Genomic DNA, 57,671 nt, shown 5'->3' on the forward strand with positions numbered 1-57,671 from the left:
TTTAGGAACTGTGATTACCGCTTCAAATTTCTTTTGCTTGTTTGGCTCTTCACTAAAGCTTGCTTGGCAACCAATGATGTCTACTTGCCACTTTTCTAGCTTTTTAAATTTGCTCTCAATGTGATCACGGATTGCAGAGGTGATGTCGATATTTTTACCAGTGATGTTTACTTTCATAGATGTTTTCCTCTGTGTCATCCCTCATGGGTTAACTCCAGATTACTCATCCATGGCTAAAAGAATGTGATCTAGATCATTATTTTCGGCGGGGTTTTAGGCTTTAAAACTAAATGTGATCTTACGCAAAGAGTGTCATTTTTTTCGCTAGAAAAAGCTTGTTATTCCTAATGAAGTGATTAGATTGGGAAGGGTAACGTGCTAAAAATCTTCCGCTTTTTAGGGACCAAGTACAGCCCTAAAAAAGTGCCTGTATGTTTCCTACCCAACCTAAACTGTGAGCTTGCTCTCTCGCTAAGCGGCAATGAACCGCTATTCGAATCTAACTAACTTCAATCAATTACTCGGCAAAATAAACTTTGGGCTATTCACACTGGCATTACGCTTAGTTCTAATCTGTTCTAGTGAAGAAAGCTGTTTGTACACCACATAGTAACGATTGATGTTAGCTACGTAAGTCACAGGTTCCCTGCCAATGTTACGCCTAGTGATGACCTCAACATTTTTAAACCAAACATTGGGGTCGTAACCGTGTTTTTTTGCTAGGCGGCGCATTTTCCTAATGTTCGCTGGGCCCGCATTGTACGCAGCCAGAGTAAAGTAGACTTGGTCATCGCTGCCTATGTCATCATCAGAGAAATACCTGTCCTGAATAAAGCGCATGTACTTAACGCCGGCGTGGATATTGTTATCAACCTTATGGATGTTTGGAATATTGACGTTGGGATCTTTGGCTGTGCTGGGAAGTACTTGCATAACACCCACGGCGCCTTTATGAGAAACTTTACTCTGGTCTAACCCAGACTCTTGAAAACCTTGGGCTGACATCATCAAAGGATCAAAGGCATATTCACCAGAGTAGTGTTCAAATATGGAATACAGAGACTCTAATCGTGCAATTTTATTTGGGTTTAAAAGACGTTTGAGCCAGCGAGTGTCATCTATGTACTTACCGTAAATGACATTACCCAATAATGTCCCAGAGCGTGCTGAGCGTAAGTATTGATCGACGACTTTTTTTAGTTCAGGGCTTTGCTTTCTCATTGCCCAAGCGATTTGCCCATCACTACGTAGGGGCAAGTTGCTATGAACAACCAAGTTATCCATTACATTCATCCATAGTTCTGTTTTATGGCTATCAAGTACAGTTGCTTTGATGTGTCCGAGATTAACCATCTCAATCAGCTCGTAGTCTTGCAGCGTCTCCTCAATAAAGTTGATAACGATAGGTGGGAGATCGAGCTCATCAAGTTTAGCGTTGACGGCTTGTAAGCTTTCAAAGTAACTGGAACTGGCTCTGACCCAAACCTCTTTACCACTTAGATCTTCAATGCGCTCGATCGCTGGATAGGATTTTGATGTCACTAGAAATTCTTGGACATTCCTAATTACGGGCGCACTAAAGTCAACGAACTGCTGGCGACTTTCAGTAATGGTTAAGTTTGCAACTGCGAGATCACCATGTCCGCTTGCGATGGATGGGATTAAGTCGTCACGGTGAATAGGAATAACTTGTAGATTTAGGTAAGGGGAGCTTTTTTTAAGCTGCTTTTCGAAGTGATATAACAGTTCAGCGATGATGCCTTTAGGCCTTCCACCTTCTATATAGTAGAACCCTAAATCTGCAGAAACGAGAACCCTAATAACGCCTTTTTTCTTCAGTTCACTGAAATCACCATCATACGGGTCGTTACTTAATGGAGATAACTCTAAAGCGTGACTGGTTGGGCTTGCTGCTAGCATGAAAATCACGAGCAGCATTTGGTGAAATATCCTTTTCACAGCCGACTTCCTTAACCAAGTTTGTTAAATAAAGGTTAAGTCTAAACGGCGAGAACAGCAATATAAGAAAAATAAAAGCCGCCTATATCGTGGCGGCTTTTAGTGAACTAACTCTATGAGTTATTGAGGATTAAGCTCAATCATCTCTTCGGTTCGTGCAACGGCATCTTCTAATCCCAATTGCTTATACGCTTCAAGTTGGATCGTTAAAGATTTGCGAGCGGCTTCAGTATTTGGATACGTTTTTTGTAGCTCTTGAGAGCGATTAATCGCTGCAATCCAAGCTTCTCTGCGTAAGTAAAAATCTGCAGTTGCGAGGTCGTATTCTGCTAGACGGTTTTTAAGGGCGAACATACGCTTTTGTGAGTCTTCAGCATATGGGCTATTTGGGTAGCGCTGCAGCAGCTTTTTAAAATCAGCAAAAGCTTTTTTTACCGGTTCAGGATCTCGGTCACTACGATCTATATTGAATAGGTCGTGCATGAAGTTACGATCCTGTGCCATATGGGTAAGACCGCGCATGTACAAAACCCAGTCCATTTTTTCGTGGGTAGGGTTTAAACGGCTAAAGCGTTCAATGGTCGCTAAGCCAAGCGGTAAATCATCGTTTTTGTAGTAGGCGTAGATAAGGTCGAGTTGCACCTGCTCGGAGTACGCACCAAATGGGTAACGAGAATCCAGTGCTTCTAGCTGTTCGATTGCCGTCAGCCAGTTACCGCCTTGTAGAGATAATTGTGCCTCGGAATAAAGCTCAGAAGGCGGTACATCAGGGACAATTTCTTCACTGCTCGAGCAGCCAACTAACAGTGATAAAGCGAGTAAGCCTGATAAAGTTTGGTGTTTCATGTCAGGAGCTGATTCCTTGAATTTAAATATTTCTTAAGCTTCCGTTACATTCTGGTCAGTAACAGATACAATGCAGCTTATTTTTCCACAGTAGTGAGCATTAGTCTCACAGTTTTTAAAAAAGTTCGATATGGCTCAGCAGATTGAATTAACAAACACAGTAAAAGACAGCCAACTTGGTCAACGTTTAGACCAAGCAATAGCTGAATTGTTCGCTGACTTTTCACGTTCTCGCCTAAAAGAATGGCTTTTAGAGGGGAAAGTGCAGGTTGATGGTGTCGTGGTTACTAAACCAAGAACTAAAGTCATGGGCGGTGAAGTAATTACAGTTCAGGCTGAACTGGAAGATGAAGAACGCTGGGAAGCTCAAGATATTCCATTGGATATCGTTTATGAAGACGAAGACCTATTGGTGATCAACAAACCACGCGATTTCGTTGTACACCCTGGTGCAGGAACCCCCGACGGTACAGTACTTAATGCGCTATTGCATCACTACCCTGATATTGCGGAAGTGCCGCGAGCGGGTATCGTTCATCGTCTAGATAAAGACACAACAGGTTTGATGGTTGTTGCGAAAACAGTACCTGCTCAAACTCGTTTGGTGCGTGCGCTGCAAAAACGTAACATCACACGTGAATACGAAGCGATAGCGATCGGTACGATGACGGCGGGTGGGAAAGTTGAACAACCAATTGGTCGCCATTCCACTAAGCGCACCTTGATGGCGGTTGCGCCTCTGGGTAAGCCTGCGGTAACACATTACCGAGTAGCGGAGCATTTCCGTGAGCATACGCGTATTCGACTGCGTTTGGAAACCGGACGTACTCACCAAATTCGCGTTCATATGTCATATTTGCAACACCCTCTATTGGGTGATACCGCGTATGGTGGCAGAGCTCGAATCCCTAAAGGAGCCTCTGAAGAATTAACGCAGATGATTCGTAACTTTGATCGTCAAGCGTTGCATGCTGTCATGTTGAAGTTCGAACATCCGGTGACCGGGGAACCTTTGGAGTTCCATGCTCCGATTCCAGATGACATGGTTGCAATGACAGAAGCGCTTCGTGAAGACGCGAAACTAAACCATTCGGAAGAGTACTAATGAGCTTTATCGTCCCTAATTGGCCAGTACCTAATAAAGTAAAAGCGATTTCCTCGACTCGAGCAGGTGGCTTTTCGACTGGCGCTTATCAAGGATTAAACCTAGGTAAACATGTTGGGGACGAAGATTCTATTGTCGAGAGTAACCGGGCGGCACTCTCGGAGCTCGCCAACTTTCCAAGTGCTCCTGTTTGGCTAAACCAAACTCACTCTACTCGTGTGGTAAAAGTGAATCAGCCAACTCAGCAAGTACTCGATGCCGACGGCGTATTTAGCGACAACGCTAATATTGTCTGCTCGGCAATGACTGCAGATTGCCTGCCGGTACTGTTAACCAACACCCAAGGAACTCAAGTGGCTGCAGTTCATGCAGGATGGCGTGGGCTGGCTGGTGGTATTGTCGAAAATGCCGTAAAGATGTTTGATGGTGAGGTAATGGCTTGGCTTGGCCCAGCTATTGGTTCGACGGCATTTGAAGTCGGAGACGACGTGCTGCAAGCGTTCATCGACTTTGATGCAAACGCCATCAAAGGTTTTCATTCTCTTAAGAAAGAAGGCAAAGAAGGTAAGTGGGTGGCGAATATGGAGTTGATTGCGACTCAACGATTAAATCGTCTTGGTGTAACTGGTGTTTATGCCAGTGGTTTATGCACCTACCGACAGCCGCAAGACTTTTATTCTTACCGTCGCGATGGTGTGACAGGTAGACAAGCCTCTTTTATCTGGTTGGCTGACTAAATTCTATTTCTTAGCTTCAAGCTGTCCACTCTTCTTACTCTATCCCCTTGAAAATCATCGTCTGCGTATCCATCTTTCTAAGTAATAATAAATTATCTCAGTTGAGGTTAGGAAGGTTGATATGCGTCTTGATAGGTTCACTAGTAAATTTCAAATCGCTATCTCTGACGCCCAATCTTTGGCGTTAGGGCGTGATCATCAGTACATAGAGCCTGTACACCTGATGGTGGCACTGCTAGATCAGACAGGCAGTCCGATTCGGCCGCTACTCACCATGTTAGATATTGATGTAATGCATCTACGATCAAAGCTAAGTGAGTTGCTAGAACGATTACCTAAGGTCAGTGGTATTGGTGGTGACGTCCAGTTATCCGGTGCAATGGGTACGTTGTTTAACTTGTGCGACAAGGTGGCTCAAAAGCGTCAGGATTCATATATCTCTTCAGAAGTTTTTCTTCTAGCAGCTTTGGAAGATAAAGGCCCTTTGGGCGCTTTATTAAAAGAGATAGGTTTAACCGAAAGCAAAGTGTCTGACGCGATTGAAAAAATTCGCGGCGGACAAAAGGTCAACGACCCTAATGCGGAAGAACTTAGGCAGGCGCTAGAAAAGTTCACCATCGATCTCACTGAGCGAGCAGAGCAGGGCAAACTTGACCCTGTTATAGGCCGCGACGATGAAATTCGCCGCACTATCCAAGTCCTGCAACGTCGAACCAAGAATAATCCGGTCATCATCGGGGAGCCTGGCGTAGGTAAAACGGCAATTGTCGAAGGATTAGCTCAACGCATTATTAATAACGAAGTACCCGAAGGGCTACGTAATCGCCGTGTGTTATCTCTTGATATGGGAGCTCTTGTGGCGGGTGCAAAATACCGCGGTGAATTCGAAGAGCGATTGAAATCAGTATTGAATGAACTTTCTAAAGAGGAAGGCAATGTCATCCTCTTTATTGACGAGTTGCATACGATGGTTGGTGCCGGTAAAGGTGAAGGTTCTATGGACGCCGGTAACATGCTTAAACCTGCACTTGCCCGTGGCGAACTTCATTGTGTTGGTGCTACGACGTTAGATGAATACCGCCAATATATTGAAAAAGATCCAGCTTTAGAGCGACGCTTCCAAAAAGTGCTGGTGGATGAGCCGACAGTAGAAGACACCGTTGCGATATTGCGTGGCCTAAAAGAACGTTATGAACTGCATCATCATGTGGAAATTACTGATCCAGCGATTGTGGCAGCTGCGAGTTTGTCGCACCGCTACGTATCTGACCGTCAACTGCCTGATAAGGCGATTGATTTAATAGATGAAGCAGCATCGAGTATTCGAATGCAGATTGACTCAAAGCCAGAATCTCTCGACAAGTTAGAGCGCAAAATCATCCAGTTGAAAATTGAACAACAAGCGCTGACGAACGAACAAGATGACGCCAGTAGCAAACGTTTGAAGTCAATAGAGCTCGAGTTACAAGATAAAGAGCGTGAGTTTGCTGAGTTGGAAGAAGTTTGGAACGCGGAAAAGGCAGCGCTGTCTGGCACGCAACATATAAAGGCTGAACTTGAGCAAGCGCGGATGGATATGGATTTCGCTCGCCGTGCAGGTGACTTGAATCGTATGTCTGAACTTCAGTATGGCCGTATCCCGGAGCTAGAGAAGCAACTCGATTTAGCTACTCAAGCTGAAATGCAAGAAATGACCTTGCTGCGTAATAAAGTGACAGACAATGAAATCGCGGAAGTACTGTCGAAGCAGACGGGGATTCCGGTGTCTAAAATGCTGGAAGCGGAGAAGGAAAAGCTGCTTCGGATGGAAGAAGTGCTGCACAAGCGTGTGATAGGCCAGCTGGAAGCGGTGGAAGTGGTGTCCAATGCTATTCGCCGTAGTCGAGCAGGGCTATCCGATCCAAATAAGCCTATCGGTTCGTTTTTATTCTTAGGCCCAACCGGTGTAGGTAAAACGGAGCTATGCAAAACATTGGCGAACTTTATGTTTGATAGTGAAGACGCCATGGTACGAATCGACATGTCCGAATTCATGGAGAAGCATTCGGTCGCTCGCTTAGTCGGTGCTCCTCCTGGGTATGTGGGGTATGAAGAAGGTGGTTACCTAACAGAGGCGGTTCGTCGTAAGCCATACTCAGTAATCCTATTGGATGAAGTGGAAAAAGCGCACCCAGATGTGTTCAATATCCTTCTACAAGTTCTGGATGATGGTCGGTTAACTGATGGTCAAGGGAGAACGGTCGATTTTCGTAATACCGTGGTGATCATGACATCAAACTTAGGCTCTTCTCGAATTCAGGAGAACTTCCAGAATCTAGATTACCAAGGCATCAAAAACGAAGTGATGGATGTTGTTGGTAAGCACTTTAGGCCTGAGTTTTTAAACCGGGTAGATGAAAGTGTCGTATTCCACCCACTTGGACAAGAGCACATTAAGTCTATTGCCAGCATCCAGTTGGACCGACTAGCGAAGCGAATGGACGCGAGTGGTTATGAATTAGAAGTGTCAGATAAAGCGCTAGATCTGATATCCAGAGTTGGTTTCGACCCAGTATATGGAGCTCGGCCTTTGAAGCGGGCTATACAGCAGAGTGTTGAAAACCCACTGGCGAAGGCCATACTGGCTGGCAAGGTCGATCCTGATAAAAAGGTACAATTGCTGGTTAACAATGATCGCATCATCGCGCATCAGTAATATTGACGGGAAAGTGTGATTTGAAGAGCAAAACAGTGATGTTTTGCTCTTTTTTTCTACGTATTGATTGAATGTTGGTCGAACGATGCAAAAAGGGAGTTTTTTGTTGAATTAGGGCTTGCACCCAAATCTAATCTCCCTATAATGCGCATCCACTGACACGGCAGACGCCATAAGGCTTCAGCAACGTCAGAGAGGTGAAAAGCTTCTGAGAAAATAAATTTGAAAAAGTGTTTGACTCTTCAAATTATCTCGCTAGAATGCACCTCCGCTTTGAGAGAAAAGTTTCTTGAAAAGCCAAGCTCTTTAACAATTTAAACCTATCAATCTGTGTGGGCACTCGTTGATGATAATCCAATTAGAAATTTCGGTTTCAAATTAGGTTTCAATGAAACGAAGTGACCATTGAATCTTCGGATTCAGCACAGTCAATTCAAACATTACTTTATGTAATGTTCAGTATTCATTGAGCCGACAAAATCTTAAATTGAAGAGTTTGATCATGGCTCAGATTGAACGCTGGCGGCAGGCCTAACACATGCAAGTCGAGCGGAAACGAGTTAACTGAACCTTCGGGGAACGTTAACGGCGTCGAGCGGCGGACGGGTGAGTAATGCCTAGGAAGTTGCCCAGTAGAGGGGGATAACCATTGGAAACGATGGCTAATACCGCATAACCTCTTCGGAGCAAAGCAGGGGACCTTCGGGCCTTGCGCTATTGGATACGCCTAGGTGGGATTAGCTAGTTGGTGAGGTAATGGCTCACCAAGGCGACGATCCCTAGCTGGTCTGAGAGGATGATCAGCCACACTGGAACTGAGACACGGTCCAGACTCCTACGGGAGGCAGCAGTGGGGAATATTGCACAATGGGCGAAAGCCTGATGCAGCCATGCCGCGTGTGTGAAGAAGGCCTTCGGGTTGTAAAGCACTTTCAGCAGTGAGGAAGGCATTAAGATTAATACTCTTGGTGTTTGACGTTAGCTGCAGAAGAAGCACCGGCTAACTCCGTGCCAGCAGCCGCGGTAATACGGAGGGTGCGAGCGTTAATCGGAATTACTGGGCGTAAAGCGCATGCAGGTGGTGGATTAAGTCAGATGTGAAAGCCCGGGGCTCAACCTCGGAACTGCATTTGAAACTGGTTCACTAGAGTACTGTAGAGGGGGGTAGAATTTCAGGTGTAGCGGTGAAATGCGTAGAGATCTGAAGGAATACCGGTGGCGAAGGCGGCCCCCTGGACAGATACTGACACTCAGATGCGAAAGCGTGGGGAGCAAACAGGATTAGATACCCTGGTAGTCCACGCCGTAAACGATGTCTACTTGGAGGTTGTGGCCTTGAGCCGTGGCTTTCGGAGCTAACGCGTTAAGTAGACCGCCTGGGGAGTACGGTCGCAAGATTAAAACTCAAATGAATTGACGGGGGCCCGCACAAGCGGTGGAGCATGTGGTTTAATTCGATGCAACGCGAAGAACCTTACCTACTCTTGACATCCAGAGAACTTTCCAGAGATGGATTGGTGCCTTCGGGAACTCTGAGACAGGTGCTGCATGGCTGTCGTCAGCTCGTGTTGTGAAATGTTGGGTTAAGTCCCGCAACGAGCGCAACCCTTATCCTTGTTTGCCAGCGAGTAATGTCGGGAACTCCAGGGAGACTGCCGGTGATAAACCGGAGGAAGGTGGGGACGACGTCAAGTCATCATGGCCCTTACGAGTAGGGCTACACACGTGCTACAATGGCGCATACAGAGGGCGGCGAGCCAGCGATGGTCAGCGAATCCCAAAAAGTGCGTCGTAGTCCGGATTGGAGTCTGCAACTCGACTCCATGAAGTCGGAATCGCTAGTAATCGTAGATCAGAATGCTACGGTGAATACGTTCCCGGGCCTTGTACACACCGCCCGTCACACCATGGGAGTGGGCTGCAAAAGAAGTGGGTAGTTTAACCTTCGGGAGGACGCTCACCACTTTGTGGTTCATGACTGGGGTGAAGTCGTAACAAGGTAGCCCTAGGGGAACCTGGGGCTGGATCACCTCCTTATACGATGATTATTGCGATGAGTGTTCACACAGATTGATATGGTTTAAAAAAGTTTAAGAGACGATACTGGGTCTGTAGCTCAGGTGGTTAGAGCGTTCGCCTGATAAGCGAGAGGTCGGTGGTTCAAGTCCACTCAGACCCACCAATCTTCCTCCCAGGGGATTGGCTGATAGTATCGACACCTTGATGGGGCTATAGCTCAGCTGGGAGAGCGCCTGCCTTGCACGCAGGAGGTCAGCAGTTCGATCCTGCTTAGCTCCACCATCTTTAAGCGCATTAGCGATAGTGTTTTTAAAAATGGTTCTTAAATGAATCTAGCTCTTTAACAATTTGGAAAGCTGACGAATAACATTTGATTGATGTTATTCAAATAAAAGTTCTCAAATCCTATGTCTCTTAGAGATGTAGGTACCAACACACATTCAAGTGTTCTTGGGAATAACTTTCGAGTTATTCATATTTGAGTCCGGCAAAATCGAATGTCTCTCGCTCATTCAAATAATGAGAGACACACCTTGGTTGTTTGCCATACGTAAAGACCCCTTCGGGTTGTATGGTTAAGTGACTAAGCGTACACGGTGGATGCCTTGGCAGTCAGAGGCGATGAAGGACGTATTAACTTGCGATAAGCCCAGATTAGGTAGTAAAAACCATTTGAGTCTGGGATTTCCGAATGGGGAAACCCAACTGCATAAGCAGTTACTGTTAACTGAATACATAGGTTAACAGGGCGAACCCGGGGAACTGAAACATCTAAGTACCCGGAGGAGTAGAAATCAACCGAGATTCCGAAAGTAGCGGCGAGCGAAATTGGATTAGCCCTTAAGCTTTTAATGATGCAGGTGAAGAGTCTGGAAAGTCTCGCGATACAGGGTGATAGCCCCGTAACCGACACATCATAATCAGTGAAATCGAGTAGGGCGGGACACGTGATATCCTGTCTGAATATGGGGGGACCATCCTCCAAGGCTAAATACTACTGACTGACCGATAGTGAACCAGTACCGTGAGGGAAAGGCGAAAAGAACCCCTGTGAGGGGAGTGAAATAGAACCTGAAACCGTGTACGTACAAGCAGTAGGAGCACCTTCGTGGTGTGACTGCGTACCTTTTGTATAATGGGTCAGCGACTTATATTCAGTAGCAAGGTTAACCGATTAGGGGAGCCGTAGAGAAATCGAGTCTTAACTGGGCGTCGAGTTTCTGGATATAGACCCGAAACCAGGTGATCTAGCCATGGGCAGGTTGAAGGTTGAGTAACATCAACTGGAGGACCGAACCGACTAATGTTGAAAAATTAGCGGATGACTTGTGGCTAGGGGTGAAAGGCCAATCAAACCTGGAGATAGCTGGTTCTCCCCGAAATCTATTTAGGTAGAGCCTCGGACGAATACTACTGGGGGTAGAGCACTGTTAAGGCTAGGGGGTCATCCCGACTTACCAACCCTTTGCAAACTCCGAATACCAGTAAGTACTATCCGGGAGACACACGGCGGGTGCTAACGTCCGTCGTGGAGAGGGAAACAACCCAGACCGCCAGCTAAGGTCCCAAAGTATAGCTAAGTGGGAAACGATGTGGGAAGGCTTAGACAGCTAGGATGTTGGCTTAGAAGCAGCCATCATTTAAAGAAAGCGTAATAGCTCACTAGTCGAGTCGGCCTGCGCGGAAGATGTAACGGGGCTAAGCTATACACCGAAGCTGCGGCAATGCATTTATTGCATTGGGTAGGGGAGCGTTCTGTAAGCCGTTGAAGGTGGGTTGTAAAGCCTGCTGGAGGTATCAGAAGTGCGAATGCTGACATGAGTAACGATAAAGGGGGTGAAAAACCTCCTCGCCGGAAGACCAAGGGTTCCTGTCCAACGTTAATCGGGGCAGGGTAAGTCGACCCCTAAGGCGAGGCCGAAAGGCGTAGTCGATGGGAAACGGGTTAATATTCCCGTACTTCTTACAATTGCGATGGGGGGACGGAGAAGGCTAGGTGGGCCTGGCGACGGTTGTCCAGGTTCAAGTGCGTAGGCTTAAGAGTTAGGTAAATCCGGCTCTTTTTAAGGCTGAGACACGATGTCGAGCTACTACGGTAGTGAAGTCATTGATGCCATGCTTCCAGGAAAAGCCTCTAAGCTTCAGATTGTAAGGAATCGTACCCCAAACCGACACAGGTGGTCGGGTAGAGAATACCAAGGCGCTTGAGAGAACTCGGGTGAAGGAACTAGGCAAAATGGTACCGTAACTTCGGGAGAAGGTACGCTCTTGACGGTGAAGTCCCTTGCGGATGGAGCTATTGAGAGTCGCAGATACCAGGTGGCTGCAACTGTTTATTAAAAACACAGCACTGTGCAAAATCGTAAGATGACGTATACGGTGTGACGCCTGCCCGGTGCCGGAAGGTTAATTGATGGGGTTAGACTTCGGTCGAAGCTCTTGATCGAAGCCCCGGTAAACGGCGGCCGTAACTATAACGGTCCTAAGGTAGCGAAATTCCTTGTCGGGTAAGTTCCGACCTGCACGAATGGCGTAATGATGGCCACGCTGTCTCCACCCGAGACTCAGTGAAATTGAAATCGCTGTGAAGATGCAGTGTACCCGCGGCTAGACGGAAAGACCCCGTGAACCTTTACTACAGCTTGGCACTGAACATTGAGCCTACATGTGTAGGATAGGTGGGAGGCTTTGAAGACGGTACGCCAGTATCGTTGGAGCCATCCTTGAAATACCACCCTTGTATGTTTGATGTTCTAACTTAGACCCATTATCTGGGTTGAGGACAGTGCCTGGTGGGTAGTTTGACTGGGGCGGTCTCCTCCCAAAGAGTAACGGAGGAGCACGAAGGTGGGCTAATCACGGTTGGACATCGTGAGGTTAGTGCAATGGCATAAGCCCGCTTGACTGCGAGAATGACAATTCGAGCAGGTGCGAAAGCAGGTCATAGTGATCCGGTGGTTCTGTATGGAAGGGCCATCGCTCAACGGATAAAAGGTACTCCGGGGATAACAGGCTGATACCGCCCAAGAGTTCATATCGACGGCGGTGTTTGGCACCTCGATGTCGGCTCATCACATCCTGGGGCTGAAGTCGGTCCCAAGGGTATGGCTGTTCGCCATTTAAAGTGGTACGCGAGCTGGGTTTAGAACGTCGTGAGACAGTTCGGTCCCTATCTGCCGTGGGCGTTGGAAGATTGAAGGGGGCTGCTCCTAGTACGAGAGGACCGGAGTGGACGAACCTCTGGTGTTCGGGTTGTGTCGCCAGACGCATTGCCCGGTAGCTAAGTTCGGAATCGATAACCGCTGAAAGCATCTAAGCGGGAAGCGAGCCCTGAGATGAGTCTTCCCTGGCACTTTAAGTGTCCTAAAGGGTTGTTCGAGACTAGAACGTTGATAGGCAGGGTGTGTAAGCGTTGTGAGGCGTTGAGCTAACCTGTACTAATTGCCCGTGAGGCTTAACCATACAACACCCAAGGGGTTTTGATGGACTCAGATAAGAACATTGAATGTAGTGTAGAACGAAACAGCTTTCCGAATTAAGAATTTGCTTGGCGACCATAGCGTTGTGGACCCACCTGATTCCATGCCGAACTCAGAAGTGAAACGCAATAGCGCCGATGGTAGTGTGGGGCTTCCCCATGTGAGAGTAGGACATCGCCAGGCTTTAAATTTTGGACACTTGCTCAGGCGAGTGATACCACTGCGGAGTGGTAGTTCAGTTGGTTAGAATACCGGCCTGTCACGCCGGGGGTCGCGGGTTCGAGTCCCGTCCACTCCGCCATTTATTTCAGAGTTTCAGCTCTTAAAAACTGAAGATAGGGGTGTAGCTCCAATTGGCAGAGCAGCGGATTCCAAATCCGCGTGTTGGGAGTTCGAATCTCTCCACCCCTGCCATATACCAAGCCTCAGCGGAAACGCTGGGGCTTTTTAACATCTGTTGCTTCTACGAAGCGATATTGGGAGTTGGATCGCCAGACCAGCCTAATATTATTTACCCCTGCATAGTTAAGGCTCTAGTCGAAAGGCTAGAGCCTTTTTGCTATCTAGCTGTAACTGTAATCGTCGCTAATGTATCAGAACACAATGCCAATGGATGCTTTTGTGGGAGTTTGACTCTCAAGAGTGTTGGTCCATTCCCCCTTTCTACATTAAAGGCCTTAGACTAACCTTCGAAAACAAAGCCACTTGGCTTTTTGGTGTTCATATGATTATTGAGATTACATATCTCTGATATACAAGACTGCTGCGTCAGCAGTTTGAATCGTTCAACTTTGTCCTATTGAAGGTTTCAGTGGAGATATTTGGTCTTTGTATTTATTGCTTTTAAGAGTGATAGTGGGCTTAGCACGCTAAATCGTAAGGGCTTACCTAGCATTAGTTCGCACATAGAGGATAGCTTCTTTTATCCCACTTTAAGTTCAGAGTGCGTACGGCTCTAGTAAAACTATTTTCGCCATGTAGTGTCGACCTAAGCAGGGACTGCACATGCCTTTAGTAGTGCTCATTTAAGCGGCCAAAGTTTCAAGAACAAAAAAGCCCTGCTCGAATGAGCAGGGCTTTCAATATTCACATATGTAAAGAGGCGAATTACTTTAGGATCGCTTCATTACCATTTTCACGGATGTGCTTAAGCATTGACTTAACGCCACGAGCACTTGAGCCGACAATGTTGCCAGACTTCATGTACTCAGTACCGCCAGAGAAGTCAGTTAGGATAGCGCCAGCTTCACGAGCGATAAGTTCACCTGCAGCCATGTCCCAAGGCTTAAGGCCAAGCTCAAAGTAACCATCTACTCGGCCTGAAGCTAAGTAACATAGGTCTAGTGCAGCAGAACCTGTACGACGGAAATCAGCACACTCTGTAAATAGAGATGTCATGATCTTCATGAAAGATTCAGAGTGTTGCTTCTGTTTGAATGGGAAGCCAGTCGCAAGTACAGTACCTTGAAGATCTTTCAGTTGATTTACACGAATACGTGCATTGTTTAATTGAGCGCCAGCGCCACGTTGAGCAGTGAATAGCTCGTTCAGCATTGGATCGTAAACACAAGCTACTTCTGTTTTTCCTTTGATGCGTACCGCAATAGAAACAGAGAAATGTGGGAAGCCTTTAAGGAAGTTTGTTGTTCCATCCAGTGGGTCGATGATCCATTGTACGTCGTTATCTTTACCTTCGATAAGACCGTTTTCTTCCGCAACAATAGAATGCTCTGGATAAGAGTTTTTGATTGTATCGATGATGATACTTTCAGCTTCTTTGTCGACATTAGTAACAAAGTCGTGTGTACCTTTCTGAGCCGATTCAATTTTATCAGAGTTTTCTAGCGATTTAGCAATGTGATTGCCTGCCTTGCGCGCAGCGCGAATGGCAATGTTAAGCATTGGATGCATACATATTTCCCAACGGATGTTAAAGAACGAAAAAAGCGGGCGCAGTATATCAGAGATTAACGAAAAGGGAAGTGGTTATTTTTTAGCCTTGCAATGCGGCATTTACAAACACAGGCACAAATTTACTGAGGTTTGTGTTAGTATCTTGCAGTTTTTTGATTCTCACTGGTTATGGTCATGCTCGATAAAGTTAAAGTTGTTTTAGTTGGAACTTCCCACTCAGGAAATATAGGTTCTGCAGCTCGAGCTATGAAAGTTATGGGATTAAGTAACCTTGTCCTAGTTGACCCTCAGTGTGAAGTCGATGGTCAAGCGCTAGCATTAGCTGCTGGTGCTAGTGACATCGCTGAAAATGCCGTTGTTGTTTCTACTCTAGATGAAGCAGTGAGTGATTGTGGCTTGGTAGTGGGTTCTAGTGCTCGCTCTCGCACTCTTGAGTGGCCAATGTTGGAGCCTAGAGAGTGTGGTGAAATGTTTGCTTCTGAGGGATTGAAACATCCAGTGGCAATCGTATTTGGTCGAGAAAGAACAGGTCTAACGAACGAAGAGCTACAGAAGTGTCACTATCATGTGTGCATTCCTGCAAACCCTGAATATAGCTCACTTAACCTAGCTATGGCTGTGCAGACACTAAGTTACGAAATTAGAGTTGCGCATCTTAATCGTGAACAAGCTCAGTACTCTGCCGAGCAAGTTGCAGAATACCCTCGTCATAAAGAGCTTGAAATGTTCTACGACCACCTTGAAAAAGTGATGGTTGATACCCAATTTATTTCCAAGGAACAACCTGGTCAGGTTCTGAATAAGCTGCGCCGTTTATTTAGCCGAGCTCGTCCTGAAGCACAAGAGATCAATATCTTACGTGGTGTTTTGACAGCAATAGAGAAACAAAACAAAGGCGTAAAATAACCATTTTAAGTTAATGGTTAAATACCTGACTAAATTAGTCAAATAAATACTTGACCAAATTAGTCAGGTATGAAAAACTTCTTACCACATAAACAATGTGGATATGGTGTGATATGAGACTTACATCTAAAGGAAGATATGCGGTGACAGCCATGTTAGATGTGGCTCTACATTCGCAACAAAACCCAGTACCTCTTGCTGATATTTCAGAGCGACAGGGTATTTCTCTCTCTTATTTAGAGCAGCTGTTTTCTAAGTTACGCAAAGCGGGCTTAGTCGCGAGTGTTCGCGGGCCAGGCGGTGGTTACCGTTTAGGAACAGATGCTCACGAAATTGCTATCGGTACAGTGATCGCGGCTGTTGACGAGTCCGTCGATGCGACAAAATGTAGCGGTAAAGGAAATTGCCAAGGCGGCACTCGTTGTTTAACTCACACCCTATGGCGCGATTTAAGCTCACGTATTAGTGGCTTTCTAAACGGCATTACGCTTGGTGAGCTCATGAACGACAACGAAGTGTTAGAGATTTCTGATCGTCAGGATCTTGATTTGGCTGCAAGCCATGGTTTTGCACAAGATAATAAAGGTGCCGCAGTAATCGGTACTAACGCACGCTAATAGCGGCGATGTTTACATTGGAGTAGAAAATGAAACTGCCTATTTATTTCGACTATTCAGCTACCTGCCCGGTTGATCCTCGTGTGGCTGAAAAAATGGTTCAGTACATGACGATGGATGGTACTTTTGGTAATCCAGCATCTCGTTCACATCGTTATGGCTGGCAGGCAGAAGAAGCAGTAGATACAGCTCGTGAACAAATCGCTGACTTATTGAATGCTGACCCACGTGAGATTGTGTTCACCTCTGGTGCAACTGAATCAGATAACCTAGCTATTAAAGGTGCTGCGCACTTCTACGGTAAAAAAGGTAAGCACGTCATTACCTGTAAGACTGAACACAAAGCAGTACTTGATCCATGCCGTCAGTTAGAACGTGAAGGTTATGAGGTTACCTATCTAGAGCCAGAAGCAAACGGTATTATCGATCTCAAGAAGCTTGAAGCAGCAATGCGTGAAGACACTGTTCTAGTTTCTATTATGCACGTGAACAACGAGATTGGTGTAATTCAAGATATCACATCAATTGGTGAGCTATGCCGCTCACGTAAAATCATCTTCCACGTTGATGCTGCGCAATCAGCGGGTAAGTTGCCTATCGATGTACAAGAGATGAAAGTTGACCTTATCTCGCTGTCTGCACACAAAATTTACGGTCCTAAGGGCATTGGCGCATTGTATGTTCGCCGCAAACCTCGCATCCGCTTAGAAGCGCAAATGCACGGTGGTGGTCATGAGCGTGGTTTCCGCTCAGGTACACTTCCTACTCACCAAATTGTTGGTATGGGCGAAGCATTCCGTGTCGCTAAAGAAGATATGCAGAAAGATTTCGACCACGCGCTTGCTTTACGTAACCGTCTATTCGCTGGTGTAAAAGATCTTGAAGCGGTAACGGTAAATGGCGACTTAGAGCAGCGTGTACCTCACAACCTAAACATCAGTTTTGCTTTTGTAGAAGGTGAGTCTTTACTGATGTCTTTGAAAGACTTAGCGGTTTCATCAGGCAGTGCATGTACATCTGCAAGCCTAGAGCCTTCATACGTACTACGTGCTCTTGGTTTAGATGACGAGTTAGCACACAGCTCAGTTCGTTTCTCATTCGGTCGTTTCACGACAGAAGAAGAAGTGGATTACGCAATTGAACAAATCCGTGTAGCGGTAACCAAGCTGCGCGACATGTCTCCTCTATGGGATATGTATAAAGAAGGGGTTGATTTGAGCACTGTTGAGTGGGCACACCACTAATTCAGTTCAAAGTACAAACCCTAAGGATAGAACTAGAGGATTCGAGGAAAATATCATGGCATATAGCGAAAAAGTAATTGATCACTACGAGAACCCACGTAACGTTGGCTCATTCGATAAAGAAGATCCTTCTGTAGGTAGCGGCATGGTTGGTGCTCCTGCGTGTGGTGACGTAATGAAACTGCAAATCAAGGTAACGCCAGAAGGCATTATCGAAGATGCAAAATTTAAAACTTACGGTTGTGGTAGTGCGATTGCATCTAGCTCACTTGTTACTGAGTGGGTAAAGGGTAAGAGCATCGACGACGCAGCAGCAATCAAAAACTCCGAGATTGCAGAAGAGCTTGAACTTCCGCCAGTGAAGGTACACTGCTCAATCCTTGCAGAAGATGCAATTAAAGCTGCAGTTGCGGATTACAAAAAGAAACACGACCAATAAAATAAAGACAATGGGAGTGCGTTGCGCTCCCTGTTTTACTTCATTACCTAAGAAACGTTAAGGTGCAGTATGGCCATTACTATGACAGAAACAGCGGCAAGCCGTGTGAAAACATTCCTAGACAATCGAGGCAAAGGTATCGGTTTGCGTTTAGGTGTTAAGACTACGGGCTGTTCGGGTATGGCTTATGTACTAGAGTTTGTCGACGATCTGAATGAAGAAGATCAAGTCTTTGAGCATATGGGCGTAAAGGTTATCATTGACCCTAAAAGCTTAGTGTACCTTGATGGTACTGAACTTGATTACGTTAAAGAAGGCTTAAATGAAGGCTTTGAATTCAACAACCCTAACGCGAAGGGCGAATGTGGTTGTGGTGAGAGCTTTAACGTATAACGATTTGATAGTGTCTCTCTAGGTCTATCAGGCCTAGAGCCTGTAACCTAGGACAAAATTCTTCATGAACCACTTTGAGTTATTTGGGCTACCTATCCAGTTTGAATTGGACGGTAGCCTTCTTTCTTCTCAGTTTAGAGAGCTTCAAAAACGATTCCATCCAGACAACTTTGCTACGGCTTCTGAACGAGATCGTCTTATGGCCGTTCAAAAGGCGGCTCAAATTAATGATGCCTATCAGGTGTTAAAGCACCCAATATCTCGCGCAGAGTACCTTTTAGCAGAGAACGGTGTAGAAATCCGTGGTGAGCAACAGACGATGCAAGATCCTATGTTCTTGATGGAACAGATGGAATTGCGTGAAGAGCTAGAAGATATATCCTCAAGTAACTCTCCTGAGGATGCTCTGTTCAACTTTGAGAGCAAGGTAACGAAGAATTACAAGCAACACCTTACTTCAGTGACAGAGCAATTGGGAACAGCACAGTGGGCAGAAGCTGCAGATACTGTTCGCAAACTCAAATTTATAGCCAAGTTAAAAAGTGAAATTGAACAAGTCGAAGATCGTCTTCTCGGCTAGTTGAAATAATAAGGATTACGCAATGGCGCTACTACAAATTGCTGAACCAGGACAAAGCAGTGCACCGCATGAACATAAATTGGCTGCGGGTATCGATTTAGGAACGACTAATTCATTAGTGGCTTCTGTTCGTTCAGGAGAAGCAAAAACTCTGCTTGATAGCCAAGGTCGCAGTATTCTCCCTTCGGTAGTCAACTATGCGAGCGAGGAATCTAAAATTGGCTACGATGCTCGAGAAAAAGCGCAATCTGAGCCTGAAAATACCATTATTTCTGTTAAACGTTTGATTGGCCGTTCACTTAACGATATTCAAAGCCGTTATCCTTCACTGCCATATCAGTTCAAGGAGAGTGATAACGGTTTACCTGTACTGGTTACGAATCAAGGTGATAAGAATCCGATTCAAGTTTCGGCTGAGATATTAAAGTCTCTTGGTCAACGGGCTGAAGAAACACTCGGCGGTGAGCTTGCTGGTGTTGTTATTACCGTACCTGCTTATTTTGACGACGCCCAGCGTGCTGGAACTAAAGATGCAGCGAACCTAGCTGGTTTACATGTCCTTCGCTTATTGAATGAACCGACCGCTGCAGCTATTGCCTATGGCCTAGACTCCGGACAAGAAGGCATTATTGCTGTTTATGATCTTGGTGGCGGAACGTTTGATATATCGATTTTGCGTCTCTCAAAAGGTGTATTTGAAGTACTAGCAACTGGCGGTGACTCAGCGTTAGGTGGTGATGATTTTGATCATCTAGTGGCAGAGCATTTCCAGCAGCAAATTGGTATAGCAAGTCCTCTTTCTGCTGAGCAAAACCGTACTCTGTTGGATGCGGCTACAGCAGCGAAAATTGCGTTATCAACTGAAGGTAAAGCTAAGGTTGACGTGCTTGGGTGGCAAGGCGAGTTAACGCGTGAGAAGTTTGAAGAGATCATTCAACAGTTGGTGAAAAAAACATTGCTCTCATGCCGTCGTGCATTGAAAGATGCTGAAGTCGATGCTGATGAAGTAATGGAAGTCGTAATGGTTGGAGGCTCAACTCGAACCCCACTTGTTCGCGAACTTGTTGGTGACTTCTTTGGTCGTACACCATTGACAAGCATTAACCCAGACGAAGTGGTAGCGATTGGTGCTGCGATTCAAGCTGATATCTTGGCAGGTAACAAACCTGATTCAGAGATGTTACTACTGGATGTTATCCCTCTTTCGCTTGGTATTGAAACTATGGGGGGCTTGGTTGAGAAAATCATTCCAAGAAATACGACAATCCCAGTTGCGCGAGCTCAAGAATTCACCACGTTTAAAGATGGCCAAACTGCGATGACGGTGCACACAGTGCAAGGGGAGCGCGAAATGGTTGATGACTGCCGTTCGCTTGCTCGGTTTGCTCTAAAAGGCATCCCTCCAATGGCGGCCGGTGCGGCGCATATTCGTGTGACCTACCAGGTGGATGCAGATGGTCTATTGTCTGTGACTGCAATGGAAAAGAGTACAGGTGTACAAGCTGAGATTCAGGTTAAACCATCGTATGGTTTAAGTGATGATGAAGTGGCTAATATGCTTAAAGATTCAATGACCTATGCGAAGGAAGATATGGATGCTCGTGCTTTGGCTGAACAACGTGTCGAAGCCGATCGCGTCATTGAAGGACTGATTGCTGCAATGCAGGCTGATGGTGATGAGTTACTGTCGGATCAGGAGAAGCAGCAACTATTAAAAGCAATTGAAAGCCTCATTGCGCTACGCAATGGTGATGACTCTCCTGCGATTGAACAGGGGATCAAAGATACAGACAAAGCGAGCCAAGAGTTTGCTTCACGCCGCATGGACAAATCTATTCGCGCGGCGCTTTCCGGTCAATCGGTTAACGATATTTAAGAGACAATAAAATGCCTAAGATTATAGTATTACCTCATGAAGATCTTTGCCCAGAAGGGGCTGTTTTAGAGGCGAATTCGGGCGACACTGTATTAGATGTTGCACTGAAAAACGGTATTGGTATTGAACATGCGTGTGAGAAGTCATGCGCTTGTACAACTTGTCATGTTGTTATTCGTGAAGGCTTCGATTCGTTAGAAGAGAGCGATGAGCTAGAAGACGATATGCTTGATAAAGCTTGGGGCTTAGAGCCAGAATCTCGTCTTGGCTGCCAAGCTAAAGTAGCGGACGAAGACTTAGTTGTTGAAATTCCGAAATACACGTTAAACCATGCGTCGGAAGACCACTAAACTTTATAACAGTGAAGTAAAGCAAGGAGTACGGCAATGAAATGGACGGATTCAAGAGATATCGCAATTGAACTGTGCGACCTATACCCAGATACAGATCCAAAGACTGTGCGTTTTACTGACTTGCATCAGTGGGTGATGGATCTAGAAGAGTTTGACGATGAACCAAATCGCTCTAACGAGAAAATCCTAGAGGCAATTATTCTGTGTTGGATGGACGAAGTAGATTAATTGATTTGTTGAAGAAACATCGTGCAGTTAACAATTTCTACTAAAAAAAGCGGGCCTAATGGCCCGTTTTTTTATCAATTTGACACTTTCGACCTACATAATGCTAACATCGAACCGTTATCTAAAACGATGGTAAACACTAATACCACCAGACAAGGAGACACCATGTCTACACAGATGTCAGTATTCATCAGCCAAGATTCTGCCCAGCCTCAGTGGGGAGAAAAAGCTATTTTATCTTTTTCAGAAAATGGAGCGACCATTCATCTTGGTGAAGGCCATGATCTTGGTGCGGTTCAACGTGCTGCGCGTAAACTGGATGCACAGGGTATTCAATCCGTATTTTTGAAAGGTGAAGGCTGGAATATTGAAAATATTTGGGCGTTTCAACAAGGTTACCGTGGTCCAAAGAAATTAAATACGCTTGAGTGGGAATCACTTGCCGACGCAGATCAAGCAGAAATCGAAGCTCGCATTAAAGCAACGGATTGGACTCGTGACATTATCAACAAGAGTGCTGAAGAAGTAGCACCCCGCCAGCTAGCAACCATGGCAGCCGAGTTCATTAAATCTGTTGCTCCTGAAGGCACTGTCACAGCTAAGATCGTAAAAGACAAGGATCTACTGACCGAAGGCTGGGAAGGGATTTACGCGGTAGGTCGCGGTTCTGAGCGCACATCGGCAATGTTACAACTCGACTTTAATCCAACAGGCGATGAAAATGCTCCTGTTTATGCGTGTCTTGTGGGTAAAGGCATTACGTTCGACTCTGGCGGCTACAGCATTAAGCAGTCTGGCTTTATGACTGCAATGAAAGCTGATATGGGTGGCTCAGGTACTATTACTGGTGGTTTAGGCCTTGCTATCATGCGTGGTCTAAACAAGCGCGTTAAGCTAATTCTTTGCTGTGCAGAGAACATGATTTCAGGTCGTGCATTGAAACTGGGTGATGTCATCACTTACAAAAACGGTAAGACGGTAGAAATCATGAACACCGACGCAGAAGGACGTTTGGTATTGGCGGATGGTCTAATTTATGCGAGCGAGCAAAAACCTGAGCTAATTATTGATTGCGCTACCTTAACGGGGGCTGCTAAAAATGCTCTAGGTAATGATTACCACGCGCTAATGAGTTTTGATGATGAGCTTTCGCATCAGGCGCTTAATGCTGCTCGTGAAGAGAAAGAAGGCTTATGGCCGCTTCCTCTCGCCGATTTCCACCGCGGAATGTTGCCTTCTAATTTTGCTGATCTGTCAAATATCAGTAGCGGTGACTATACACCGGGTGCAAGTACGGCTGCTGCATTCCTTTCTTACTTTGTTGAAGATTACAAGAAAGGTTGGCTGCACTTTGATTGCGCTGGTACTTACCGTAAGTCTGCAAGTGATAAATGGTCTGCAGGTGCAACGGGTATGGGCGTAAGAACACTTGCACGCATCCTCACTGAGCAAGCGAATTAATCAGATTTGGCAGCGAGTTCGCTGCCGTCATAACTACAATAATCGAAGTAAAAGGATACCTTATGGCTCTAGAAAGAACATTTTCGATCGTTAAGCCTGATGCAGTAGAAAGAAACTTGATTGGTGAAATTTATCACCGTATTGAGAAAGCGGGACTACAAATCATTGCCGCTAAAATGGTTCACCTAACGGAAGAGCATGCGAGTGGTTTTTATGCTGAGCATGAAGGCAAGCCGTTTTTCCCAGCTCTTAAAGAGTTTATGACTTCTGGCCCAATTATGGTTCAGGTACTAGAAGGTGAAAATGCTATTGCTCGTTACCGTGAACTAATGGGTAAAACTAACCCAGAAGAAGCGGCGTGTGGCACTATCCGTGCTGATTATGCTGTGAGTATGCGTTACAACTCGGTACATGGTTCTGATAGCCCAGAGTCAGCGGCACGCGAAATTGAGTTCTTCTTCCCTGAATCTGAGATTTGCCCACGTTAATCCTCAGAATGATAGTGATAGCTGAAAGCCTTGGCGATATGCCAAGGCTTTTTCTTTTTAGTACAGAGATAAAAAGACGTACTTGTATTTCTCTGTATAAAAAATAACCTTTCTTATATTAATACCTTACTAAATTACTGTGTTTACAAGCCTTGTTGAAGGTGAACAAACGCTGTACAATTCGCGCCCTTAATTACTGTTCCGTCATTGAGAGGCTACATGACCACTGAAAAAATCAATCTACTCGATTTTGATCGCAAGGGATTACGCAAACTGTTCGCTGAAGAGTTAGGCGAGAAAGCATTCCGCGCCGATCAAGTTATGAAGTGGATCTACCATTTTGGTGTTGATGACTTCGAAAAAATGACCAACATTAATAAGAAGCTCCGAGAAAAGCTTCAACATCGTTGTGAAGTTCGTGCTCCTTACGTATCAGATGCACAGCACTCTTCGGACGGTACCATCAAATGGGCAATGCGAGTTGGCGACCAAGATGTTGAAACGGTTTATATCCCTGAGGATGACCGTGCAACGTTGTGTGTATCTTCGCAAGTTGGATGCGCGCTCGAGTGTAAGTTCTGCTCAACAGCGCAACAAGGCTTCAACCGCAACCTAAAAGTATCGGAAATTATAGGGCAAGTATGGCGTGCTGCACGTGAGATTGGCCTCGAGAAAGAAACTGGCCGACGCCCAATCACTAACGTCGTGATGATGGGGATGGGTGAGCCACTGCTTAACATGAAAAACCTGATCCCATCGCTTGAGTTGATGCTTGATGATCTTGGTTTTGGTTTGTCTAAACGCCGTGTCACAGTTTCTACGTCTGGTGTTGTATCTGGATTAGATCAAATGACTGGCAATATTGATGTGGCACTTGCTATTTCATTGCATGCGCCAAACGATAAGTTACGTAGTGAAATCATGCCAATCAACGATCGTTGGGATATCCAAGATTTTCTTGCGTCAGTTCGTCGCTATATTGCATCATCGAATGCTAACCGTGGCAAAGTGACCGTTGAATACGTATTACTTGATCATGTGAATGACGACATGGACCATGCTCGTGAGTTGGCGGAGCTAATGAAAGATACTCCGTGTAAAATCAACTTAATTCCATTTAACCCGTATCCGGGTTCACCATATAAGAAGCCAAGTAACTCTCGAATCGACCGTTTCCAGAAAACATTGATGCAATACGAGCATACAGTGACGGTTCGCAAAACTCGTGGTGACGACATTGATGCTGCGTGTGGCCAGTTAGTTGGGGACGTGATTGACAGAACCAAGCGAACTCAGCAAAAACAGCTGTCGGGTGAAGCGATTCCCGTGAAAGCGGTTTAACTCGTATTTTTTATACAACAAAGCCAGAGCATGCTCTGGCTTTGTTGTATTTGTAAATTCTGAAACATTCTCAGCCTTTCTTTGTAAAAATTAGGAAAAACCTTGAACTGCTTGTGATTTCTACATAAAGGTAATGTTGTTTAACGACAAATATCTATTAGAATTGCAAATTAACCTGAATATCAATTTTGCATCAGGTTTTTGACATGGAATGAAGTGGAGAGCATTGAAATCTGCTTTGTTTAAATAGGGGAAACCCTGAATGAATTTTGTTTTTCCGCACAGTAACTACTAACAATAAAGAATGAAAGTTACAAAGTAGTGAAAAACTACGACAGAGAAGTACAACACTAATGAGTACTGAACAAGACGCAGTAACCGAACAAAAGACGGACACGGAACAACCAAAAATTGAAGCGGGTACGATACTTAAATCTCGTAGAGAAGAGTTAGGCCTTTCACAAAAACAAATTGCAGATCGCTTACGCTTACGTTTATCGATTATTCAGGGAATTGAAGAAAACAACTTTGAATCTGGACAGGTCGCTACATTTACTCGTGGTTATCTGCGTTCATACGCGAAAGCGGTAGGGCTGGAAGAGTCTGTCGTTTTATGCGCGCTTGATGATTGTGGAAGTGCACAGCATAAAGAACATGAGATGTTGAGCTTCTCCAAGAAAACCAAACGAGAGCGCCATGATAGCCGCATCATGGGGATCACTTGGGGTATCCTTGCTGTAATGATTGGTATTTCCTCTGTGTGGTGGTGGCAAAACCAACAAACTGACACTTTAGCCATCATTGATGATTTACCTGAAGAAGTCAGTGTCGTACAAGATGAATCTTCTGAGCCAGGCAGTTTTGCAACGATAACCTCTGCTGCGGAGCCATCGGACGACGTAGAAGTTGTTGAGGTAGTGCCTGAAGTCGCCGCTGAGCCTATAGTTACTGAGGTAGCCGAAGTAGCAGACACTTCCGAACTTGAGGTGGCAAATGAGGTAACGTCTGAAGCCATCGTAGAAGAATCACCTGTACCTGCTCAGCTACCTGAAGTTGAGCAAGTGGAAGAACCTGAATCTGTTGTCATTTCTACTGACAAATTATTAGCCATGTCTTTTAGTGCGGATTGTTGGATCCAAGTAAAAGATGCTAATGGAAAAACCTTATCTACAGGCATAAAGAAAGCAGGCCAAAACCTCGAGTTATCCGGTGAAGCGCCATTTAATGTCATTCTTGGTGCTCCAGAAAGTGTTTCGATGACATTTGCGAGTGAACCTGTCGACCTTTCTGGGTATACTTCAGGTAAAGTAGCAAGATTCACCTTACCTTAGAAAGTTAATATGCAACACGAGTCTCCTATCAAACGTCGCCCATCGACACGTATTTATGTGGGCGATGTGCCTATTGGTGACGGCGCCCCGATCGCGGTGCAGTCAATGACAAATACCCGCACGACAGATGTAGAAGCAACTGTTGCTCAAATTCGTGCGTTAGAAAATGTGGGTGCAGACATCGTTAGAGTCTCTGTACCTACCATGGATGCGGCTGAAGCGTTCAAGCAAATTAAACAGCAGGTATCCATTCCTCTAGTAGCGGATATCCATTTTGACTACCGTATCGCACTTAAAGTTGCTGAATATGGTGTTGATTGTCTGCGTATTAACCCTGGTAACATTGGTAAAGAAGATCGTATTCGCGCGGTTGTTGACTGTGCACGCGACAAAAACATTCCAATTCGTATTGGTGTAAATGGCGGTTCTTTAGAAAAAGACATCCAAATGAAGTATGGCGAACCGACGCCTGAAGCATTGGTAGAGTCAGCAATGCGCCATGTAGATATTCTAGATCGACTTAACTTCGATAAATTCAAAGTAAGCGTGAAAGCTTCTGATGTCTTCCTAGCGGTAGACTCATACCGCATTTTGGCAAACAAGATCGATCAGCCGCTACACTTGGGTATCACTGAAGCCGGTGGTGCACGAGCGGGCGCAGTTAAGTCTTCGGTTGGTTTAGGTATGTTACTTGCTGAAGGCATTGGTGATACGCTACGTATCTCCCTGGCTGCGGATCCTGTAGAAGAAATCAAAGTTGGTTTTGATATTCTAAAATCTCTTCGCATCCGTTCTCGTGGCATAAACTTTATTGCTTGCCCTAGTTGTTCACGTCAGGAGTTCGATGTTATCGGCACAGTCAATGAACTAGAGCAGCGTCTAGAGGACATTATCACACCAATGGATGTTTCTATTATTGGTTGTGTTGTTAATGGCCCAGGTGAAGCAGAAGTATCCCATCTAGGTTTAGCGGGTAGTAACAAGAAAAGTGCTTTTTATGAGGACGGTAAACGTCAGAAAGAGCGTTTTGACAATGATGATCTTGTTGCTCAGCTTGAAGCTAAAATTCGCGCAAAAGCATCAGTGCTTGATGAAAGCAATCGCATTGATGTAAACCAAATCGAATCAAATTAATCTCAACGACATTACGGTAAGTACTGTGGCAAAAACAATCCAAGCAATCCGAGGCATGAACGACTGCCTCCCAACTCAATCTCCACTGTGGCAAAAAGTGGAAGGTGCGGTTAAAAACGTCATCAGTGCATACGGCTACAATGAAGTACGTATGCCAATCGTTGAGATGACTCATCTATTTAGCCGTGCAATCGGTGAAGTGACCGATGTGGTTGAAAAAGAAATGTACACATTTGAAGACCGCAATGGTGACAGCTTAACGCTGCGCCCTGAAGGTACAGCAGGCTGTGTACGTGCTGGCATCGAAAATGGTCTGCTTTATAACCAAGAGCAACGTTTGTGGTACATGGGGCCAATGTTCCGCCATGAGCGCCCACAAAAAGGTCGTTACCGTCAATTCCACCAATGTGGTGTAGAAGTGTTTGGATTAAATGGTCCAGACGTAGATGCTGAATTGATCATGATGACGGCTCGACTATGGCGTGATTTGGGTATCGACAAGCATGTACGTTTAGAGCTGAATTCTATTGGTTCACTTGAAGCGCGTGCAAACTACCGTACTGCACTGATTGCTCATCTTGAACAGCATATCGATGTACTCGATGAAGACAGCAAGCGTCGTATGCACACTAATCCGCTACGTGTATTGGACTCTAAAAACCCTGAAGTACAGGCAATCCTTGGTGATGCACCACGCTTATCTGATTACTTAGATGAAGAATCAAAACAACATTTTGCAGGTTTGTGTGAACTTCTAGACGCTGCTGGTATCGAATACACGGTAAATGAACGTTTAGTGCGTGGCCTTGATTATTACAATCGCACGGTATTTGAATGGATTACTGAAAGCTTAGGTGCTCAAGGTACGGTATGTGGCGGTGGTCGCTACGATGGTCTAGTTGAGCAACTTGGTGGTAAACCAACGCCAGCTGTTGGTTTCGCGATGGGTCTAGAACGTTTAGTTCTCATGATGGAAACTCTAGAACTAACAGAAGTTCGTCGTAGCGTTGATGTCTACATGGTGACTGCGGGTGAAGGTACAATGATGGCTGGAATGAAACTGGCCGAGCAACTTCGTGAGCAGGTTCCTGGGCTACGTGTTATGAACCATTTCGGCGGTGGTAATTTCAAGAAGCAATTTAAGCGTGCTGATAAAGTCGGTGCCGCAGTTGCTCTAGTGCTTGGTGAAAATGAAGTCGCTGAATCTAATGTCGTTTTGAAAGATCTCATTGGCGGCGATCAAACTACGTACTCTCAAGCTGAAGTAGCTGAGCAGTTAGCAAAATTACTGTAAGTTTTGGTCATAGATACTGAAACTTAAGAAATATTAAGAGGACAGGAAGTGGAACTCTACGATTCTGAAGAACAACAAGTTGAAGCGATTAAAGACTGGTGGAAAGAGAACGGTAAAGCCGTGATCTTTGGTGCCGTTATTGGTCTAGGTGGCCTATTTGGCTGGCGCTATTACCAGGATTCAGTTCTGCAAGGTCAAGAAGCAGCATCAGAAGCATACACAAGTGTAATTACATCGCTACAAACTCAAGGCGCAGACGCTGAAGCGAGCATTCAAACATTCATTGATTCGAACAAAGGCTCTGAATACTCTGTACTTGCTGCTCTTCAGTTAGCAAAAGTACAGGTTGAAGCAAATAACCTTGATGAGGCGCTTGCTCAGTTAGAGTGGGCTAAAGCCAACTCTAAAGATGACGCGCTTAAAGCGGTGACGTCTTACCGTATCGCTCGTATCCAAGCAGAGCAGAAAAACTATGATGGTGCTATGGCGGAACTAGAACTGATTAAGGATCCTAGTTGGGCTGGTCGTATTGCTGAGCTACGTGGTGATATCTCTCTGCGTAAAGGTGATGAAGCCGCGGCTTATGCTGCTTACACTGAAGCTCAACAGGCGGAAGATGCGAGTCAAACTCTGCAAATGAAGCTGGACGATCTAGCCAAGTAATAAGGGCGCTTGTTAATGAAAAAACTGCTTAGCAAAGTGCTTTTATCCGCTGCAACCATCGGTGTTTTAGCTGGGTGTGCAGGTGAAGAAGACACCATCATCATGGCGCCTGTGCCACAAGTACAAAGTGAGTTTACGCCTTCACAGCAATGGTCGGCGTCAGTAGGCGATGGTGTTGGACACTTCTTCTCTAAGCTGACTCCTGAGTACGCTTATGGAAAAGTGTTTGCTGCGAGTCGATTAGGCTTGGTGAAAGCGCTGAATCCAGAAACGGGTAAAACTGAATGGGAAGTCGATTTAGAAGAAGAGACATCGGCTCGACTTTCTGGTGGTATCACAGCAGCTTACGGTAAAGTGTTTATTGGCAGTGAAAACGGCCAGCTAATTGCGTTAGATGCTGAAACAGGTGAACTTGAGTGGCGTGTTGATGTAGATGGTGAAGTGTTGGCTGCACCTGTCGCTGACAGCAACTTCATTATGGTGAACACTAGCCGTGGCATGTTAATCGCTTTAGATCAAACTAGCGGTGAGCAGAAGTGGACTATCAGCACCGAAGTTCCAAACCTAACGCTGCGTGGAGATAGCACTCCAGCAACGGTATCTGGTGGTGTCTTCTGGGGCACAGCTAATGGTCGACTAGCGGCTGCAATAGTGGAACGTGGTCAGCTCATTTGGCAACAGCCTGTAGGCATGCCTCAGGGGGCGACTGAAATTGATCGCTTAGTCGATGTTGATGCGTCTCCCGTTATTTTAGGCACAACGCTTTACACTGTTGGTATAAACGGACAATTGATTGGTTTAGACCTTCGTTCTGGTAAACCAATTTGGAAACGTACTTATTCTTCCGCGACAGATCTAGCCAGTGATGGCAGTCGTTTGTTTGTCGTAACCGATAAAGATCATATTGCTGCTGTTGATGCGCGTAGTGGTACCGAACTTTGGAGTAACGACCAACTTGAGCACCGCCTGCTAACTGCTCCTGTAATAATCAATGGCTATGTCGTTGTTGGTGATACGGAAGGTTACTTGTACTGGATAGATCGTTCGAGTGGTGAGTTTGTCGCACAGCAGCTTGTTGACGAAAGTGGCTTTGCCGTTGGTCCTGTTGCTTTACCTGATGGTTATGTAATTACAACGCGCAATGGCGATGTAAAGAAACTGACGATCAAGAAATAATTTCGTGATACAATTCACATTCGGCTCCTGGTTGGAAACAGCTAGGAGCCGTTTTATTGAGATAAACTAAAGTGAATGTGGTTATAGGTAACGCCTGGCTTGTTAACGCTTGGCAGGATGCAAGTCGTTACCTATAACTACATAAGAAAGAATATTGTAGAGGTTGTTATGGTACCTGTTGTTGCTCTTGTAGGGCGCCCAAATGTAGGTAAATCTACGCTGTTTAACCGATTAACACGTACGCGTGATGCTTTGGTTGCGGATTTTCCAGGGTTAACGCGTGACCGTAAATATGGCCAAGCTAAGCTTGGTGAGCACGAATTCATTGTAATCGATACTGGTGGTATCGATGGCACTGAAGAAGGTGTTGAAACTAAAATGGCTGAACAGTCGCTAGCGGCGATTGATGAAGCTGATGTGGTGTTATTCATGGTGGATGGTCGTGCTGGCCTAACGCCTTCAGACATCGCTATTTCGAACCATCTTCGCAAGATTGAAAAGCCATCTATGTTGGTGGTAAACAAAGTCGACGGTATCGATGCTGATGCTGCATCTGCAGATTTCTGGCAACTTGGTGTGGAAAACATGTACCAAATTGCGGCAGCGCACGGCCGTGGTGTTGGAGCATTGATCGATCGCGCTCTTAACCCATTTGCAGAAAAAATGGCGGAAGAGGCAAAAGGCGAAATCGAAGATTTAACTGACTTCGTAGACGAAGAAGAAGAGAAGCTCGATTACACTGAAGAAGAAGCAGAACAAGAGTTCAACCGTCTTCAAGATCAGCCTATCAAACTTGCCATTATTGGTCGTCCAAATGTTGGTAAATCAACACTGACTAACCGTATTCTTGGTGAAGAACGTGTGGTTGTGTATGACATGCCTGGGACGACTCGTGACTCTATCTACATTCCGATGCAGCGTGACGACCGAGAATACGTGTTGATTGATACTGCTGGTGTTCGTCGCCGTAAACGTATTAATGAAACTGTTGAGAAGTTCTCAGTTGTTAAAACGCTTAAAGCTGTTGAAGATGCGAACGTAGTTCTTCTTGTTATTGATGCACGTGAAAATATCTCAGATCAAGACTTAAGCTTGCTTGGCTTTGCCCTTAATGCTGGCCGATCGATTGTTATTGCTGTCAACAAATGGGATGGTCTAGACACTGACGTGAAAGAGCACGTGAAGAAAGAGCTGGATCGCCGCCTAGGCTTCGTAGACTTTGCTCGAATCCACTTCATTTCAGCACTGCACGGTACTGGTGTTGGTCACTTGTTTGAATCAGTTCAGGAAGCTTATAAGTCGGCAACAACTCGTGTAGGTACATCGGTACTGACTCGCATTATGAAGATGGCCACTGACGACCATCAACCACCAATGGTTCGTGGTCGCCGTGTTAAGCTTAAATATGCTCATGCTGGTGGTTACAACCCGCCAATCGTAGTCATTCACGGTAACTTGGTAAACGATCTACCTGACTCTTACAAACGTTACCTAATGAACTACTATCGCAAGTCTTTGGAGATCATGGGGACACCGATCCGCATTAACTTCCAAAGTAGTGATAACCCATTTGAAGGCAAAACGAACAAGATGACGCTATCCCAAGAGCGTAAGCGTAAACGCCTAATGAGTGCGATGAAAGATCGTAAAAAATAGTAAACTGGCCCAAGTATCTACTTGGGCTTTTTTATGCCCATAAATTACAGAGTACCAACGCTATGATCTCTCCAACCATTACTCAATTTTGCCATCAAGTTTGGCAACTTGATTCCACAGTGCAGCTTGTCGAAAAGCAAGGCAGTGTTAGCTATGTTGTGGCAGATAAAACCCCTTTTCACCCTGTTAGCCATATTTGGCCAGATCATCCTGCTGATACCGGGAGACTGGTCGTTGGCGAGCAGGATGTCGAAGTATTCGATAGTTTAGTCGGTGCGATTGAGCTATCAACGGGTCAGCTGTATGTTGACAAAGCGATCCCCGTAAAACGTGATAGTGATGGCTGGGTATTCGTTGTAGTTCACTGCGTTCACCAAGCTATCGACTTATCAGTTGGGCAATTGATAACCTTGTGTGTCGATAAAGAGCGCCAACTAGCATTGAGCCGAGGCCATAGCGCAGGACATTTGGCTTATCTTGCGCTTAATAAGGTGCTAGCCGATGGCTACTGGCGCAAGGATGCGGATAGAAAAGACCCTCATGGTCACTACGATTTTAATAGCTATGCTCAAGAAACAAGCTTCGTAACCGAAGATAAATGTGTCGATAGCTATCGCTTAGGTAAAACACTGCGCAAAAGAGGGCTCAACAGTGCAGAAATGCTGCAGGATCTAGCAAGTATTGAATCTCGAGTTAATGCACAATTGTCTGATTGGCTATCGTTATCTTCTATTGTTGAGATGCATTGTGATGGTGAAACATTAACGGATTCTCGTTACTGGCGATGTAACTTACAAGAAGGAGAAATTGCCGAGATTCCTTGTGGAGGAACGCATGTCACCTCATTGAATGAGTTCGCTCGTATTACTGTCTCTCTATGTCAGATTGATGGACAGAACGTTGAAATGCACACCGATGTAATTCCGACATAGTCCCAAAGCGATCTTTTTATTAAAATCTGTTTATTCTGTTTTAGGTGTTTTTGTTTGGTTTTTTATATTGTTTAAAATTCAAAAACAGCACATGTAACTTATGCTTTCGGTGTGTGGTGATATAAATATTCTTTTTAGGGTAGATCGCTGATCAAATAGAATAAAGCGGATGATCATATAAAGATCATGGTAGGAGAATAACACTCAGTATAACTCATACTAGTGAACTATCACGGGACAAAATCAAGGAAAGTGACAATGATCTTGTTAGATAATCCCCGTATGAGTAAAAGTTAAATGACATTATAAAGGTGATGCTATGACTGAGAATCAATGCCCGAAGTGTAGTAGCGAGTTAGAGTGGGATGGCGCTTATCATTGCGGATCTTGTTCTACCCATTATAAGAAAATAGGATATTGTCCTGAATGTAGTGCAGAGCTAGAGAAGCTACAGGCGTGCGGCTCGGCAAGTTACTTTTGCAATACTTGCAATGAGTTAAAGTCGAAGTCGAGAGTCAGCTTTGTGTTTCAGCCCATTTTAGCTCGTGACTAAGCTAGGAAGTGAAAACCTAGACCTAATCAGTTAACAGTGGAGCGTACTTCACCATCAGCAAGGCGGGTGACCAGTGTGTCGCCCATTTTTACATCTGAAGCGCGTGTTACCACTGTCCCATCCTTATCTTGAGTGATGGAATATCCGCGTTTTAACGTTGCCAAAGGACTAACTGTGTCAAGCTTTTCCGCGGCTAAAGCCAATTGATGTCGTGTATTGAGCAGCTTTCTGTCCATAGCATCCAACAACTTTTGTTCTAGCCTTTGTAGGCTAGATTTTTGTTCGCCAAGCTTTGCAACGGGAGAGTGGAGCTGTATTCGATATTGTTGTCGTTGTACAGCCTGTTTGCGTATGGTGATGAAGTTGTTCATACTTCGATGCAAGCGTTGTTCTAACTCGTCGAGTTGTTGACTCTGGTGCTGTAGCTGATGGCTAGGGTGTTGTTTCTCTAAACGGTGCAGCAATGTCGCGTTGTGTTGACGCTGTTGGCTTAGGTAATAGCGAAGTGCGCTAACAAGCTTTTGATGTTTGGTCGCCAATGCCTGATCTTTATGGCTATTATCACGACTAACCAACTCAGCAGCGGCAGAGGGAGTAGGGGCACGCATATCTGCTACAAAGTCAGCAATAGTAACATCCACTTCATGACCGACAGCACTGATAATAGGAATCTGGCTAGCTGCGATAGTTCGAGCCAAGATCTCGTTATTGAAACACCAAAGATCTTCCAATGAACCGCCCCCTCGACCAACAATCAAGACATCACACTCGTTACGACTATTTGCGCAGCCAATTGCTTGAGCGATTTGAATCGCTGCGTCGTCACCTTGTACCGTAGTTGGATACACCACAACAGGCAGCGAAGGGTCTCTGCGTTTTAACACATCAAGGATATCGAACAGTGCTGCACCGGTTTTAGAGGTAATGACCCCAACACGGGTTGGATGCTCAGGGAGAGGGCGCTTGTTGGTTTGAGCAAAGAGTCCTTCCCCTGCGAGTTTCATTTTCAGTTCATCAAATTGTTGCTGCAGGCGGCCATCACCTTCTGGCTGCATGCTTTCAATGATCAGCTGATAGTCCCCACGAGGTTCATATAAAGACAAGCGTGCTTTTACTAGAACTTGTTTACCATTTTGCGGCTTGAAGGTTACACGTCTATTGTTGCCCTTAAACATCGCACACTTAACTTGGGCGCGAGAATCTTTAAGGGTGAGGTACCAATGACCTGAGACAGGGGCTGAAAAGTTTGAGATTTCACCAATTAGCCACACAATTCCCATTTCATTTTCAAGGAGTAAACGGACTTCTGCATTGAGACGGGAGACAGTGAAGATATTTTGATTGGTCAGAGAAGACACAGCTAATCTCATAGACGTGAGTATGGAAGTTAGCGGCAATATAATACATATCAAGGGGGTAATTGCAAATAAAAAATAGAAAAATGTGTAGCCAAGCGATTTCGTTAGCCGTATAATCCGTCCGCAATATCTAATCCAAATGCAATGAAGTTGCCTTAATTTTGTTGCCCTCATTATGCGAAACGATGAGATTGGGTTGTTCTTTTTACTCCTCTAATTGTGAGATATTGCAAATGCTAAGAATTGCCAAAGAAGCGCTGACATTCGATGACGTACTACTTGTGCCAGCACACTCCACCGTTCTCCCAAACACAGCTGATCTTCGCACTCAGCTGACGAAAAATATCACCTTAAATATCCCAATGATTTCTGCGTCGATGGATACTGTGACGGAAGCTCGTCTTGCTATCGCACTTGCGCAAGAAGGCGGTATTGGTTTTATTCATAAGAACATGTCTATTGAACAGCAAGCAGAGATGGTTCGTCAGGTTAAGATTTTTGAAGCTGGTGTTGTAACCAACCCTGTGACTGTGAATCCTGATGCAACGATTGCTGATGTTGTCGCTTTAACTGAAAAGCACGGCTTTGCTGGTTTCCCTGTTGTTACTGAAAGCAATGAATTGGTTGGTATCATTACTGGCCGTGACGTTCGCTTTGTTACTGACTTATCAAAAACAGTTGAATCGGTAATGACACCTAAAGATCGTTTGGCTTCGGTAAAAGAAGGTGCAACTCGTGAAGAAGTGCAAGAGAAAATGCACGAAGCACGCGTTGAGAAAGTACTGGTTGTGAACGATGAGTTCCAACTAACCGGTATGATCACTGCGAAAGATTTCCACAAAGCAGAACGTAAACCAAACGCATGTAAAGATGAGCGTGGTCGTCTACGTGTCGGTGCAGCTGTTGGTGCTGGTGCTGGTAACGAAGAACGTGTAGCCGCTTTGGTTGAAGCTGGCGTAGACGTTCTACTTATCGACTCATCGCACGGCCACTCTGAAGGTGTACTTAACCGTATCCGCGAAACTCGCGCAGCATACCCTGATCTCGACATCATCGGCGGTAACGTAGCAACAGGTGCAGGTGCTAAAGCACTTATCGAAGCAGGCGTAAGTGCTGTGAAAGTGGGTATTGGCCCTGGTTCTATTTGTACTACTCGTATCGTAACGGGCGTAGGTGTTCCTCAAGTTACTGCAATTGCAGATGCTGCTGAGGTGGCAAATTCTTACGGTATTCCAGTTATTGCTGACGGCGGTATCCGCTTCTCTGGCGATATCTGTAAAGCTATCGTAGCGGGCGCATCAGTTGTGATGGTTGGCTCTATGTTTGCGGGAACAGAAGAAGCACCGGGTGAAGTAATTCTTTACAATGGCCGTTCATACAAAGCTTACCGTGGTATGGGTTCACTAGGCGCTATGTCACAAGGTTCTTCAGATCGTTACTTCCAGTCTGACAACGCTGCAGACAAGCTAGTACCAGAAGGTATTGAAGGTCGTATCGCATACAAAGGTCGCTTGAAAGAAATCGTACATCAGCAAATGGGTGGCCTACGTTCAAGCATGGGTCTAACAGGCTCAGCGACTATCGAAGCAATGCGTACTCAAGCAGAGTTTGTTCGTATCTCAGGTGCAGGTATGAAGGAGTCTCATGTACACGATGTTCAGATCACCAAGGAAGCACCAAACTACCGTTTAGGCTAATTTTACTTGTTATTTTGTCCGAGAACGGCGTCGAAGGTGCTCACTTATACTTATAAGCTGCGCGTCTTCTCCTTGTTCTCGACCAAAATCCCGACGTAAAACGGGAACAAGAAATCTTACGTAAACGTTTGCTTTTTTCCTTGAAGCATTGATAAGAGGCGAGTAAACTCGCCTCGTTTTCATAACCTAGCTTATAAGACTGCCCAAAATGACTAAAAACATTCATGACCAACGTATTCTGATCTTGGACTTCGGTTCTCAGTACACTCAACTTGTCGCTCGCCGCGTACGTGAAATCGGCGTTTACTGTGAACTATGGAGTTGGGATGTAGAAGAAGCGGATATTCGTGAATTCAATCCAGACGGAATTATCCTTTCTGGCGGCCCTGAAAGTGTAACCGAACAAAACTCGCCACGTGCACCTCAATATGTATTTGATTCTGGTGTTCCAGTTCTAGGTGTATGTTACGGCATGCAAACGATGGCGGAGCAACTTGGTGGTAAAGTAGCAGGCTCTAACGAGCGTGAATTTGGCTACGCACAAGTAAAAGTATCTGGCGAGTCTGCACTATTTAAAGATCTTGAAGCGACTCAAGATGTATGGATGAGCCACGGTGACAAAGTAGTAGAAATTCCAGCTGACTTTGTAAAAGTGGGCGAGACAGAGACTTGTCCGTACGCTGCAATGGCAAACGAAGAGAAGAAATACTACGGCGTGCAATTCCACCCAGAAGTAACGCACACTAAACAAGGCCTGCAAATGCTAGAGAACTTTGTTCTTGGCGTATGTGGCTGTGAGCGTCTGTGGACTTCAGAGTCAATCATCGAAGATGCTGTTGCTCGTATTAAAGAGCAAGTAGGTGACGACGAAGTTATTCTAGGTCTATCGGGTGGTGTTGATTCATCTGTTGTCGCGATGCTGGTTCACCGTGCGATTGGCGACAAGCTAACATGTGTATTCGTTGATAACGGTCTTCTTCGCTTAAACGAAGGTCAACAAGTAATGGATATGTTTGGCGACAAGTTCGGCCTAAACATCATCAAAGTTGACGCAGAAGATCGCTTCCTTGCGGCTCTTGAAGGTAAGTCTGACCCAGAAGAGAAGCGTAAGACAATCGGTCACGTATTCGTAGACGTGTTCGATGAAGAGTCGAAGAAGCTGAAAAACGCGAAATGGCTTGCTCAAGGTACGATTTACCCAGACGTAATCGAATCGGCTGCATCTAAGACGGGTAAAGCGCATGTAATCAAATCACACCATAATGTGGGTGGTCTTCCTGATGATATGGAAATGGGCCTTGTTGAGCCACTACGTGAGCTATTTAAAGATGAAGTACGTAAGATTGGCCTAGAGCTTGGCCTGCCTTACAACATGCTTTACCGCCACCCATTCCCAGGTCCTGGTCTAGGTGTTCGTGTTCTTGGTGAAATCAAGAAAGAGTACTGTGATCTTCTACGTCGTGCAGACGCGATCTTCATTGAAGAGCTACACGCTGCGGACCTATACAACAAAGTATCTCAAGCGTTCACGGTATTCCTACCAGTACGCTCTGTAGGTGTAATGGGCGATGGCCGTAAGTACGACTGGGTTGTATCTCTACGTGCTGTAGAAACGATTGACTTCATGACTGCGCATTGGGCACATTTACCATACGACTTCCTAGGTAAGGTTTCTAACCGCATTATCAACGAAGTTGATGGCATTTCACGCGTAGTTTACGACATCTCAGGTAAGCCACCTGCAACTATCGAGTGGGAATAATCCCAACGGTATTGTTTTTGATTGATGAAGCCCTGAGGATTCCTCGGGGCTTTTTTATATCTATCGCTGTCACATATGGTGCTCAGTTGATGAAACCAAGTGCGCATTAAGTAATTGAAAATCTTATGTTTACTAACTTAGTGTTTTTTGTAGCACACCTAATACTCTTGATGTCACCATACGTTGGATGGTTTACATCGAGAGGAAATCACTCGCAAATCTCCCGTTCAACATCACATTTGTCTGCATAGGTCTCCATTAAGCCTCTATTCTTCTAAAGAATTTTTTAGTGAGACAGGGACTTCACTGATGATAAAAATAAAACCACTCACCTTACTTGTGGGCTGTTCAATAGCGGTAAATGCTATGGCAGCGATGAACATTCAACCTGACCCAGAAAACCCAACTGGTTATGTCATTTCTCGTGCTGATATCCAAGCGGCTGGCGATGCGCAAACCTCCGACCCTATGTATGCCATTTGGTCTAAAGCATTAGAAACTCGCCCTAATGCTGTGGTGGAAGCGATTGAGCCGGGAGCGGCTGCAAACCCAGAGAATGTTAAGCGCGTAGAGCGGGTTTTTCCTCAATCTGAGTGGGATTTCCTCACTCAAATGGCCACGCATGAATATACTTACACTCGCTTTCTACGTGCGATTGGTAAGTTTCCGGCATTTTGTGGTGAATACACAGATGGCCGTAATTCGGATGCGATCTGTGAAAAGTCGATCGTGACGGCATTTGCTCACTTTTCGCAAGAAACCGGTGGTCATATCGCCAAAGATAATATTTCGGATAACCCATTAGCACTGGAAGAGTGGCAGCAAGCGCTCGTTCATGTACGCGAAATGGGTTGGTCTGAGGGGCAAGAAGGTTATACAACAGGATGTGGTCAGGACGATTGGCAGAACCGCCGCTGGCCATGTGCTGCGGGGCAAGGCTACTTTGGCCGCGGTGCTAAACAGTTATCCTATCACTTTAACTATGGTGCATTTTCGGAAGTGATGTATGACGGCGATGCAACGGTATTGCTTAACAATCCTGGTCTGGTTGCGGATTCTTGGCTAAATCTGGCCTCTGCCATTTGGTTCTTCCTAACTCCACAGGCACCTAAGCCGGCGATGTTACATGTGATTGATCGTACTTGGACACCATCTCAGCGTGAAATTGATGCGGGCATAGGGTATGGCTTTGGTACCACAATTAACGTTATTAATGGTGGTATTGAATGTGGCGAACAAAACAAAGAGAAAGGCCAGCCAGTCAATCGTATTCGTTACTGGGAAGGGCTATCGAGTCATTATCAGATTCCGCTAGAAGCCGACGAAAAGAACACTTGTTGGCAGCAAACACCTTACGGTAGCTTAAACCTTAATGGTGCGACGGATGTTCTTTACACTAACTGGGATGGTAACTGGAAATATTACCCAGATCGCCCAGAAGGTTACTCGTTTGAGTGTGAGCTGGTGGGCTTCCAAACTGCCTATTCTGCACTTGTTCCGGGTGACTACGAGAAATGTGTCACTAACTTTTATGGCTCACATGCAAGTTGGCCAGAGGTTCGAGTGGTAGAACAGCTTGATCCTGTCGACCCGGGTACTGACCCTGGCGGTAATGGATGGGATGTAAACAAAGTGTATAACACTGGCGATCAAGTGACTTATAGCGGAGCAACATATCAAGCGAAATGGTGGACTCAGGGCGATGATCCTACCAATGGTGGACCTTGGGAGTTAGTTGAAGGCACACCAACCGAGCCTGTACCTGAGCCAACCCCAGATCCAACACCGACGCCTGACCCAGAGCCAACACCAGATCCAACCCCAACCCCAACTCCGGATCCAAATACCTTTATTCAATGGGAAGCGGGAGTGACACAAGTGGGGAATGGCGACAAAGTGACGAATGCGGGTAAATGTTTTGTTGCGAAGAACTCCCCTGGGGTTTGGGACACACCGACTGCTAGCAACTGGTTCTGGGATGAAATTTCGTGTCAGTAGTTTGCGGAGTCGTCCGTAGCGAAATACTTTAGACCGACGGTTTAGACTCTCTAACTAAGGTAGCAATATGCATTAAATAGAGCTTTAGGTTACCCATGTTCCTAAAGCTCTTTCTATTTTTTATAGAGGATTTAATCCCATAAAATCAATTATTTAACATTGTTGGTATTAATTGGCTTATGATGAACTAATTACTGATGTGGTACTTTACTGATTTGTTTTTTCCTTAGTGTTATTCAACCTGATTTATCCCTTTCATATTCAATTTCCTAACTTATGGTGATTTTCGAAATCTTAGTTTTCGCAAGGTTCGCTATCATTTAACGTTATCTGTTTTAAAATCCGCGCGTAATTTTTATTAACTTTTTTGAAAGGTGCGCGAAATGTCTACTAAACTGGCAAACCCAGCTCCACTTGGCCTAATGGGTTTCGGTATGACAACCATCCTGCTTAACATCCATAATGCAGGTTTCTTCCCAATCGACTCAATGATTCTTGCGATGGGTATCTTTTACGGTGGTCTGAGCCAAGTTCTAGTCGGCATGATGTGTTTTAAGCGTGGTGATACTTTCGGTACAACCGCATTCACTTCATATGGCTTGTTTTGGTTAACATTGGTTGGGTTAATCGTAATGCCATACATGGGGCTGCCAGCAAGCCCTGCTCACTTTATGGGGTGGTATCTAGCTCTATGGGGTATTTTCACAGGTTTCATGTTCATTGGTTCACTGTGCTACCCACGTGCTAAGCAAGTTGTGTTCGGCTCGCTAACGGTTCTGTTTTTCCTATTAGCTGCTCGTGATTTTACCGGTAGCACTCTGATTGGTACGATTGCAGGTTTTGAAGGCATCTTCTGTGGTGCGAGCGCGATTTATTTCGCAATGGCGCAAGTGCTGAACAATGAATATGGCCGCACTATCTTGCCAATTGGTGAGAAGAAATCGGCATCAGTTGCACCTACTACTCAAGAGATTGCTGCTTAAGTCAGTGCAAAACCAGACATTCTGGTACGGGAACAAAAGAAAGGGGCTAACCATTGGTTAGCCCCTTTTTTAATGTCCGTTATTCGGACCACTGCTTTTTCTTATATTTCCTGCCAACAGGACAAGAACTGAATAAGACTTAGGTTGATGGCTGCTCTACTGCTTCTGTTGAGTCGCTATCTGCAGTTGGTGTTTTACCGGTTTTGCGCTTGTACTTCTCTTCCCAGTAATCAGCACCTTTAATGCCAAGTTTTACAGGGTTGAACGTGTACTCTGTCACGCCTTTCTTCTGTTGTTCTTCATAGTCGGCTAGCGCTTTAAGTGCTGGCTTCGACATGAAGAAAATTATCAGAATACCGACAATGTTTAGCCAAGCCATTAGGCCTACGCCCACATCACCCATCGCCCAAGCGAGATTCGCTGTCTTAACAGTACCGTAGAACACTGCGGCCATAAGTACCAACTTTAGGACGAACATTAAGCCGTTAACTTTGAAGGTACGACGAATATAAGCAATATTTGTCTCTGCAATGTAGTAGTAAGCAAGGATGGTAGTGAATGCAAAGAAGAACAATGCAACAGCAATAAACGGCTTACCAACACCAGGTAGCGCACTTTCGATCGCCATCTGTGTGAAGACTGGACCGTTAGCACTGATTTCAGCACTGATGTTCTGAACTAGGAACGCACCGTCTGCACCACCGTGTACGTTGTATGCACCAGTGATAAGGATCATAAACGCTGTTGCTGAACATACTAGCAGTGTATCGATATAGATTGAGAATGACTGAACCAGACCTTGTTGCGCAGGGTGATCAACGTTTGCTGCTGCAGCTGCGTGAGGACCAGTACCTTGACCTGCTTCGTTAGAGTAAACACCACGTTTAACACCCCAACCAATCGCAGCACCAACACCAGCCATAGGAGTGAATGCATCGCTAATGATCATAGAGAAGATGCGTGGAACTTCACCGATGTTAAGTAGGATGATAACGAACGCAGTGATGATGTACGCAAGCGCCATAAATGGAACGACGATTTGAGTGAAGTTCGCAATACGCTTAACACCACCAAAGATGATGAAACCAAGGATGATTGAAACAACCGTACCAGTGAAGATTTTAGCGAAGCTGAATGTACCGATTGCGGTTTCGATCATCGCACCCGGACCAAATGCTGCTTCTACTGCGTTACCGATGCTGTTTGACTGAACACCAGGTAGTAGCACACCACATGCAAAGATAGTCGCAATTGCGAAGATCCAAGCGTACCACTTCTGACCCATCGCTTTTTCAATGTAGTAAGCTGGACCACCGCGGAATTCGCCTTCGTCTTCTTCTTTATAGATTTGCGCTAGAGTGGATTCTGCGTATGCTGTTGCCGCGCCAAAGAACGCAACAACCCACATCCAGAATACTGCACCTGGGCCACCGAAACCGATAGCGGCAGCAACACCTGCAATGTTACCTGTACCTACACGGCCAGAAAGCGAAACGGCAAGTGCTTGGAAAGATGAAATACCTTTCGATGAACTCTTGCCTGAAAGTAGTAAGCGCCACATTTCGAAAAAGTGACGAATTTGAACGAATCGAGTCATGATCGAATAGAACAAACCAGCACCAAGACACAAATAAATCAGTGCCGGACTCCAGATAATTCCATTCAGAAAATCAACTAATGACTGCATGAGCATTTTCCCTGTTTTGTAGATGTATTGTTTGTTTTCTAGGCGATACATTAACCTTTGTGTAACTCAATTGTTAATGGTTTTATCTATTAGAGCCTAGCGGTGTGATTAAGAGCACAAAACTCCGTCTGGTTGTTAATAATTAGTTCTCTATATTAGTTTTTACTTATTTCTACGATCTTATTTGAATTATTTGATAACTATTAAGGGACTTATACGGTTAACTTATCGGTAGTTGTAATTTATTAATCTCTGAATTAGTTACTCTCAGTAAATTTATATTCCGATTGATTTTTAAGCAGAAAATAGCGCTCACTGATAGCGAGATAAATCTAGGCCATCGATAAGTGGCTGAGTAGCCATTGGGTAGGCTTTCGTTGATTGTGTAATGACTTGGCTTAGCAGCTGCGCTGAACCGCATGCCATGGTCCAGCCCAAAGTGCCGTGACCAGTATTCGTAAACAGGTTTTGGTAGCCTGTTTTGCCAATGATCGGGGTTCCGTCTGGGGTCATAGGCCTAAAGCCTGTCCAGTATTCTGCGTGTTCGAAGTTGGCACTGTGTGGGAAAAGATCTTTGGCGACCATTGAAATCGTGTTTTTGCGTTTTTCTGGAATTGTAGGGTCAAATCCTGCTAGCTCTGCTGTGCCAGCCACGCGGATGCGATCATCGAAACGCGTTAAAGCGACTTTGTAGGTCTCATCCATTACTGTCGAAGTTGGAGCTAACGTAGGGTCGATGATAGACGCAGTCAGTGAGTAACCTTTTACTGGGTAAACCGGAATAGCAATGCCTATTGAAGCAAGCAATGGAGCAGAGTAGCTGCCCATTGCGACGACAAACGCATCGGCATGAAGGGTTTCTTTGTCCGTGATGACGGATGTAATTTTACCTGAGCTGCGGTCTAGGCCTTGAATGGTATGGTCAAACTTAAACTCGACACCTTGCTGTTGCGCTTTCTGAGTGAGTTGCTGACAAAACAATTGGCAATCGCCCGTTTCATCATCTGGCAAATACAGCCCACCTTTGAGTTTATCTATCACTGGCGCTAGACCTGGTTCTTGTTCGAGGCACTGTTGTGGATTGAGCAATTTGAAGCGGGTGTTGGCCTGTTGTAATAAGCGGATGTCTTTTTCGACTGCATCCAATTGCTTCTCAGAACGAAAGACTTGGAGCGTACCGCGTTGGCGACCTTGGTATTCTAACCCCAACTCTTGATTTAATTGCTGCAGACATTCACGGCTATGGTTAGCGACTTTTAACATACGAGACTTATTGACTTCGTAGCGGGTCAGTTGGCAATTGCTAAGCATCTGCATGGCCCAGTTGAGCATTGTGATGTCTACTTTAGGTTGAACTTTTAAAGGAGCATGCTGCTCGAACAGCCAACGGATCGCTTTTTGTGGGATACCTGGAGCTGCCCATGGTGAAGAGTATCCATAAGAGATTTGCCCGGCATTGGCGAAGCTGGTTTCCTGACCACTTTTCGCTTGTCTATCGATAACCACGACCTCATGACCGGCTTTAGATAGATACCATGCGGTGGTTACACCAATCACGCCGCTGCCTAATACTGCAATTTTCATCTTCATGCTCACATTAATGACTTTTGCGTATCGTGCGGGTTTTACATTGTTTTAACAATCGAGAATAATTGTTTACTGCATATAGAATTTCTAAACGCTGGTGAGAGTCATGATCCGAAGTACCTTAGCAACAAGTTTGTCGACGTTTCGTGTGGCGTCTCAATATGCCAGTTTGACTGAGGCTGCGAAGAAAATGCACCTCACTACCGGAGCGGTAAGTCAGCAATTACTTCAGCTAGAGACGTTACTAGGCTTTAGTGTTTTTGAACGCCATTCCCGGGGGATCCGCTTAACGCCGCAAGGAGAAGTTCTCGCTAATGCAGTGAATCAGCACTTTGCGGATATTGAAGCGGTGATCCAATCCCTGCAGCAACCAAGTGGCCAGTCGAAAGAAGTCAAATTGAAACTCACACCGTCTTTAGCGTTTAAATGGTTGGTTCCGAAGCTAGAACAATTCCACCGCCATCACCCTGATATTCAGGTAGTGACTTTTGCAGAAACAGCCATCGTTGATGGAGATGAGAAAGACTATGATCTGGCCATTGATTATGGCTGCTTCCCATATCGCTCCGACAACGCGGAGCTGCTGTTTGAAGAGTCGTTACTGCCAGTTATGAGTGCCGCTTATTGGGAACAGTACAGTGGCATAGAAAGGCAAGATGACGTGGAGCTTAGCGAAGCTTTATGGAGTGACGCGACGTTGTTACATGATGCGATGCCTTGGCAAAATGCACCAAGAGATTATGAGTGGCAGTATTGGTTCGGAAAACATGGCTTAGCACTTGAGACTAATCGTGGTCACTTTTTTAATCGCACAGATATGGCCATGTCTGCCGCGGAGGCAGGAGTCGGTATCGCCTTGGCTCGTAGCCTATTGATAACCAATGAGTTAGAGAAAGGGAAGCTGGTTTCCCCGTTCCCTTCCATTCCAGCCAATGCTGGCTATTTCCTCCTCACGAGAACACAGAACGACAGCACTCGTTCGTTCACTGAGTGGCTCAAATTACAGTTTGATCTGGTGTGAGTTCCATTAATCAGGAAGCTAACCGTCTTGTTTATTTACAGTTAATGATTAATTTGTAATTAGTGTGGCAACTGATCAGTCACCACCTACAATTAGTTATTGAGGGCGGTGCATATGAAATCAGAAAAAGGCCGATGCAGCTATCAAAATCCCGATGGCTGGCGCTGCGATCAACCTTGTGGGGAGTCAGGACTTTGTTATTGGCATGATCCCGCAGTAGATAAAAGCAACGATAACGTAAAACAACAGGTTGAAGAATGGGCCGCAGCGGGTAAACCTTTAGACGGATTTCAGTTGGCAAGAACAAACTTAGTGGACTTAAACCTAGTAAACCGAGGGAATAAAGTCGGCTACTCCTGTCGCAATGTAGATTTCTACCGTGCGGACTTGAGCGAAGCACATTTTTTTGGCTTAGATTTACGCGGTTCATCATTGATGAAGTGCAAGCTTGTGTGCGCAAATTTACACTGCGCACAGCTCAATGACTGCAACTTGCTTGGCGCAGATCTCGCGCGAGCGCGTCTTGAGAATATTCACTGGGGCAGAGCGCTAAAGCAAGAACGTGAAGCTAAACTTGCTGCAAAAGTTGGCGATAGACATAAGGCATCTTCACTGTATCAGGAAGCAGAAGAGGTGTGTCGTAACATCCGTAAGCAGTGCGAGAAGCAGGGCTTATTTGAGACCGCAGGCGAATTCTTTCAAAAGGAAATGCGCTTTAGGCGCTATCAAATGCCACTGTTTAGCTTACGCCGAATCGTGTCCAAAATCGTGGATGTGTTCTGTGGTTATGGCGAGTCACCCGCTCGAGTTGTATTGTTTTCCATCTTTCTAATCTTGGCGTGCGCTATTGCGTACTTTCTACTTGATACGACTTCGTCCAACCCTGTGTATGCTGGCGTTGAAGGTTGGCAATTCTATGCGTTTGAATTTTTTAATGCGGTGTATTTCAGCGTCGTGACCTTTACCACCTTAGGCTATGGCGATATATCCCCAGTAGGAATCGCTCGCTTTATTGCGGCTTTTGAGGCTTTTCTTGGCAGCTTTACGATGGCGTTGTTTGTAGTGGTTTTTGTTAAAAAAATGACTCGCTAATAGACCGTTTTCCATTTCTTCGTCTTTGACTCAAGCAGGCTAAACAGCCTGCTTTTCTGCTTCTATTTATTCACAGAAATTAGGCGCATTTGCGGTGCGATGACTACCCTTTGTATATCTCTTTTAAATTTAATTACTCAAAGGTATGTAATTTTTTTATCTAACGGCAGGTCATGTTAAATGAACTGAGGGCTAACGGCCATAGGCTGAGAATTCATTTAGAGAGGGAATGTGGTGTCTGGAGCAGAACTACAAGAATGGATAACACACGGTGGACATTCACTTACGTGGCTGTTTGTTGGAGTGATCCTACTTTCCTATTTACTTGAAGATCTCGCTATTGTCACCGCCGCGGGATTAGCAGCCCAAGAAGTGATGCCTGCTAGTTGGGCGTTGTTGGCGATTTTTGTCGGCATCGCGACTGGTGATTTAGGCCTCTACTATTTGGGGAGAGGTGCTCGAACTATCAGAGTTCTTCGATATCGCTCTTTGACCAATAAATACTTCAAGCAGGTCAGAAGCTTACTGCATCGCAAGCCGTTCATTAACCTATTCATTATCCGTTTTATACCGGGGATGCGAACCGTTGGGTTTACCTTGAGTGGCTTCTTTTCTATCCCACTGTCACTGTTTTTACTTGCGGTGGTCAGTGCGACATCAATTTGGACTGCTGTTGTATTTGGTGCTGTCTACCAGGTGGGCAGTGTGGATTGGCTGCAAAGTCGAGGCTACCAATGGCTCACGATTCCAGTGGCATTCGGCGTGCTGTTTGCTGCAAACCGTATTTTAAATAAATCACTCACTAGAGGAATTTCATGAAGTCTCACTTAGCTATCTCTGGTATTGAGCAGATACAGTGTATTGAACAGGGAAAGATCAACGCAGGTATGCCTGAGCTGGAAGTTGATACTGAGCGTGCGGTGTCACCGTATGAGTTTTTGCCGAGTTGGTTTTTTTACACGCCTGTTGTCATGCAAAGCTTGTTTCAGGGCGTAAGGCACCGCGATTGGGGGCTACCGTTAATCGCTAATCCGAGTATTAAATTAAGCGGCATGGTCGGTGAATCTAAGCACGATATTCTTAGTTTGGCTGGGGAGTATGCCAAGCAGTGGATTTCTCCTTTCATTACTGTGACTCGAGATTTACGCAATGTTTCACAGCAGCTAGACAGTGCTCTGGAAGCTATGAGTCAGGCTCAGTTGAGTTTTCCTATAGTGGCTAAGCCCGATCTGGGTTGCCGAGGGGCGGGAGTGAAGCTGTTGCAGGATAAAGATCAGCTCGCGAGTTACATTGAATCTTTCCCTCGTGATGCGCGGTTTTTGTTGCAGGAGAAAGCGCCGTATCAGGCTGAAGCCGGCGTGTTTTATGTTCGCTATCCAGAAGATACACGTGGAAAAATCATTTCCATCACACTCAAGTACGCGCCTTCCGTTACCGGAGATGGAGTCAGTACCTTACAGCAGCTTATCGACAACTGTCCGAGAGCAGGGCAGCTATCTCACCTATATTTACCAAGACATGAAGACAAACTTCAGGAAGTACTTGAGTTGGGAGAAGAGTTCCAACTGGCCTTTGCAGGAAGTCACAGCCGAGGTTCTATTTTTCGCAATGGTAACCAGTACATTACCGAAGCGTTGAGCCAAAAGCTCGATGAGATCTTCGATGATCTTGATGGCTTTCATTATGGGCGTTTGGACATCAAGTTCGCCGATATTCACCAGTTTATGCAAGGTGAGGCATTCACGATTCTAGAAATCAATGGCGCGAGTAGTGAGGCTGCCCATATCTGGGACCGTAACACCCCGCTTAGCGAAATATTTTCGACTCTACTTGAACAGTACCGAATCTTGTTTGATATCGGTGCCAGACAAAAACGTCGTGGTCATAAAACACCGTCAATGGCGGCATTGTTGAACGCATGGCGTGAAGAAAAGCTACTGACACAACAGTATCCAGCAACGGATTAAAACCCAATATTGGGTTCGAATAACAAGAAAACAGGGACTTTATATGGTTGCTATTTCGACTTCAGAGCTCTCGAGTGAGCTTGAATTTCACTCTCAAGATTCGGCGATGGTATCGGTGCTTCATGGTGCGATTGAAACATTGCAACAAGGGCGTGATTTCTTACTGACACTGACGGACGAGCAATACTGCTTTATTGCCAAACCGTTGCTAACCAGTTCGATTGGCCAGCATTTTCGTCATTGGCTCGACATTTTCCATGCGCTGTTTCAAAGCCGAGGGGTGATTGATTACAACTTGCGTCGACGTGGTCATGAGGTTGAATCGACCAAGCGCGTTGCACTGCAGGAAATTGATGAATTTATTGCCAAATTACAGCGCCAACCACTGGAAGAGTTGAATCAATCTGTAGTGGTGTTAAGTGAGGTTTCATTAAGCCAATCACATACATGTGCATTGGAGTCGACGTTCGGCCGTGAACTCACTTTTGCAGCTTTGCACGCTAATCATCACTTTGCGATGGCCAAAGTCGCGACCACCTTGCTTGATGTCAAAACGTGCGACGAGTTTGGTTTGGCTCCGGCGACAGCATCATTTATGAGGGAGCAATGATATGTGTTCCGTATCTTGGCTGGTGGACGAAGGTGGCTATCAAGTTTTCTTTAATCGTGATGAGCAAAAAAGCCGCGCATTAGCTTTGCCGCCGACTCAGTTGCAGGTGAGTGGAGTAGAAGTGCTTATGCCGGTCGACCCTGTTGGTAATGGCAGTTGGATCAGTATGAACGAATTCGGTTTATCACTGTGTCTATTGAATAACTACCAAGGTGTTATGCCTTGTCAGTCGTTGAAAACCGAGGCGAGCCACGAAGGCATCTTGTTAGATGGTTCGATTATGCAAGGCAGCCTAGTCAGCAGAGGGTTACTACTTAAGCATCTTTCAAGTTGTGTAAATAGCCAGCAAGTGAAAGAAGCGTTTGTAATGTTGAATTTAAATCAGTTTGCACCCTTTACTCTGCTGGTATTTGATTCACAGCTCAATAGCCAAAACCCTAGCGTACAGGCATTGGAGTGGGATGGTCGACACAGTTCAATCCATAACACCGACTGTCCACTGTTTTCCTCCAGTGTCGATTTAAATGCGGTGAGTGCGTATCGCTTACAGGTATATCAGTCATTGACCAAACAGGGAAAAAGTACGGAAAGCTTACTGGCTTTTCATACTCACCATCATGCCAGTCAGCCACACATGTCGACTTGTATGCACCGAGATGATGCTCAGACGGTGAGCTTTACACATCTCAGAGTCGAGGGAGGCATCCAGCGTATGGCTTATGTGCCGGGCTCACCGTGCGAGAACCTAAATAATCAAACTTTAGAACAACACATTTATCAGCTTAGAGCTGCGACATCTTTAGTGTCGTGAAAGACAAGCTGTGCCCAGAGAAAAGTGAGGGAACGATGAAACAGACTCTTAATTCAATCAAAGTGCTATTGGTGTTTATCGCTTTATTTACCAGTGCATTGTTTACCAGTTCAGTAAGCTATGCAGAGGATGAAATCTATACCGGGATTTTTAGTAATAAGGCGCTTGCTGGCTACGATACGGTTGCTTATTTCACTGAAAACAAACCTGTGAAAGGCAGTTCGAAGTTTCAAACCGAATACAAAGGAGCTGATTGGTATTTTTCTTCTCAGCAGAACTTAGATGCGTTTGTGGCAGAGCCAGAAAAATATGCGCCTCAATATGGGGGGTACTGTGCATGGGCTGTATCGGCTAAAAACGACTTTGCTCCGGGTGACCCTCATGAGTGGTCACTGGTCGACGGTAAGCTATATCTAAATTACGACGACGACATCAAGCAACGTTGGGAACAAGATCGTACATACCATATCACTCAGGCCGACAAAAATTGGCCGAACCTGATCAACTAAAGAGGTCGATATGAAATTTACGCTCAGCAAGCATGGACCGTCAGCTTTTATCGCGTTTGTCTTTATTCAATCGCTGTTCTTTAAGTTTTCAGGTTCCTACGAAACAGATCATATCTTCGGTACGTTGGGTGAATGGTCTGGTCTGGATTGGTTCGGCTCTGCCGGTGGTTACGTCATTGGTGTGGCCGAGTTGATTGCTGCCATTTTATTGTTCACTCGTTTTCATGGCATTGGAGCGGTAATGAGCGCTGGAATTATGACTGGCGCGATCTTTTTTCACCTCTTCACTCCGCTCGGTATTGTGATGCCGGAGTTTAATCAAGCCGGAGAAGTGGTTGGTGATGATGGTGGTTTGCTATTTGGTATGGCGTGTTTGGTTTGGCTGTCGGGGGGATACCTGACGGTGAAAGATATTAGTTCGCCAGCAGGCTCATTGCGCTTGTTAATGACGAGAGGAGTATAAGCATGGTTGAAAGTCCATTTCGTTTACCACGCCACACCCCGTTTGGTTTGGGTGAATCCGTTGTTGAGTGGGCGACAGGCCTTGCAAAACTCGACCACTATTATCAGCAAAGGCCATCGCATCAATCGAGCTTTGAGTTTATGCGCTACACCTTATCGGTGCTCAATATTAACTACCATGTAGCGCAGGGGAGTATCGATAACATCCCCCAAACCGGAGCGACTGTGATTGTTGCCAATCACCCTTTGGGCGCGATAGAAGGGGTGATTCTCGCCGACTTGGTGGGGGCGGTTCGAAAAGATGTGAAAGTATTGGCGAACCAATTGTTAAAGCGTCTTCCCGAAATTGACGAGTTGTTTATCGGCATTGATGTGTTCGATGGCAAGGAAGCGAGACGCACTAATGCCAATGCGGTGAGAGAAGCGCATCGTCATTTAGCCGACGGTGGATTGTTGATTGTATTTCCTGCAGGGGAAGTGTCGACCTATCAAACCGACAGTCAAACTCTCTCTGACATTGAGTGGAGTCAGTCGGTGGCGAAGTTTGTCAAGCGTAGTGAAGCGGTGACTGTACCGATATTTATTAATGGTCAAAACAGTGCATTGTTTTATCAGGCCGGCCGAATTCATCCTTTGCTTCGCACGGCGATGTTAGGTCGGGAGCTACTCAATAAACGTGCTAGCGATATTGCTATTTCGGTAGGCTCTGCGATTCCATACTCTGAAATCAAAGGGTTTGAACAAGACAGGGATATTGTTCATTACCTTCGCTTGAATACTTACTTAATGAGTCCATCTGAGCAATTGGATACCAATGAGCTTTTAGATCATAGTAACCCTTCCTTGTTCGATACTCCGATTATATCTCCATTGCCCAAGCAGGAGTTAGCTAATGAAATCAATCAGCTAGAGTCTACATGCTTATTGTTAGAGCAAGGTGACTTTAGTGTGTACTGTGCTGCAACCCATGAGATTCCGGTCACGATGAGAGAAATTGGCCGCATCAGAGAAGAAAGCTTTCGTGAGGTTGGAGAGGGAAGTGGTCTAGCATGCGATGTTGATGAATACGATCTGCATTATTACCAATTGTTCGTTTGGCATAGCCAAGAGCATGAAATCGTAGGTTCATACCGTATGGGGCTGGTGGATCAACTTATCGAAAAGCATGGCCTAGATGGGCTGTATTCGCGAAGCTTGTTTCAGTATGACCAAGCGTTTATTGATACGTTGGATCAAAGTATTGAATTGGGCCGCTCCGTTGTCGCTAAGAAGTACCAACGTAACCTCAATTCGCTACTGATGCTTTGGAAAGGTATTGCTGCATTTGTGCAACGTCACCCGAAATACACTCATTTATTTGGCCCGGTAAGTATCAGTAACGACTACAGCCATTTGGCTCGTCAGTTGATGGCTGCGACTTTGTCGATTCATCATTACGACAAGGAAAAGGCCACCTTGGTGAAAGCCTCAACGCCATTACGCACATCTGGTAATGTCTTTTGGCAAACCAATTTATTGTCTTCACTGGCTAGTGTGGCTTTGCTGTCAAAAGTGTTAGCTCGAATGGAGCAAGGTAAAGGGTTACCTGTGTTACTACGTCAGTATCTCGGTATGAATGGTAAGTTGGTGTGTTTTAATGTCGACCCAGCATTTAACGATGCTCTAGATGGTCTAATAGTTGTGAACCTAAAATCGGTTCCGGTTAAAACTTTGGGTAAATATATGGGGCGCAAAGAAGCTCAGCAATATTTGGCATCGTTTGAGTGATTTGGACTGACTGATGGGAAAAGGCCAGCGATGTTTGCGCATCTCTGGCCTATTTAATTTTAAGGAGTGAACGGTTATCAAGGCTGATCGATAAACGATAACTCAGCCCAATCTTCCACCATGATTTCGTCGTACTTGAACTGGTTGGAGAAGTGCTCGATCAGGGCGGCGAGATGCTCTCCAGAGTCACACATAGTATTGCAAACAAGATCGGAGCTCACTTGAATAGCGGCACCTTGCGGGGTGGCTTTTGTTGCAATCAGAATAGGTACGACGAATTTGTCGTGGCTGGCTTGGTGGTGCGCTTTTAGAGCATGAGCCAGCTGGCTTGTCGCTGCAACATCGGCGCTGGTATATGAACTGCCGCCGAGCTTCATCTCAATGACGAAGACAATCCCACGATAGAGTACAACTGCGTCGATTTGGCGCTCTAGTGATGGGCAAGGGAAATGCAACAACACATTGCCAGCTAAGTGTGGCAGTTCCGTTAACCAGCGTTGTAAGTGCTCAACTTTTTCGCTTCCCTCCTCTTGGATACCAAATGGTTGTAGAATCTCTGCCGTCGGCTGTTGGCAAAATTGTAGGAGCGGCATGTATGGAGCGGTGTGGGTGGTCATAAGTAAGCTATTCACTGGAAGTTAATCTTTGAAAGTGAGCGGTGTAGAACCGAATGCACAGCAAACTATCTCAAAGGTTTTTTGTTCGCAATGATCAAGCGCTTAACTTGCCGACTCGAACCTGCAAAATTCGATTATGGGTTACTGCAAGCACTTCAAATCGCCAGCCATTATAGTTGATGACGTCGCCTTGCCTTGGCACTTTGCCGACTTTCCAAGTTAGAAAACCATTGAGTGTCTGGAAGCCTTCAATGGCTTCTCCTTCCAATACCTCTTGATGCAGACGATGCTTTAGCTCATGGACAGGAATCAATGCATCCATAATCCAATTCCCATCGAGGTCCTTTTTCGCCCAGCTATATTGAGGAGCACAGCCAAGCTCACCGGCAATAGATTTCAACACATCGTGATAAGTGACCAGCCCTTGCACATCTCCATATTCGTCGACAATGAAGGCCATCTCCGAATTAGAAATTTGCATTTCATTTAGTAAGGTTAATCCTTTTATGGATTCGAGCATGTACCTCGGGCGATTACTGTACTCTGCGATGGTACGCACTGAAAGGTAGGGATGTTGGTCTAGCAGCACTTTTGACGAAATGGTACCTATCAAATTATCCAATCCGCCTCGGCACACAGGCCACACAGAATGTTGGGTGTGACAAAGTCGTTTTAGTGTCTTTTCGATGGGATGGGTGAGATCCAAATAGTCGATGTCGCTGCGCGGGGTCATGAGTGAGCTGGCCATGCGATCATTCAAGTGCAGCAGATTACGGATCATAGTCTGTTCTTGAGGTTCAATAGCGCCGGAAGCGGACCCTTCCGTCACGACCGCAACAATGTCTTCTTCCGTGATGATATCGCTATCTTGGTTCTGCTGGCGTAACAGGTTGAGTAAGGTATCGGTAGAAGCGCTGAGTAGCCAAACAAACGGCGCGAATATTTTAGCTAAAAGATGAATAGGGTAAGCCACAACGACAGCGATTCGTTCTGTGTTGTTTTGCGCACATCGCTTCGGAACCAATTCACCAACCACAATAGCAAAGTAGGTGATACTAATCACAACCAATACCGTCGCCATTGGCTGAGCGATTTCAAGTGGGAGTCCGTGAGTAGATAAATACTGAGCAAGCGGCTGCGAAAAATTGGCTTCGCCGACAATACCACTCAATATGCCAATGGCTGTGATGCCAATCTGAATGGTTGAAAGAAATTGAGTCGGGGACTGTTTCAGCCTTAATGCAGTCCGAGCTAGCGAGCTGTGTTCCGCTTGTTTCTTTAACCGACTGGACTTAGCGGCAACTAAGGCAATTTCAGACATGGCCAACACACCATTTAAGCTGATGAGCCCCACTAGCAATACAATGTCCATTGCGTACTCCACTCAAGTAATTGATTTATTGTCACTGTTTCAGCTTACTGGCTGGCTAGGTGGAAAAAAGTGAACCGCTAGTAAGTTTGAATAAAGGAAGGATGAATTGTTTTAGTGGTGACGATAAAAGCGGTTGCTGTGTGAGTACTTTATTGGGCCCAATAAATATTTTTCTTTGGTGTTCGTCTTTTTCAGAATCTCACCGTCTTAGCTAGTAGAAGATTGATTATTCCATATTGGAAAATCGATACCTTCATCTTGAACTTCAAAGAAAATACACGAGGCCTTTATGTTCCAAGCATTGCCAATGATCGAAGACTCCAGCAACAAATTTATTAAACACGATAGCCAAATGCTCAACCAGATTTACGGTACGGATGATGTGACTCCATATTGGGTAGCGGACATGAGTTTTCCTATTGCTAATCCAATAACCAAAGAGCTATCGCGACTTGTTGAGCGAGAGATGTATTCCTACGAATTTGATTCGCAAAGTGTGTTTTCGGCGATTGCGCAATGGAACCAGTCACGACATGGCCTATCCATGGACACCGACAACTTTGTGCAAGTGCCTGGAGTGCTCAGTGCTATTGCGCTGCTGATCCGAGAGTTTTCTGCGGAAGGTGAAGGCGTGCTGATCCAAACGCCAGTTTATCACCAGTTTCGTCGATTGATTGAATCAGCGGGGAGAAAGGTGGTTAACAACTCACTTAAGCTACAAGATGGCCGCTATGAGATGGATTTCGATGATTTTGAGTCCAAGTTGAAAAATGATGCAGTCAAAATAGTGTTGCTGTGTAACCCGCATAACCCAGTTGGGCGGGTTTGGACTCAGCAAGAGCTGAGAATCATGACGAAGATCGCTAAGCAATACAATGTGCTGGTGATCAGTGATGAAATTCATGCTGACATTGTTTTTAACGGGCATACCTTCAATAGTATTTTGCAGCAGGATTACCACAACACCATTTCGATTATTGGTTCGCCAGCAAAAAACTTTGGTCTTAACAGCATCTCCAATGGTTATATCTATACTGATAACCCTTCGTTACTTAAGCCAATCAAAACCGTTGTGAGCTCGATGGCGTTAGACCATGGCAATGCATTTACCACCTTTGCGACTATTGCTGCCTATAAGAAAGGCCTACCTTGGTTTAACGGATTTTTGGCTTACCTGCAGCAAAGTGTTGATTGGATTGAGCAGTTTGTTGCATTAGAAATTCCACAACTGAAGATGTTCAAACCAGAGGGGACAGGGCAAATTTGGTTTGACTTCTCCACGCTTAAGCTGAGTAGTGAACAGCTTAAGGCGCTATTGGTTGAGCATGCAAAAATGGGGCTGACACCTGGCACATGGTTTGGGGAAAACGATAGTAATTTTTATCGCATGAATATTGCGGTACCTCTAGAAGAGCTACAAGAATCGTTTGCTCGGCTGAAAAAAGCAGTGGAGCGGTGCGATGAAATAGCGACACAGTGCAGCGGCAACGAATCAGCGTCTTCTGGTTGCTGTTGTTAAACCAAGAGTGAGGTTTTGTAGGGCAGTATGAGCTGCCCTTTGTTCAGTTGCGTCGGTCGAAATAGCGAGATAATTCGCATTGTAATAAAAAGTTCACAAAACTCCATCGTACAAGTGGTGTTGGCATACTAGTTCAATCAATTGCGTACATGACTATCAGACGCTTATCTAGGATCTTAGAGAGAATATTGAGACGGGGAGCTTTCAGCCGATAAGAACAGCCGTTTTACGAAAACTTTACCAGTAAAGTTACTGAGCCACTAACTGATTGATCAAATTGAGTATAGTTTTTCCTCATGAACACTCTTAATCATATGGGGTGTAGTTTGCTGAAAATACTGCACTCAGAGCGGGTTTTACAGGTGATGTTTTATTAACCAAACTGTCAGTAGCGCTTCGTTGTTCGTATTGGAGATATGCTATGTGCCCAGTTACATTCTTTAAGCAACCCATAACTCGCTGGCTGAGTCTGTTACTCATACCATTCGCTTTCAGTGCCTTTGCTGCGATTAATCAGCAAGAAGTTGTTCGGCCTGCAACCGTGATATATAAACTTGATGTGAATGCATCGCCGAGTGATTTAAAAGGGCTAAACGGACTGTTAAAAGGACAGGGCTTAGTTTCTGAGCGCACGCTACAGGGTAGTCAAATTACCATCGCCACTTTTGACCATCACGGACGAGAAAAAGCAATAGCCAAAATTCTCAGCCGCAGTGGTTATGTTGCTTTTGCTGAAGCGGACTATGCAATGGAGCCAACGCTACAACCTAATGACCCCAGTTTCGGTAACCAATGGCATCACAACAATGTGAACAGTCAGCAAGCTTGGGATACGACGACAGGGAGCTCTTCTGTCTTGGTCGCGGTGTGTGATACAGGCTTTGATGTCAATCACCCAGATCTTGGTCCGAACCTACGTACCGACTTAGCCTATAACGCGCAGGATGGATCCAACTATATCTATGATGCCAACGGACATGGTACTGGGAGTGCAGGGACGTTAGGCGCGGTTGGTAATAATGGAACGGGCGTTGCCGGTGCCAATTGGGATGTTGATATTATCCCTGTGCGCATCGCAATCAGTGACAATAACAGTTCAGCCTACATATCAACCATGGCCACTTGTATTGAATACGCAGCAGACAATGGCGCTCGTGTTGTGAATTTGAGCTACGGGGGGATTCAATACGAAACTATCAATGCTGCCGCTCAATATCTACGCGATCGTAACGGTTTATTGTTTATGTCGGCCGGTAATAGTGGGCAAGAGCACGCGAGTTACCCAGATTTCACCAGCTTTATTGGTGTAGGGGCAACCGATCGTAATGATAATCGAGCCAGTTTTTCGAGCTGGGGGACATACGTTGATATTACCGCGCCAGGTGTAGAGATCCTGACGACTTACCCAGATAATCGTTACGTTTATTACAGCG

At 45.4% G+C, this 57,671-nt stretch carries 47 protein-coding genes, 4 tRNA genes and 3 rRNA genes (2 of these 54 running past the window's edge); 45 read left to right on the plus strand and 9 right to left on the minus strand.

The window, feature by feature from the left end; genetic code table 11:
- The 3 genes from hpf to J4N42_RS02980 form a co-directional block, all read right to left on the minus strand.
- Positions 1-177 carry the 5' portion of a ribosome hibernation-promoting factor, HPF/YfiA family gene (gene hpf / locus J4N42_RS02970; protein ID WP_252029645.1) on the minus strand. Its footprint begins 150 nt before the window's first position, so only the first 177 of its 327 coding nucleotides appear in the window; its start codon is at positions 175-177; the stop codon falls past the left edge of the window.
- Between the two features lie 336 nt (positions 178-513).
- Positions 514-1,938, minus strand: a complete 1,425-nt coding sequence (locus J4N42_RS02975) for an MltF family protein (RefSeq protein WP_252030776.1) — start codon at positions 1,936-1,938, stop codon at positions 514-516.
- Between the two features lie 141 nt (positions 1,939-2,079).
- Entirely contained in the window at positions 2,080-2,805 is a 726-nt protein-coding gene (locus tag J4N42_RS02980) for an outer membrane protein assembly factor BamD (protein WP_252029646.1), read from the minus strand.
- A 130-nt stretch (positions 2,806-2,935) separates the two neighbouring features.
- Here J4N42_RS02980 and rluD point away from each other — a divergent pair, with 130 nt between their 5' ends.
- The 10 genes from rluD (at position 2,936) to J4N42_RS03030 (ending at position 13,254) form a co-directional block, all read left to right on the plus strand.
- The gene (gene rluD / locus J4N42_RS02985; protein ID WP_252029647.1) at positions 2,936-3,910 is read left to right on the plus strand and encodes a 23S rRNA pseudouridine(1911/1915/1917) synthase RluD; all 975 of its coding nucleotides are present in this window, start codon (positions 2,936-2,938) and stop codon (positions 3,908-3,910) included.
- On the plus strand, positions 3,910-4,647 hold the full coding sequence (gene pgeF / locus J4N42_RS02990) for a peptidoglycan editing factor PgeF (protein ID WP_252029648.1): 738 nt from the start codon (positions 3,910-3,912) through the stop codon (positions 4,645-4,647). The genes rluD and pgeF overlap by 1 nt, the downstream gene beginning before the upstream one ends.
- 121 nt (positions 4,648-4,768) lie before the next feature.
- Entirely contained in the window at positions 4,769-7,342 is a 2,574-nt protein-coding gene (gene clpB / locus J4N42_RS02995) for an ATP-dependent chaperone ClpB (protein WP_252029649.1), read from the plus strand.
- Positions 7,343-7,826: 484 nt separating this feature from the next.
- A 16S ribosomal RNA gene (locus J4N42_RS03000) occupies positions 7,827-9,379 on the plus strand.
- 68 nt (positions 9,380-9,447) lie between these two features.
- A tRNA-Ile gene (locus tag J4N42_RS03005) sits at positions 9,448-9,524 on the plus strand.
- Between the two features lie 43 nt (positions 9,525-9,567).
- A tRNA-Ala gene (locus tag J4N42_RS03010) sits at positions 9,568-9,643 on the plus strand.
- 291 nt (positions 9,644-9,934) lie between these two features.
- Positions 9,935-12,823 (plus strand): 23S ribosomal RNA (locus J4N42_RS03015).
- Positions 12,824-12,907: 84 nt separating this feature from the next.
- Positions 12,908-13,023 (plus strand): 5S ribosomal RNA (gene rrf / locus J4N42_RS03020).
- The 16S, 23S and 5S rRNA genes sit together here with 4 tRNA genes alongside, the layout of an rRNA operon.
- Before the next feature lie 41 nt (positions 13,024-13,064).
- Positions 13,065-13,141 (plus strand) — tRNA-Asp (locus tag J4N42_RS03025).
- 36 nt (positions 13,142-13,177) lie between these two features.
- Positions 13,178-13,254: transfer RNA gene (locus tag J4N42_RS03030), tRNA-Trp, on the plus strand.
- 693 nt (positions 13,255-13,947) lie between these two features.
- Here the strand turns inward: J4N42_RS03030 and suhB are convergent.
- On the minus strand, positions 13,948-14,751 hold the full coding sequence (gene suhB / locus J4N42_RS03035) for an inositol-1-monophosphatase (RefSeq protein ID WP_252029650.1): 804 nt from the start codon (positions 14,749-14,751) through the stop codon (positions 13,948-13,950).
- A gap of 177 nt (positions 14,752-14,928) precedes the next feature.
- Between suhB and trmJ the strand changes: the two genes are divergently transcribed.
- From trmJ to J4N42_RS03135, 20 genes are all read left to right on the plus strand, one after another.
- Entirely contained in the window at positions 14,929-15,660 is a 732-nt protein-coding gene (gene trmJ / locus J4N42_RS03040; RefSeq protein WP_252029651.1) for a tRNA (cytosine(32)/uridine(32)-2'-O)-methyltransferase TrmJ, read from the plus strand.
- Positions 15,661-15,773: 113 nt separating this feature from the next.
- Positions 15,774-16,277 (plus strand): Fe-S cluster assembly transcriptional regulator IscR, encoded by a 504-nt coding sequence (gene iscR / locus J4N42_RS03045; RefSeq protein WP_252029652.1) that lies wholly within the window; start codon positions 15,774-15,776, stop codon positions 16,275-16,277.
- A 29-nt stretch (positions 16,278-16,306) separates the two neighbouring features.
- The gene (locus tag J4N42_RS03050) at positions 16,307-17,521 is read left to right on the plus strand and encodes an IscS subfamily cysteine desulfurase (RefSeq protein ID WP_252029653.1); all 1,215 of its coding nucleotides are present in this window, start codon (positions 16,307-16,309) and stop codon (positions 17,519-17,521) included.
- Positions 17,522-17,576: 55 nt separating this feature from the next.
- Positions 17,577-17,960, plus strand: coding sequence for a Fe-S cluster assembly scaffold IscU (iscU, locus tag J4N42_RS03055; RefSeq protein ID WP_252029654.1), 384 nt, complete (start codon positions 17,577-17,579; stop codon positions 17,958-17,960).
- A gap of 69 nt (positions 17,961-18,029) precedes the next feature.
- The gene (gene iscA, locus J4N42_RS03060; RefSeq protein WP_252029655.1) at positions 18,030-18,353 is read left to right on the plus strand and encodes an iron-sulfur cluster assembly protein IscA; all 324 of its coding nucleotides are present in this window, start codon (positions 18,030-18,032) and stop codon (positions 18,351-18,353) included.
- A 64-nt stretch (positions 18,354-18,417) separates the two neighbouring features.
- Complete coding sequence (gene hscB / locus J4N42_RS03065) at positions 18,418-18,933, plus strand: co-chaperone HscB (RefSeq protein ID WP_252029656.1); 516 nt, start codon at positions 18,418-18,420, stop codon at positions 18,931-18,933.
- A 22-nt stretch (positions 18,934-18,955) separates the two neighbouring features.
- Positions 18,956-20,809 carry a Fe-S protein assembly chaperone HscA gene (hscA, locus tag J4N42_RS03070; RefSeq protein ID WP_252029657.1) on the plus strand — a complete coding sequence of 618 codons (1,854 nt, stop codon included), beginning with the start codon at positions 18,956-18,958 and terminating at the stop codon, positions 20,807-20,809.
- Positions 20,810-20,820: 11 nt separating this feature from the next.
- The gene (fdx, locus tag J4N42_RS03075) at positions 20,821-21,159 is read left to right on the plus strand and encodes an ISC system 2Fe-2S type ferredoxin (protein ID WP_004747803.1); all 339 of its coding nucleotides are present in this window, start codon (positions 20,821-20,823) and stop codon (positions 21,157-21,159) included.
- Between the two features lie 36 nt (positions 21,160-21,195).
- The gene (gene iscX, locus J4N42_RS03080; RefSeq protein WP_252029658.1) at positions 21,196-21,390 is read left to right on the plus strand and encodes a Fe-S cluster assembly protein IscX; all 195 of its coding nucleotides are present in this window, start codon (positions 21,196-21,198) and stop codon (positions 21,388-21,390) included.
- A 165-nt stretch (positions 21,391-21,555) separates the two neighbouring features.
- Positions 21,556-22,851, plus strand: a complete 1,296-nt coding sequence (gene pepB, locus J4N42_RS03085) for an aminopeptidase PepB (protein WP_252029659.1) — start codon at positions 21,556-21,558, stop codon at positions 22,849-22,851.
- A gap of 62 nt (positions 22,852-22,913) precedes the next feature.
- Positions 22,914-23,339, plus strand: a complete 426-nt coding sequence (gene ndk / locus J4N42_RS03090) for a nucleoside-diphosphate kinase (RefSeq protein WP_252029660.1) — start codon at positions 22,914-22,916, stop codon at positions 23,337-23,339.
- 219 nt (positions 23,340-23,558) lie between these two features.
- On the plus strand, positions 23,559-24,680 hold the full coding sequence (gene rlmN / locus J4N42_RS03095) for a dual-specificity RNA methyltransferase RlmN (RefSeq protein ID WP_252029661.1): 1,122 nt from the start codon (positions 23,559-23,561) through the stop codon (positions 24,678-24,680).
- Positions 24,681-25,033: 353 nt separating this feature from the next.
- Positions 25,034-26,011, plus strand: a complete 978-nt coding sequence (gene rodZ / locus J4N42_RS03100) for a cytoskeleton protein RodZ (RefSeq protein WP_252029662.1) — start codon at positions 25,034-25,036, stop codon at positions 26,009-26,011.
- A gap of 9 nt (positions 26,012-26,020) precedes the next feature.
- On the plus strand, positions 26,021-27,145 hold the full coding sequence (gene ispG / locus J4N42_RS03105) for a flavodoxin-dependent (E)-4-hydroxy-3-methylbut-2-enyl-diphosphate synthase (RefSeq protein ID WP_252029663.1): 1,125 nt from the start codon (positions 26,021-26,023) through the stop codon (positions 27,143-27,145).
- 25 nt (positions 27,146-27,170) lie between these two features.
- The gene (hisS, locus tag J4N42_RS03110; protein ID WP_252029664.1) at positions 27,171-28,439 is read left to right on the plus strand and encodes a histidine--tRNA ligase; all 1,269 of its coding nucleotides are present in this window, start codon (positions 27,171-27,173) and stop codon (positions 28,437-28,439) included.
- A gap of 48 nt (positions 28,440-28,487) precedes the next feature.
- A complete protein-coding gene (locus J4N42_RS03115) occupies positions 28,488-29,102 on the plus strand; it encodes a YfgM family protein (protein ID WP_252029665.1) in 615 nt (204 codons plus the stop codon).
- Positions 29,103-29,117: 15 nt separating this feature from the next.
- Complete coding sequence (gene bamB / locus J4N42_RS03120; protein WP_252029666.1) at positions 29,118-30,278, plus strand: outer membrane protein assembly factor BamB; 1,161 nt, start codon at positions 29,118-29,120, stop codon at positions 30,276-30,278.
- A 168-nt stretch (positions 30,279-30,446) separates the two neighbouring features.
- Entirely contained in the window at positions 30,447-31,934 is a 1,488-nt protein-coding gene (gene der / locus J4N42_RS03125; RefSeq protein WP_252029667.1) for a ribosome biogenesis GTPase Der, read from the plus strand.
- Positions 31,935-31,996: 62 nt separating this feature from the next.
- A complete protein-coding gene (locus J4N42_RS03130; RefSeq protein ID WP_252029668.1) occupies positions 31,997-32,866 on the plus strand; it encodes an alanyl-tRNA editing protein in 870 nt (289 codons plus the stop codon).
- 319 nt (positions 32,867-33,185) lie between these two features.
- The gene (locus J4N42_RS03135) at positions 33,186-33,419 is read left to right on the plus strand and encodes a zinc ribbon domain-containing protein (protein ID WP_252029669.1); all 234 of its coding nucleotides are present in this window, start codon (positions 33,186-33,188) and stop codon (positions 33,417-33,419) included.
- Positions 33,420-33,445: 26 nt separating this feature from the next.
- Here the strand turns inward: J4N42_RS03135 and xseA are convergent, their stop codons facing one another.
- A complete protein-coding gene (gene xseA, locus J4N42_RS03140; RefSeq protein WP_252029670.1) occupies positions 33,446-34,777 on the minus strand; it encodes an exodeoxyribonuclease VII large subunit in 1,332 nt (443 codons plus the stop codon).
- A gap of 233 nt (positions 34,778-35,010) precedes the next feature.
- Here xseA and guaB point away from each other — a divergent pair, with 233 nt between their 5' ends.
- From guaB to J4N42_RS03160, 4 genes are all read left to right on the plus strand, one after another.
- Positions 35,011-36,474, plus strand: coding sequence for an IMP dehydrogenase (guaB, locus tag J4N42_RS03145; protein WP_252029671.1), 1,464 nt, complete (start codon positions 35,011-35,013; stop codon positions 36,472-36,474).
- A 208-nt stretch (positions 36,475-36,682) separates the two neighbouring features.
- Complete coding sequence (gene guaA, locus J4N42_RS03150) at positions 36,683-38,236, plus strand: glutamine-hydrolyzing GMP synthase (protein ID WP_252029672.1); 1,554 nt, start codon at positions 36,683-36,685, stop codon at positions 38,234-38,236.
- Between the two features lie 309 nt (positions 38,237-38,545).
- Positions 38,546-40,234 (plus strand): chitinase, encoded by a 1,689-nt coding sequence (locus J4N42_RS03155; protein ID WP_252029673.1) that lies wholly within the window; start codon positions 38,546-38,548, stop codon positions 40,232-40,234.
- Between the two features lie 383 nt (positions 40,235-40,617).
- A complete protein-coding gene (locus J4N42_RS03160; RefSeq protein WP_252029674.1) occupies positions 40,618-41,217 on the plus strand; it encodes an acetate uptake transporter in 600 nt (199 codons plus the stop codon).
- Positions 41,218-41,356: 139 nt separating this feature from the next.
- Here the strand turns inward: J4N42_RS03160 and J4N42_RS03165 are convergent, their stop codons facing one another.
- Positions 41,357-42,904 carry an alanine/glycine:cation symporter family protein gene (locus J4N42_RS03165; protein WP_252029675.1) on the minus strand — a complete coding sequence of 516 codons (1,548 nt, stop codon included), beginning with the start codon at positions 42,902-42,904 and terminating at the stop codon, positions 41,357-41,359.
- A 312-nt stretch (positions 42,905-43,216) separates the two neighbouring features.
- A complete protein-coding gene (locus tag J4N42_RS03170) occupies positions 43,217-44,488 on the minus strand; it encodes a D-amino acid dehydrogenase (RefSeq protein ID WP_252029676.1) in 1,272 nt (423 codons plus the stop codon).
- Between the two features lie 109 nt (positions 44,489-44,597).
- Here J4N42_RS03170 and J4N42_RS03175 point away from each other — a divergent pair, with 109 nt between their 5' ends.
- The 9 genes from J4N42_RS03175 (at position 44,598) to J4N42_RS03215 (ending at position 52,730) form a co-directional block, all read left to right on the plus strand.
- Positions 44,598-45,512 (plus strand): LysR substrate-binding domain-containing protein, encoded by a 915-nt coding sequence (locus J4N42_RS03175; RefSeq protein ID WP_252029677.1) that lies wholly within the window; start codon positions 44,598-44,600, stop codon positions 45,510-45,512.
- 114 nt (positions 45,513-45,626) lie between these two features.
- Complete coding sequence (locus J4N42_RS03180; protein ID WP_252029678.1) at positions 45,627-46,604, plus strand: ion channel; 978 nt, start codon at positions 45,627-45,629, stop codon at positions 46,602-46,604.
- A 234-nt stretch (positions 46,605-46,838) separates the two neighbouring features.
- Positions 46,839-47,423: a DedA family protein gene (locus tag J4N42_RS03185; protein WP_252029679.1), complete on the plus strand. Its 585-nt coding sequence runs from the start codon at positions 46,839-46,841 to the stop codon at positions 47,421-47,423.
- On the plus strand, positions 47,420-48,571 hold the full coding sequence (locus J4N42_RS03190) for an ATP-grasp domain-containing protein (protein ID WP_252029680.1): 1,152 nt from the start codon (positions 47,420-47,422) through the stop codon (positions 48,569-48,571). Before J4N42_RS03185 ends, J4N42_RS03190 begins: the two co-directional genes overlap by 4 nt.
- A 106-nt stretch (positions 48,572-48,677) precedes the next feature.
- Positions 48,678-49,181, plus strand: a complete 504-nt coding sequence (locus J4N42_RS03195; RefSeq protein WP_252030778.1) for a hypothetical protein — start codon at positions 48,678-48,680, stop codon at positions 49,179-49,181.
- 1 nt (position 49,182) lies between these two features.
- Positions 49,183-49,992: an NRDE family protein gene (locus J4N42_RS03200; RefSeq protein ID WP_252029681.1), complete on the plus strand. Its 810-nt coding sequence runs from the start codon at positions 49,183-49,185 to the stop codon at positions 49,990-49,992.
- A gap of 56 nt (positions 49,993-50,048) precedes the next feature.
- Complete coding sequence (locus J4N42_RS03205) at positions 50,049-50,501, plus strand: YHS domain-containing (seleno)protein (protein WP_503034758.1); 453 nt, start codon at positions 50,049-50,051, stop codon at positions 50,499-50,501.
- A gap of 10 nt (positions 50,502-50,511) precedes the next feature.
- On the plus strand, positions 50,512-50,964 hold the full coding sequence (locus J4N42_RS03210; RefSeq protein ID WP_252029683.1) for a hypothetical protein: 453 nt from the start codon (positions 50,512-50,514) through the stop codon (positions 50,962-50,964).
- A 2-nt stretch (positions 50,965-50,966) separates the two neighbouring features.
- Positions 50,967-52,730: a bifunctional lysophospholipid acyltransferase family protein/GNAT family N-acetyltransferase gene (locus J4N42_RS03215; protein WP_252029684.1), complete on the plus strand. Its 1,764-nt coding sequence runs from the start codon at positions 50,967-50,969 to the stop codon at positions 52,728-52,730.
- A gap of 77 nt (positions 52,731-52,807) precedes the next feature.
- On the opposite strand, the gene J4N42_RS03220 is transcribed toward J4N42_RS03215, so the two are convergent.
- The gene (locus tag J4N42_RS03220; protein WP_252029685.1) at positions 52,808-53,362 is read right to left on the minus strand and encodes a hypothetical protein; all 555 of its coding nucleotides are present in this window, start codon (positions 53,360-53,362) and stop codon (positions 52,808-52,810) included.
- Positions 53,363-53,441: 79 nt separating this feature from the next.
- The gene (locus J4N42_RS03225; RefSeq protein ID WP_252029686.1) at positions 53,442-54,719 is read right to left on the minus strand and encodes a hemolysin family protein; all 1,278 of its coding nucleotides are present in this window, start codon (positions 54,717-54,719) and stop codon (positions 53,442-53,444) included.
- Between the two features lie 289 nt (positions 54,720-55,008).
- Between J4N42_RS03225 and J4N42_RS03230 the strand changes: the two genes are divergently transcribed.
- A complete protein-coding gene (locus tag J4N42_RS03230) occupies positions 55,009-56,238 on the plus strand; it encodes a MalY/PatB family protein (protein WP_252029687.1) in 1,230 nt (409 codons plus the stop codon).
- A gap of 421 nt (positions 56,239-56,659) precedes the next feature.
- On the plus strand, positions 56,660-57,671 hold the start of the coding sequence (locus J4N42_RS03235; protein ID WP_252029688.1) for a S8 family serine peptidase. Its footprint extends 1,325 nt past the window's final position; only the first 1,012 of its 2,337 coding nucleotides appear in the window; its start codon is at positions 56,660-56,662; its stop codon lies beyond the right edge, outside the window.

The sequence above is a fragment of the Vibrio sp. SCSIO 43135 genome, assembly GCF_023716665.1.
Taxonomy (GTDB): domain Bacteria; phylum Pseudomonadota; class Gammaproteobacteria; order Enterobacterales; family Vibrionaceae; genus Vibrio; species Vibrio paucivorans.

What these genes read in the sequence shown, in the direction of transcription:
- J4N42_RS02975 (WP_252030776.1), bottom strand. Translation starts at nt 1,938, where the DNA reads ATGCTGCTCGTGATTTTCATGCTAGCAGCAAGCCCAACCAGTCACGCT.
- J4N42_RS02980 (WP_252029646.1), bottom strand. Translation starts at nt 2,805, where the DNA reads ATGAAACACCAAACTTTATCAGGCTTACTCGCTTTATCACTGTTAGTT.
- rluD (WP_252029647.1), top strand. Translation starts at nt 2,936, where the DNA reads ATGGCTCAGCAGATTGAATTAACAAACACAGTAAAAGACAGCCAACTT.
- pgeF (WP_252029648.1), top strand. Translation starts at nt 3,910, where the DNA reads ATGAGCTTTATCGTCCCTAATTGGCCAGTACCTAATAAAGTAAAAGCG.
- clpB (WP_252029649.1), top strand. Translation starts at nt 4,769, where the DNA reads ATGCGTCTTGATAGGTTCACTAGTAAATTTCAAATCGCTATCTCTGAC.
- suhB (WP_252029650.1), bottom strand. Translation starts at nt 14,751, where the DNA reads ATGCATCCAATGCTTAACATTGCCATTCGCGCTGCGCGCAAGGCAGGC.
- trmJ (WP_252029651.1), top strand. Translation starts at nt 14,929, where the DNA reads ATGCTCGATAAAGTTAAAGTTGTTTTAGTTGGAACTTCCCACTCAGGA.
- iscR (WP_252029652.1), top strand. Translation starts at nt 15,774, where the DNA reads ATGAGACTTACATCTAAAGGAAGATATGCGGTGACAGCCATGTTAGAT.
- J4N42_RS03050 (WP_252029653.1), top strand. Translation starts at nt 16,307, where the DNA reads ATGAAACTGCCTATTTATTTCGACTATTCAGCTACCTGCCCGGTTGAT.
- iscU (WP_252029654.1), top strand. Translation starts at nt 17,577, where the DNA reads ATGGCATATAGCGAAAAAGTAATTGATCACTACGAGAACCCACGTAAC.
- iscA (WP_252029655.1), top strand. Translation starts at nt 18,030, where the DNA reads ATGGCCATTACTATGACAGAAACAGCGGCAAGCCGTGTGAAAACATTC.
- hscB (WP_252029656.1), top strand. Translation starts at nt 18,418, where the DNA reads ATGAACCACTTTGAGTTATTTGGGCTACCTATCCAGTTTGAATTGGAC.
- hscA (WP_252029657.1), top strand. Translation starts at nt 18,956, where the DNA reads ATGGCGCTACTACAAATTGCTGAACCAGGACAAAGCAGTGCACCGCAT.
- fdx (WP_004747803.1), top strand. Translation starts at nt 20,821, where the DNA reads ATGCCTAAGATTATAGTATTACCTCATGAAGATCTTTGCCCAGAAGGG.
- iscX (WP_252029658.1), top strand. Translation starts at nt 21,196, where the DNA reads ATGAAATGGACGGATTCAAGAGATATCGCAATTGAACTGTGCGACCTA.
- pepB (WP_252029659.1), top strand. Translation starts at nt 21,556, where the DNA reads ATGTCTACACAGATGTCAGTATTCATCAGCCAAGATTCTGCCCAGCCT.
- ndk (WP_252029660.1), top strand. Translation starts at nt 22,914, where the DNA reads ATGGCTCTAGAAAGAACATTTTCGATCGTTAAGCCTGATGCAGTAGAA.
- rlmN (WP_252029661.1), top strand. Translation starts at nt 23,559, where the DNA reads ATGACCACTGAAAAAATCAATCTACTCGATTTTGATCGCAAGGGATTA.
- rodZ (WP_252029662.1), top strand. Translation starts at nt 25,034, where the DNA reads ATGAGTACTGAACAAGACGCAGTAACCGAACAAAAGACGGACACGGAA.
- ispG (WP_252029663.1), top strand. Translation starts at nt 26,021, where the DNA reads ATGCAACACGAGTCTCCTATCAAACGTCGCCCATCGACACGTATTTAT.
- bamB (WP_252029666.1), top strand. Translation starts at nt 29,118, where the DNA reads ATGAAAAAACTGCTTAGCAAAGTGCTTTTATCCGCTGCAACCATCGGT.
- der (WP_252029667.1), top strand. Translation starts at nt 30,447, where the DNA reads ATGGTACCTGTTGTTGCTCTTGTAGGGCGCCCAAATGTAGGTAAATCT.
- J4N42_RS03130 (WP_252029668.1), top strand. Translation starts at nt 31,997, where the DNA reads ATGATCTCTCCAACCATTACTCAATTTTGCCATCAAGTTTGGCAACTT.
- J4N42_RS03135 (WP_252029669.1), top strand. Translation starts at nt 33,186, where the DNA reads ATGACTGAGAATCAATGCCCGAAGTGTAGTAGCGAGTTAGAGTGGGAT.
- guaB (WP_252029671.1), top strand. Translation starts at nt 35,011, where the DNA reads ATGCTAAGAATTGCCAAAGAAGCGCTGACATTCGATGACGTACTACTT.
- guaA (WP_252029672.1), top strand. Translation starts at nt 36,683, where the DNA reads ATGACTAAAAACATTCATGACCAACGTATTCTGATCTTGGACTTCGGT.
- J4N42_RS03155 (WP_252029673.1), top strand. Translation starts at nt 38,546, where the DNA reads ATGATAAAAATAAAACCACTCACCTTACTTGTGGGCTGTTCAATAGCG.
- J4N42_RS03160 (WP_252029674.1), top strand. Translation starts at nt 40,618, where the DNA reads ATGTCTACTAAACTGGCAAACCCAGCTCCACTTGGCCTAATGGGTTTC.
- J4N42_RS03165 (WP_252029675.1), bottom strand. Translation starts at nt 42,904, where the DNA reads ATGCAGTCATTAGTTGATTTTCTGAATGGAATTATCTGGAGTCCGGCA.
- J4N42_RS03170 (WP_252029676.1), bottom strand. Translation starts at nt 44,488, where the DNA reads ATGAAAATTGCAGTATTAGGCAGCGGCGTGATTGGTGTAACCACCGCA.
- J4N42_RS03175 (WP_252029677.1), top strand. Translation starts at nt 44,598, where the DNA reads ATGATCCGAAGTACCTTAGCAACAAGTTTGTCGACGTTTCGTGTGGCG.
- J4N42_RS03180 (WP_252029678.1), top strand. Translation starts at nt 45,627, where the DNA reads ATGAAATCAGAAAAAGGCCGATGCAGCTATCAAAATCCCGATGGCTGG.
- J4N42_RS03190 (WP_252029680.1), top strand. Translation starts at nt 47,420, where the DNA reads ATGAAGTCTCACTTAGCTATCTCTGGTATTGAGCAGATACAGTGTATT.
- J4N42_RS03195 (WP_252030778.1), top strand. Translation starts at nt 48,678, where the DNA reads ATGGTATCGGTGCTTCATGGTGCGATTGAAACATTGCAACAAGGGCGT.
- J4N42_RS03200 (WP_252029681.1), top strand. Translation starts at nt 49,183, where the DNA reads ATGTGTTCCGTATCTTGGCTGGTGGACGAAGGTGGCTATCAAGTTTTC.
- J4N42_RS03210 (WP_252029683.1), top strand. Translation starts at nt 50,512, where the DNA reads ATGAAATTTACGCTCAGCAAGCATGGACCGTCAGCTTTTATCGCGTTT.
- J4N42_RS03215 (WP_252029684.1), top strand. Translation starts at nt 50,967, where the DNA reads ATGGTTGAAAGTCCATTTCGTTTACCACGCCACACCCCGTTTGGTTTG.
- J4N42_RS03225 (WP_252029686.1), bottom strand. Translation starts at nt 54,719, where the DNA reads ATGGACATTGTATTGCTAGTGGGGCTCATCAGCTTAAATGGTGTGTTG.
- J4N42_RS03230 (WP_252029687.1), top strand. Translation starts at nt 55,009, where the DNA reads ATGTTCCAAGCATTGCCAATGATCGAAGACTCCAGCAACAAATTTATT.